Origin of the sequence: Micromonospora sp. NPDC048930, from assembly GCF_043197935.1 — a bacterium.
In the GTDB taxonomy this organism is placed as follows: Bacteria; Actinomycetota; Actinomycetes; order Mycobacteriales; family Micromonosporaceae; genus Micromonospora.
The window spans coordinates 55,893-113,563 of the sequence record NZ_JBICUB010000005.1 but is presented as its reverse complement, the minus strand read 5'-3'; the positions used below and the strand labels follow the sequence as shown (position 1 = coordinate 113,563).

The 57,671-nt window shown below is 74.9% G+C and carries 46 protein-coding genes, 1 tRNA gene and 1 pseudogene (2 of these 48 cut by a window edge); 23 read left to right on the top strand and 25 right to left on the bottom strand.

What is annotated here, in order from left to right:
* From ACGFI9_RS15185 to dacB, 4 genes are all read right to left on the bottom strand, one after another.
* On the bottom strand, window positions 1-1,006 hold the 5' portion of the coding sequence (locus ACGFI9_RS15185; RefSeq protein ID WP_393178569.1) for a gamma-glutamyltransferase family protein. Its footprint begins 623 nt before the window's first position; only the first 1,006 of its 1,629 coding nucleotides appear in the window; it begins with the start codon at window positions 1,004-1,006; its stop codon lies beyond the left edge, outside the window.
* A 234-nt stretch (window positions 1,007-1,240) separates the two neighbouring features.
* Entirely contained in the window at window positions 1,241-2,329 is a 1,089-nt protein-coding gene (gene tilS, locus ACGFI9_RS15180) for a tRNA lysidine(34) synthetase TilS (protein WP_393178568.1), read from the bottom strand.
* A 131-nt stretch (window positions 2,330-2,460) separates the two neighbouring features.
* Entirely contained in the window at window positions 2,461-3,528 is a 1,068-nt protein-coding gene (locus tag ACGFI9_RS15175) for a zinc-dependent metalloprotease (protein WP_393178567.1), read from the bottom strand.
* A gap of 59 nt (window positions 3,529-3,587) precedes the next feature.
* Entirely contained in the window at window positions 3,588-5,099 is a 1,512-nt protein-coding gene (gene dacB / locus ACGFI9_RS15170) for a D-alanyl-D-alanine carboxypeptidase/D-alanyl-D-alanine-endopeptidase (RefSeq protein ID WP_393178893.1), read from the bottom strand.
* Window positions 5,100-5,719: 620 nt separating this feature from the next.
* On the opposite strand from dacB, the gene ACGFI9_RS15165 reads away from it, so the two are divergent.
* The gene (locus ACGFI9_RS15165; RefSeq protein WP_393178566.1) at window positions 5,720-6,226 is read left to right on the top strand and encodes an inorganic diphosphatase; all 507 of its coding nucleotides are present in this window, start codon (window positions 5,720-5,722) and stop codon (window positions 6,224-6,226) included.
* A gap of 57 nt (window positions 6,227-6,283) precedes the next feature.
* Here ACGFI9_RS15165 and eccD read toward each other — a convergent pair whose 3' ends face one another.
* On the bottom strand, window positions 6,284-7,687 hold the full coding sequence (eccD, locus tag ACGFI9_RS15160) for a type VII secretion integral membrane protein EccD (protein ID WP_393178565.1): 1,404 nt from the start codon (window positions 7,685-7,687) through the stop codon (window positions 6,284-6,286).
* A gap of 100 nt (window positions 7,688-7,787) precedes the next feature.
* On the opposite strand from eccD, the gene eccCa reads away from it, so the two are divergent.
* The 4 genes from eccCa (at window position 7,788) to ACGFI9_RS15140 (ending at window position 14,803) form a co-directional block, all read left to right on the top strand.
* On the top strand, window positions 7,788-11,819 hold the full coding sequence (gene eccCa, locus ACGFI9_RS15155) for a type VII secretion protein EccCa (RefSeq protein ID WP_393178564.1): 4,032 nt from the start codon (window positions 7,788-7,790) through the stop codon (window positions 11,817-11,819).
* 78 nt (window positions 11,820-11,897) lie between these two features.
* The gene (mycP, locus tag ACGFI9_RS15150; protein ID WP_393178892.1) at window positions 11,898-13,211 is read left to right on the top strand and encodes a type VII secretion-associated serine protease mycosin; all 1,314 of its coding nucleotides are present in this window, start codon (window positions 11,898-11,900) and stop codon (window positions 13,209-13,211) included.
* Between the two features lie 44 nt (window positions 13,212-13,255).
* Window positions 13,256-14,050, top strand: a complete 795-nt coding sequence (locus tag ACGFI9_RS15145; protein WP_393178563.1) for a phosphatase PAP2 family protein — start codon at window positions 13,256-13,258, stop codon at window positions 14,048-14,050.
* Window positions 14,051-14,080: 30 nt separating this feature from the next.
* Window positions 14,081-14,803: a phosphatase PAP2 family protein gene (locus ACGFI9_RS15140; protein ID WP_393178562.1), complete on the top strand. Its 723-nt coding sequence runs from the start codon at window positions 14,081-14,083 to the stop codon at window positions 14,801-14,803.
* Window positions 14,804-14,851: 48 nt separating this feature from the next.
* On the opposite strand, the gene ACGFI9_RS15135 is transcribed toward ACGFI9_RS15140, so the two are convergent.
* The 6 genes from ACGFI9_RS15135 to ACGFI9_RS15110 all read right to left on the bottom strand — a co-directional run bounded on the left by ACGFI9_RS15135 (window position 14,852) and on the right by ACGFI9_RS15110 (window position 20,180).
* Window positions 14,852-16,030: a MarP family serine protease gene (locus ACGFI9_RS15135; protein ID WP_393178561.1), complete on the bottom strand. Its 1,179-nt coding sequence runs from the start codon at window positions 16,028-16,030 to the stop codon at window positions 14,852-14,854.
* Between the two features lie 88 nt (window positions 16,031-16,118).
* On the bottom strand, window positions 16,119-16,817 hold the full coding sequence (locus tag ACGFI9_RS15130; protein ID WP_393178560.1) for an NUDIX hydrolase: 699 nt from the start codon (window positions 16,815-16,817) through the stop codon (window positions 16,119-16,121).
* Window positions 16,814-17,428, bottom strand: a complete 615-nt coding sequence (locus tag ACGFI9_RS15125; protein ID WP_393178559.1) for a TlpA family protein disulfide reductase — start codon at window positions 17,426-17,428, stop codon at window positions 16,814-16,816. The genes ACGFI9_RS15130 and ACGFI9_RS15125 overlap by 4 nt, the downstream gene beginning before the upstream one ends.
* A complete protein-coding gene (gene nth / locus ACGFI9_RS15120; protein ID WP_393178558.1) occupies window positions 17,425-18,204 on the bottom strand; it encodes an endonuclease III in 780 nt (259 codons plus the stop codon). The genes ACGFI9_RS15125 and nth overlap by 4 nt, the downstream gene beginning before the upstream one ends.
* 61 nt (window positions 18,205-18,265) lie before the next feature.
* On the bottom strand, window positions 18,266-19,438 hold the full coding sequence (locus ACGFI9_RS15115; protein ID WP_393178557.1) for a CapA family protein: 1,173 nt from the start codon (window positions 19,436-19,438) through the stop codon (window positions 18,266-18,268).
* A gap of 79 nt (window positions 19,439-19,517) precedes the next feature.
* The gene (locus ACGFI9_RS15110) at window positions 19,518-20,180 is read right to left on the bottom strand and encodes an adenosylcobinamide amidohydrolase (RefSeq protein WP_393178556.1); all 663 of its coding nucleotides are present in this window, start codon (window positions 20,178-20,180) and stop codon (window positions 19,518-19,520) included.
* Window positions 20,181-20,399: 219 nt separating this feature from the next.
* Between ACGFI9_RS15110 and ACGFI9_RS15105 the strand changes: the two genes are divergently transcribed.
* A complete protein-coding gene (locus tag ACGFI9_RS15105) occupies window positions 20,400-21,077 on the top strand; it encodes a Crp/Fnr family transcriptional regulator (RefSeq protein WP_007073398.1) in 678 nt (225 codons plus the stop codon).
* Window positions 21,078-21,143: 66 nt separating this feature from the next.
* On the opposite strand, the gene ACGFI9_RS15100 is transcribed toward ACGFI9_RS15105, so the two are convergent.
* A complete protein-coding gene (locus ACGFI9_RS15100; RefSeq protein ID WP_393178555.1) occupies window positions 21,144-21,755 on the bottom strand; it encodes a DUF3592 domain-containing protein in 612 nt (203 codons plus the stop codon).
* A 136-nt stretch (window positions 21,756-21,891) separates the two neighbouring features.
* Here ACGFI9_RS15100 and ACGFI9_RS15095 point away from each other — a divergent pair, with 136 nt between their 5' ends.
* From ACGFI9_RS15095 to ACGFI9_RS15060, 8 genes are all read left to right on the top strand, one after another.
* Window positions 21,892-22,635 (top strand): metallophosphoesterase family protein, encoded by a 744-nt coding sequence (locus ACGFI9_RS15095; RefSeq protein ID WP_393178554.1) that lies wholly within the window; start codon window positions 21,892-21,894, stop codon window positions 22,633-22,635.
* A 329-nt stretch (window positions 22,636-22,964) separates the two neighbouring features.
* Window positions 22,965-23,606, top strand: coding sequence for a TetR/AcrR family transcriptional regulator (locus tag ACGFI9_RS15090; protein WP_393178553.1), 642 nt, complete (start codon window positions 22,965-22,967; stop codon window positions 23,604-23,606).
* Between the two features lie 14 nt (window positions 23,607-23,620).
* Entirely contained in the window at window positions 23,621-24,415 is a 795-nt protein-coding gene (locus ACGFI9_RS15085; RefSeq protein ID WP_393178552.1) for a TIGR03084 family metal-binding protein, read from the top strand.
* Entirely contained in the window at window positions 24,412-26,127 is a 1,716-nt protein-coding gene (locus tag ACGFI9_RS15080; protein WP_393178551.1) for an acyclic terpene utilization AtuA family protein, read from the top strand. The genes ACGFI9_RS15085 and ACGFI9_RS15080 overlap by 4 nt, the downstream gene beginning before the upstream one ends.
* On the top strand, window positions 26,124-27,263 hold the full coding sequence (locus ACGFI9_RS15075; protein WP_393178550.1) for an acyl-CoA dehydrogenase family protein: 1,140 nt from the start codon (window positions 26,124-26,126) through the stop codon (window positions 27,261-27,263). The genes ACGFI9_RS15080 and ACGFI9_RS15075 overlap by 4 nt, the downstream gene beginning before the upstream one ends.
* Window positions 27,260-28,861: an acyl-CoA carboxylase subunit beta gene (locus tag ACGFI9_RS15070; RefSeq protein WP_393178549.1), complete on the top strand. Its 1,602-nt coding sequence runs from the start codon at window positions 27,260-27,262 to the stop codon at window positions 28,859-28,861. Before ACGFI9_RS15075 ends, ACGFI9_RS15070 begins: the two co-directional genes overlap by 4 nt.
* A 7-nt stretch (window positions 28,862-28,868) precedes the next feature.
* Entirely contained in the window at window positions 28,869-30,824 is a 1,956-nt protein-coding gene (locus tag ACGFI9_RS15065; RefSeq protein ID WP_393178548.1) for a biotin carboxylase N-terminal domain-containing protein, read from the top strand.
* Window positions 30,821-32,011 (top strand): acyl-CoA dehydrogenase family protein, encoded by a 1,191-nt coding sequence (locus ACGFI9_RS15060; RefSeq protein ID WP_393178547.1) that lies wholly within the window; start codon window positions 30,821-30,823, stop codon window positions 32,009-32,011. The genes ACGFI9_RS15065 and ACGFI9_RS15060 overlap by 4 nt, the downstream gene beginning before the upstream one ends.
* 50 nt (window positions 32,012-32,061) lie before the next feature.
* Here ACGFI9_RS15060 and ACGFI9_RS15055 read toward each other — a convergent pair whose 3' ends face one another.
* Window positions 32,062-35,829 (bottom strand): CHAT domain-containing protein, encoded by a 3,768-nt coding sequence (locus ACGFI9_RS15055; protein ID WP_393178546.1) that lies wholly within the window; start codon window positions 35,827-35,829, stop codon window positions 32,062-32,064.
* 151 nt (window positions 35,830-35,980) lie between these two features.
* Between ACGFI9_RS15055 and ACGFI9_RS15050 the strand changes: the two genes are divergently transcribed.
* Entirely contained in the window at window positions 35,981-36,358 is a 378-nt protein-coding gene (locus tag ACGFI9_RS15050; protein WP_393178545.1) for a hypothetical protein, read from the top strand.
* Entirely contained in the window at window positions 36,355-37,296 is a 942-nt protein-coding gene (locus tag ACGFI9_RS15045; protein ID WP_393178544.1) for a hypothetical protein, read from the top strand. The genes ACGFI9_RS15050 and ACGFI9_RS15045 overlap by 4 nt, the downstream gene beginning before the upstream one ends.
* 18 nt (window positions 37,297-37,314) lie before the next feature.
* Here ACGFI9_RS15045 and ACGFI9_RS15040 read toward each other — a convergent pair whose 3' ends face one another.
* Window positions 37,315-38,346, bottom strand: coding sequence for a tetratricopeptide repeat protein (locus ACGFI9_RS15040; RefSeq protein ID WP_393178543.1), 1,032 nt, complete (start codon window positions 38,344-38,346; stop codon window positions 37,315-37,317).
* Window positions 38,347-38,453: 107 nt separating this feature from the next.
* Window positions 38,454-40,244, bottom strand: a complete 1,791-nt coding sequence (locus ACGFI9_RS15035; RefSeq protein WP_393178542.1) for an alpha/beta hydrolase — start codon at window positions 40,242-40,244, stop codon at window positions 38,454-38,456.
* Between the two features lie 237 nt (window positions 40,245-40,481).
* On the opposite strand from ACGFI9_RS15035, the gene ACGFI9_RS15030 reads away from it, so the two are divergent.
* A complete protein-coding gene (locus ACGFI9_RS15030; protein ID WP_393178541.1) occupies window positions 40,482-40,862 on the top strand; it encodes a hypothetical protein in 381 nt (126 codons plus the stop codon).
* On the opposite strand, the gene ACGFI9_RS15025 is transcribed toward ACGFI9_RS15030, so the two are convergent.
* The 7 genes and pseudogenes from ACGFI9_RS15025 to ACGFI9_RS14995 form a co-directional block, all read right to left on the bottom strand.
* Window positions 40,849-42,369 carry a serine/threonine-protein kinase gene (locus ACGFI9_RS15025; protein ID WP_393178540.1) on the bottom strand — a complete coding sequence of 507 codons (1,521 nt, stop codon included), beginning with the start codon at window positions 42,367-42,369 and terminating at the stop codon, window positions 40,849-40,851. The two genes, ACGFI9_RS15030 and ACGFI9_RS15025, sit on opposite strands and share 14 nt — an antisense overlap.
* Window positions 42,370-42,399: 30 nt before the next feature.
* Complete coding sequence (locus ACGFI9_RS15020) at window positions 42,400-42,870, bottom strand: hypothetical protein (protein WP_393178539.1); 471 nt, start codon at window positions 42,868-42,870, stop codon at window positions 42,400-42,402.
* 243 nt (window positions 42,871-43,113) lie between these two features.
* Complete coding sequence (locus tag ACGFI9_RS15015) at window positions 43,114-46,695, bottom strand: adenylate/guanylate cyclase domain-containing protein (protein ID WP_393178538.1); 3,582 nt, start codon at window positions 46,693-46,695, stop codon at window positions 43,114-43,116.
* On the bottom strand, window positions 46,692-47,486 hold the full coding sequence (locus tag ACGFI9_RS15010; protein WP_393178537.1) for an MBL fold metallo-hydrolase: 795 nt from the start codon (window positions 47,484-47,486) through the stop codon (window positions 46,692-46,694). Before ACGFI9_RS15010 ends, ACGFI9_RS15015 begins: the two co-directional genes overlap by 4 nt.
* A 121-nt stretch (window positions 47,487-47,607) precedes the next feature.
* Window positions 47,608-48,069: a RidA family protein gene (locus ACGFI9_RS15005; protein WP_393178536.1), complete on the bottom strand. Its 462-nt coding sequence runs from the start codon at window positions 48,067-48,069 to the stop codon at window positions 47,608-47,610.
* A gap of 4 nt (window positions 48,070-48,073) precedes the next feature.
* On the bottom strand, window positions 48,074-48,229 hold the full coding sequence (locus tag ACGFI9_RS15000; protein WP_013289021.1) for a DUF4177 domain-containing protein: 156 nt from the start codon (window positions 48,227-48,229) through the stop codon (window positions 48,074-48,076).
* A 46-nt stretch (window positions 48,230-48,275) separates the two neighbouring features.
* Window positions 48,276-48,738, bottom strand: a pseudogene (locus tag ACGFI9_RS14995) (hypothetical protein).
* Between the two features lie 352 nt (window positions 48,739-49,090).
* Between ACGFI9_RS14995 and ACGFI9_RS14990 the strand changes: the two are divergent.
* From ACGFI9_RS14990 to ACGFI9_RS14980, 3 genes are read left to right on the top strand one after another with little or no spacing between them, the layout of a single operon-like run.
* The gene (locus tag ACGFI9_RS14990; RefSeq protein ID WP_393178535.1) at window positions 49,091-49,768 is read left to right on the top strand and encodes a hypothetical protein; all 678 of its coding nucleotides are present in this window, start codon (window positions 49,091-49,093) and stop codon (window positions 49,766-49,768) included.
* A gap of 26 nt (window positions 49,769-49,794) precedes the next feature.
* Entirely contained in the window at window positions 49,795-50,772 is a 978-nt protein-coding gene (locus ACGFI9_RS14985) for an ArsA-related P-loop ATPase (protein ID WP_393178534.1), read from the top strand.
* A 54-nt stretch (window positions 50,773-50,826) separates the two neighbouring features.
* Entirely contained in the window at window positions 50,827-51,978 is a 1,152-nt protein-coding gene (locus tag ACGFI9_RS14980) for an ArsA family ATPase (RefSeq protein ID WP_393178533.1), read from the top strand.
* Between the two features lie 26 nt (window positions 51,979-52,004).
* On the opposite strand, the gene ACGFI9_RS14975 is transcribed toward ACGFI9_RS14980, so the two are convergent.
* A complete protein-coding gene (locus ACGFI9_RS14975) occupies window positions 52,005-52,325 on the bottom strand; it encodes a WhiB family transcriptional regulator (protein ID WP_046564004.1) in 321 nt (106 codons plus the stop codon).
* Between the two features lie 401 nt (window positions 52,326-52,726).
* Here ACGFI9_RS14975 and ACGFI9_RS14970 point away from each other — a divergent pair, with 401 nt between their 5' ends.
* Window positions 52,727-55,159, top strand: a complete 2,433-nt coding sequence (locus ACGFI9_RS14970; protein WP_393178532.1) for a penicillin-binding protein — start codon at window positions 52,727-52,729, stop codon at window positions 55,157-55,159.
* 65 nt (window positions 55,160-55,224) lie between these two features.
* On the opposite strand, the gene ACGFI9_RS14965 is transcribed toward ACGFI9_RS14970, so the two are convergent.
* A complete protein-coding gene (locus tag ACGFI9_RS14965; protein ID WP_393178531.1) occupies window positions 55,225-55,680 on the bottom strand; it encodes a GatB/YqeY domain-containing protein in 456 nt (151 codons plus the stop codon).
* A gap of 25 nt (window positions 55,681-55,705) precedes the next feature.
* Between ACGFI9_RS14965 and ACGFI9_RS14960 the strand changes: the two genes are divergently transcribed.
* Together ACGFI9_RS14960 and ACGFI9_RS14955 are read left to right on the top strand one after the other, a co-directional pair.
* Window positions 55,706-56,599, top strand: coding sequence for a metallophosphoesterase (locus ACGFI9_RS14960; RefSeq protein ID WP_393178530.1), 894 nt, complete (start codon window positions 55,706-55,708; stop codon window positions 56,597-56,599).
* 74 nt (window positions 56,600-56,673) lie between these two features.
* Window positions 56,674-56,750: transfer RNA gene (locus ACGFI9_RS14955), tRNA-Pro, on the top strand.
* A gap of 81 nt (window positions 56,751-56,831) precedes the next feature.
* On the opposite strand, the gene ACGFI9_RS14950 is transcribed toward ACGFI9_RS14955, so the two are convergent.
* Window positions 56,832-57,671, bottom strand: partial view of a DUF6541 family protein gene (locus ACGFI9_RS14950; RefSeq protein WP_393178529.1) — the 3' end only. Its footprint extends 1,179 nt past the window's final position; 840 of the gene's 2,019 nt are visible here — the last part of the coding sequence; its start codon lies off the right edge, out of view — the gene reads right to left on this strand; it ends in the stop codon at window positions 56,832-56,834.

The following is a 57,671-nucleotide window of genomic DNA, read 5'->3' as shown; positions in this document are numbered from 1 at the left end:
CCGGGTCCAGCAGGGCGGCCGTCGGCACCGGGGCACGCTCCGGGTCGGCGACGTACGCGTGCGCGTCGGCGAAGCCGAGCTTCGTCGCCTCGATCTGCCAGTGCAGCCGCTCCTCGGGCGACAGCGCGGCCAGGTCCACCCCGTCCAGCACCTGCAGCGCCAGCAGTGCCGCGATCCCCTGCCCGTTCGGCGGCAACTCCCACACCTCGTGCCCCCGGTAGCGGACGCAGACCGGGTCGGCCCAGGTCGAGCTGTGCCGGGCCAGGTCCGCACCGGTCAGGAAGCCGCCGGTCCGGGCCGCGTGGCCGTCCAGCGCCGCGGCGATCCGGCCCCGGTAGAAGTCCTCCGCCCGGCTCTCGGCGATCCGCCGCAGCGTCCCCGCCGCGTCCGGGTTGCGCCACCGCTCGCCCGCCCCGGGCGCCCGGCCGTTCAGGGTGAACACCCGGTCGAACTCCGCGTACTCCTCCCCGGTCAGCCCGGCGTGCCCGGCCACCCCGTACGCCCAGGTGGCGGCGGTGCCGGGGGCGACCGGGAAGCCGTGCTCGGCGTACCCGATCGCGTCGGTGAACAGCTCGGCGAAGGGCAGCGAGCCGAACCGCTCGTGCAGGTCCCGCCAGCCGGCGGGGGCGCCCGGCACGGTCACCGGCAGCCAACCCCGGGCCGGCATCGCCGGTCCGCCCGCCTGCGCCCCGCCGAGCGCCTCGACCGGCTCCGCGCCCCGCCGGTCCGTCGCGGCCAGCACCAGCTCGCGGGTCAACGCCGCCGGGGAGCGCCCCGAGGCGTTCAACCCGTGCAGCCGCTCGCCGTCCCAGACGATCGCGAAGAGGTCGCCGCCGATGTCGTTGGAGGGCGGCTGCACCACGGTCAGGGTGATCGCGGCGGCCAGCGCGGCATCGACGGCGTTGCCGCCGCGCCGCAGCACGGCCAGGCCCGCGGCCGCCGCGAGCGGCTGGCTGGTCGCGACGGCGCCGTTCGGGGCCAGGAGGGGCTGTCGGGGGTACGCCATGCGCCCTGTCTACCGCCTCCGGCGGCTCCCGGCGACCCCCGCGGGCCCCCGCCCGACCCGCGCCACCCGCCGCCGGCCGGGTCCGTGCGGCCGGGACGGGGCGCGACCTGCCGCACTTCGGGGCTTCCTTCGCGCCGGGTGCCCCGGTTCGCCGCGTCGCGAGTCGATCACGTGGGGCCCCGGCTCTCCGCATCGCGAGTCGATCAGGTCGCGGGGCGGCGGGTCCCGAGCCGGTCAGGGGGTCAGGCGGCCCTCGCGGCGGGCGACCGGGATGCCGCCGGGGAGGTGGACGGGGCCCTGGCCGTGCCAGGCGGTGACCAGGGCGTCCAGGGCGGCGACGTGCCGGTGCGACAGCGCCGCGGGCGGGGCGCCCAACTCCCGCGCCCAGGCGTGCAGCACCCGGGTGCGCACGGCCGCCGGCAGCGCGGCCAGGGCGTCCACCGAGAGTCCGCCCCCGGCGGCCCGCACCGGCCGGACGCCCGCCTCCCCTCCGGCGTCCGGACCAGCCTCCGGGCCGGCTGACACCGGACCGGGTCCTCCGGCTGTCCTCGCGCCGGGTTCCACCGGCCGAGGCGCGGCGGCGAGTGCGGCGGCGGCCAGGTCGTCGAGGGCGGCGGTGTCGGCGGCGAGCAGGCGGGCGGTCCGGGCCAGGTTGTCCACCACCCCCGGGCCCAACGCGTCCATCAGCGCCGGGAGCAGGTCGGCCCGGACCCGGGACCGGGCGTACGCCGGGTCGGCGTTGTGCGGGTCGTCCCAGGGAGTGAGGCCGAGCGCGGCGCACGCCTTGCGGGTGTCCTCCCGGGCCACGTCGAGCAGCGGGCGCAGCAGCGGCACCCCGGCCAGTTCGCGGCGCTCCGGCATGCCGGCCAGGCCACGCGGGCCGGCGCCGCGGGCCAGCGCGAGCAGCACCGTCTCGGCCTGGTCGTCCCGGGTATGGCCGAGCAGCACGGCGGCGGCATCGTGCCGGCGGGCGGCGCCGACCAGCGCCTCGTACCGGGCCTCCCGGGCGGCTGCCTCCGGCCCGCCGGGCCGCCCGGCGACCCGTACCGGCACCGCCTCGACCGGGTCGAACCCCAGCTCGCGGGCCCAGCCGGCGACCGCCTCGGCCCGCTCGGCGGAGCCGGGTTGCAGGCCGTGGTCGACGGTCACCAGGCCGGCGCGCCGGCCGAGCCGGGGCGCCACGAAGGCGGTGGCGGCGGCCAGCGCCAGCGAGTCGGCACCGCCGGAGCAGGCCACCAGCACCGGGCCGGCCCCGGACAGGCCGGTCAGCGCCCGGCGTACCGCCACCCGGACGGCGGCGACCGGCGGGGCGAGCGCGGGCACGGCTCCGGTCTTCGTTCGCGACTGCGGGGCTCGCAAACCCGGCTCACTCCTCGCGCTCACGGCACCGGTCTTCGTTCGCGACTGCGGGGCTCGCAAACCCGGCTCACTCCTCGCGCTCACCGGCGTACGGCTCAGCCGGCGGCCGGGGTGGCCCCGGTCGGCCCGTGCACGCGGGCCACCCAGGCGTCCGGGTCGCCCAGTTCCTCCAGCCGCGGCAGGGTCAGCGGCGAGGCGAAGATCTTGTTGAAGCCGGCCATGCCGACCCGGTCGACCACGCCGTGCACGAACTTGCGGCCCTCGGCGTACTGCCGCATCTTGACCTCGATGCCGAGCAGCCGGCGGATCGCCTTCTCCAGCGCGTTGCCGGACTCGCGGCGGCGGTTGAACGACGCCCGGATCGACTCCACGCTCGGGATCACCTGCGGCCCGACGCCGTCCATGACGAACTCGGCGTGCCCCTCCAGCAGCGTCATCAGCGCGGTGAGCCGGTCGAGCACGGCCCGCTGCGCCGGGGTCTGCACGATGTCCAGCACGCTGGCCCGGCTCTCCGGGTCCTTCACCGCGTCGGACAGGGTGGCCACCCCCCGCCGCAGCCGTTCGAGCAGGTGCTCGCCGGCCTGCGCCGCGTCCACGAACGCCTGCACCTCGCTGAGGAAGTACGCGCGCATCCACGGCACGGCGGTGAACTGCGTCCGATGGGTCACCTCGTGCAGGCAGACCCAGAGCCGGAAGTCCCGGGGATCGGCGCCCAGCTTCCGCTCCACCTCGACGATGTTCGGCGCGACCAGCAGCAGTTGGCCGGGGTCGCCGGCGAAGACCTCGTACTGGCCGAGGACCCGGCCGGAGAGGTAGGCCAGCACGGTGCCCGCCTGCACCCCGGTGAGCCGGGACCCGACCGCCTCGGTCAGCGGCCCGGGACGCTTGTCGCCGGAGAGGCGGCTCACCAACGGGCTGATCACCTCACGCAGCCCGGCGATGTTCGCCGCCGCCCAGTCCCGCCGGTCCACCACCCGCACCGGCGGGTGGCTGACCTGGGACCGCAGCCCGGTGTAGTCGACGACGTGTCCGGCCGCCTCCTCGGTCAGCCGTCGCAGCTCGGTGACCACGTCGGTGGCCTCGGCGTACGACACCCGGGGGCCCGACTTGCCCAACGCCCCCGCGGTGGCGGCGGCCAGATCCCAGTCCACGAACTGCGCCATGAACCCACCGTACCCGCGCCGCGACACCCCAACCGGCGATCGACGGCCGTCGCAGCCGCTCAGCGGCAACCGCAGCGGGCCAGCGCGGAGCTGATCCGGTCGAGCGCCTCCCGGGTCTCGTCGAGGGTGCCCGCCGGGGCCCGGTCGGTCAGCACGGCGAAGGTCAGCAGCCGGCCGTCGGCCGTGGTGACCAGGCCGGCGATGGCGTTGACCCCGGTCAGCGTCCCGGTCTTGGCCCGGACCACGCCGGCCCCGGCCTCGGTGACCGACTCCTGGTAGCGGTCCCCCAGGGTGCCGGACCAGCCGCCGACCGGCAGGCCGCCGAAGATCGCCGCCAGCTCGGGGTGGCTGCCGTTGCCGGCGAGCGTGATCAGGTCGGTGAGCAGGGACGGGCTGATCCGGTTGGTCCGGGACAGCCCACTGCCGTCAGCGAGGCTGATCTCGTCGGCCGGCAACCCCAGCTCGCCGAGCACCTGGTCGGTGGCCGCCGCGCCGCCGTCGAAGGAGGCGGGCTTGCCCTTGGCGAGCGCCACCTGCCGGGCCATGTACTCGGCGATCACGTTGTCACTGTCGCTGATCATGATGTCGACCAGGCGGACCATCGGCAGCGACTCGACCTTGCCCAGCTCGGTCCCGGGTGCGGGCGCCGCCCCGCCGGCGGCGGCGGGCGCACTGCCCCGCTTCACCTCGGCGGCGTCGCCGGAGAGCCCGAGCAGCTTCGCGAAGGACCGGCCGGCGGTCAGGTCCGGCTGGGGTACCCGCTCGGCGGCGCCGTGGGTGTCGTCGAAGGTCTTCCGGGCCTCCTCCGGATCCCGCCGGGCGCCGTCGGTGGTCAGCGCGGCGATCGCCGCGCCGAAGCCGCCGGTGGGGATGTCGGCGTCCCAGCCGGGGCCGTACACCGGGCCGCTGAACAGGGACGAGTCGACGATGACCTTCGTCGGCGCGGTGCCGCCGAGCGCCGTGCGCACCTGGGCGGCGAGGTCGTCCAGCCGGGCCGCACCCGGGTAGAAGCCGTTCTTGTCCACCGCCAGGGTCGGGTCGCCGCCGCCGACCAGGACCACCTCGCCGGGGTTCGCGCCGGCCACCGCCCGGGTGGGGATCCGGTACCCGGGGCCCCGGGCGGCCAGCACCGCGACCCCGGTGGCCAGCTTGGTCACCGAGGCGGGGACGGTGGGGGTGTCCTGCCCACGGCCGTAGAGCGCCTGGCCGGTGGCCACATCCTCCACCGAGATGTTCACCCGCTCGCCGAGCGCGGCGGCGCCGACCAGGGGTTCGAGCGCGGCGCGTACCCCGTCGGGGGTCGGCGCCGGGGCGTTGGGGTCGGCGCCGGCGAGCACCGGCTGCGGGGCGAGGTCGGGCGTCCGGGCGCCGGCGGTCGGCGCGCCGTCCCCGCCGCCCAGCCAGTCGGCCAGCGGTCCCGGACGGAACACGGCCAACCCGACGGCGGCCACGGCGATCACCAGCACGGCGGCCAGCACCGCCAGCAGCCGGGACCGGGACCGGCGGGCGGGCGCGGGCGGCGGGGGCGGCGGGGGCGGCGCGGCACCGGCCGACGGGACGGGCGGGCTCACCGGGATCCCACCGGGCGCGTCCTGCCCCGGCCAGCTCACCGGGGCGACCGGACCGGCGGGATACCCCGGGTCGGCCCGCCCGGCGGGGTCGGCGCCGTAGCCCGAGGGCTGGGCGCGCCCGGCGTGGCCGCCACCGTAGGTGGACGGGTCGGCGCGGCCGATGGGCCCAGGGCCGTACGCGGAAGGGGTGGCGCGACCGGCCGGCTCTTGGCCGTACGCCGAGGGGGCGGCACGGCCGACCGCCCCGGAGCCGTATCCGGACGGGTCGGCGCGGCCGGTCGGCCCGGGGCCGTACGCCGAGGGGTCGGCGCGGCCGACCGGAGCGGACCCGGCGGCGGGCCCGTGGCCGCCACCCGGGTTGGCTCCGGGGATCCGGACCCGGCCGGTGGCACCGCCGGAAGCGGAACCTCCGGAGTTCCGCCCGTCAACCCCCTCGGGGCGGTAGTGTGAATCTTCCCTCCCCACGACCCCCTCCTCCCCCGCTCAAAAGCACCTTGGGTGACACTACTTCGGTCCGAACACTATGCGGCGGCCGGAGCCGGCGGGGGTCGTTCACCCGCGCGGAGGGCGGCGCCACTGGTTTCCGTTAGCCAGCGTGGGCAAACGAGGGAGCGTGGAAGATGGATTTCGACGTCACGGTTGAGATCCCGAAGGGTCACCGGAACAAGTACGAGGTGGACCACGCGACCGGCCGGATCCGGCTGGACCGCACCCTCTTCACCTCCACGCAGTACCCGGCCGACTACGGCTTCATCGAGGGCACCCTGGGCGAGGACGGCGACCCGCTGGACGCCCTGGTGCTGGTCCCCGAGCCCACCTTCCCCGGTTGCCTGATCCGCTGCCGCACGATCGGCATGTTCCGGATGACCGACGAGAAGGGCGGCGACGACAAGGTCCTCTGCGTGCCGTACGAGGACCCGCGCCAGGAGCACCTGCGGGACATCCACCACCTGGGCGAGTTCGACCGGCTGGAGATCCAGCACTTCTTCGAGGTGTACAAGGACCTCGAGCCGGGGAAGTCGGTCGAGGGCGCTACCTGGGTGGGCCGTACCGAGGCCGAGGCCGAGATCGTCGCCTCGTTCCAGCGGGCCAAGGAGGCCGAGGAGCGCGGCGAGACGCTGCACTGACCTGACCTGCGTAGACGGGCCCGGGCCGCTCAGCCGAGCAGCCCGGGCCCGCGCGCATCAGCCGAGCAGACCCCGGGCCCGGTCGTAGAGGTCCAGCACCGCGCAGGCCACCGGAACCACGGAGACCACCAGCGCGGTGTCGGTCAGGTCGGCCAGCCGGCCGAGGTACGGGGAGACCGGTCGCCGGGCGTACGTGGCACCGGCCACCACGGCGGCCACGGCCAGCAGGAGCCCGCCGGCGGCCAGCACGAGCCGGCCGGTCGGGCCGGCGTGCCCGGCGAGGAGCACGCCGAGCAGGGCGTACCCGGTCAGGCCGGCGACCACCGGGGGGACCCGGTGGCGGACCGCCACGAAGAGCCGGGAGCGCAGCAGCAGCACCGCGCAGCCGACCGCCGCCAACAGCCGGCCGGCCAGCCCGCCGGTGGTGGCCAGCACCGCCGTGGCGGCCACCGCCAGTCCGGCGTGCCCGAGCAGCAGGCCGGTCAGCACCTCCTCGGTGCGGGCCACCGCCGCGTGCACCCGCCCCTTGTCGGGCAGGTCCCGCACGCCGTCCGGGCCGCCCGTGGGGCCGGCGGCGGGCAGGGTGATCGGCGGCAGCGGCACCTTGCCGAGCCGGATGGCCAGCAGCGGCAGCCCGCCGAGCGCGAACACCAGCACGCAGAGCAGCACGGCCGCGGTGCCGGCCGGGTCGAGCAGCAGCCCGCCGAGGGCGGCGGACGCGCCGGCCGCGCCGACGGTCACGCCGGCCACGAAGACCCGGCCGCGGCTGGCCACGCCGAGCAGGCCGAGCACCGACACCAGCAGCAGGGCCACCGAGCCGGCCAGCAGTTCGGGGGCACCGACCCAGGGCAGCGGCCCGAACGGGCCGACCGGGTCGCCGGAGCCGACCGCCAGGGCGCCGGCCGCGGCGGCCCAGGGCAGGGCGTACCCGCCGAGGGTGGTGCCGGCCGGGCCGTCGCCGTACGCCCTGGAGGCGGCGGTGCCGGCGAGCACCAGCAGCAGCGCCACCGCGACCGCGACGGGCCAGCCGGCGCGCGGCCCGGGCCCGGCGGCCAGTACGGCGACCAGCCCGACGGCCAGCGGCACGCCCGCGCCGACCAGGGTGGCCGCCCGGGTGGCCGCCGGTGACCAGGCGGCGCCCCGCCGGCGGGCCCCGTCGGCGATCGCCTCGACCACGTCGTCGTACTCCAGCTCGGGCCACTCGGCCCGGGCCGGTACGAGGTGCAGCACCTCGCCGTCGCGTACCCCCTGGGGGAGCAGCGCCTGTGCGGTGGCCAGCACGGCTCCGTCGGTGCGCCGCAGCACCCAGCCGCCGTGCCGTTCCCCGTCGTCGGCCAACCCCTCCCCGGCGTGCCGGAGCACCTCGGGCAGCAGCTCGGCCAGGGGAACCTGTTCCGGCAGGGCCACGTCCACCCGCCGCTGGGGGGCGCTGATCGTGACCCGGGCCAGCCCGGTTGTCATCGATGTTTCTCCATATCGAGCGGGACGGGTGACTGACGGATGACAGGACTTTACCTACGATGAGCCAGGCTCGGGTCACCGAGAGCCACGGGAGGGTTGAGTGTCCACTGTCGTCATCAAGCGGCCGCCACGCCGCCCGGCGCCGGAGATCCCGGCCGGCGAGCTGCCCGTCGAGGCGCCGCCGGAGATCCCGGTGCTGGCCGGCGGGCGCTGGCAGCAGGCGCTGATGGTGCTGCCCATGCTGGGTGGCACGGTGGCGATGGCGATGATGTTCGGCCGGGGCGGCGGGGCCTACTCGTACGTGGTGGGCGGCATGTTCGGCCTCTCCTCGGTGGCGATGCTGGTGACCTCCTGGGGCAGCGCCTCCGGCACCCCGCGCAAGTCGGAGATGATGGCCGCCCGCCGGGAGTACCTGCGCCACCTGGCCGCGCTGCGCCGCCGGGTCCGGGAGACCGCCGCGGCGCAACGGGCCGGGCTCTACTACCGGCACCCCGACCCGGGCCGGCTCTGGTCGACGGTGGACAGCCACCGGGTCTGGGAGCGCCGGCCGGGCGACCCGGATTTCGCCGTCGTCCGGGTGGGGGTCGGCCCGCAGACCCTGGCCACCCCGCTGATCCCGCCGGTCACCCGGCCGCTGGAGGAACTGGAGCCGATGACCGCCGGGGCGCTGCGCCGCTTCCTCGACGCGTACTCGGTGGTGCCGGACCTGCCGGTGGCGCTCTCGCTGCGCAGCTTCGCCCGGGTCTTCGTCCGCGGCCCTCGACAACTCCAGCTCGGCGCGTCTGACGCCGCGCCGCGACCTGAAGCCGTCGCTGAAGCCGTCGCTGGGGCCGTCGGCGCGCGCGGCGCCGGCTCCCCGGCCGCGCAGGGGCTGGCCCGGGCCGTGCTCGCCCAGCTCGCCGTCTTCCACGCCCCCGAAGAGCTGCTCATCGCGGTCTGCGCCGGGCCGGAGCGGCGGGCGGTCTGGGAGTGGGTGAAGTGGCTGCCGCACGCCCACCACCCGAGCCGCACCGACGCGCTCGGCCCGGTCCGGCTGGTCACCAGCTCCGCCGCCGAGCTGGAACGGCTCCTCGACGACGTACTGGCCAGCCGGTCCCGGTTCAGCCCGGCCGGCCCGGCGACCGACGGCCCGCACGTGGTGGTGCTGCTCGACGGGGGCGACCTGACCGGGGCGACCGACCTGGCCGGAGACGGCGGGATCGACGCGGTCACCGTGCTCGACCTGGACACCCCGCCGCCCCGCCTGCTCGACCGGTACACCCTCCTGCTCGACCTGACCGACGGCCGCCTGCACTCGCACTCCGCAGAGGGGCACGCCGAGGTGGGCAGCGCCGACGCGCTGGAACCCGCCGACGCCGAGGCCGTCGCCCGCCGGCTCGCCCCGCTGCGGCTCGCCGGCACGGTACGCGGGCCGGACGCCCCGCCCGGCGCCGAGCCGGGCCTGCCCGAGCTGCTCGGCATCGGCGACCCGCAGAACTTCACCGCCGAGCAGGGCTGGGCGCCCCGGGCGGCGCGGGACCGGCTGCGGGTGCCGATCGGGGTGGGTGCCGACGGCGGCGCGATCGAGCTGGACCTCAAGGAGTCGGCGCAGGACGGCATGGGCCCGCACGGCCTGCTCATCGGCGCGACCGGCTCCGGCAAGTCGGAGCTGCTCCGCACCCTGGTGCTGGGGCTGGCCGCCACGCACAGCTCGGAACAGCTCAACTTCGTGCTGGTCGACTTCAAGGGCGGGGCCACCTTCGCGCCGTTCGACCGGCTGCCGCACACCGCCGCGGTGATCACCAACCTGGCCGACGCACTGCCCCTGGTCGACCGGATGGTCGACGCCATCAACGGCGAGCTGACCCGCCGGCAGGAACTGCTCCGGCGGGCCGGCAACTTCGCCAGCCTGCGCGACTACGAGCGCGCGCGGGCGGCCGGCAGCCCGCTCGCCCCGCTGCCGTCGCTGCTGCTCATCTGCGATGAGTTCTCCGAGCTGCTCTCCGCCAAGCCGGACTTCATCGACCTCTTCGTCCAGATCGGCCGGTTGGGCCGGTCGCTCGGCGTCCACCTGCTGCTCGCCTCGCAACGACTGGAGGAGGGGCGGCTGCGCGGGCTGGACACGCACCTGTCGTACCGGATCGGGCTGCGGACCTTCTCGGCGCTGGAGTCCCGGACGGTGCTCGGGGTGCCGGACGCGCACGAGCTGCCCCGCACCCCCGGGCACGGCTACCTGCGCTCGGGCACCGACCCGCTGGTCCGGTTCAAGGCCGCGTACGTCTCCGGCCCGGTCCGGCGCCCGGGCGGGACGGCGGGTGCGGCCGGTGGCGGCGCCGCGCGGCTGCGTCCCTTCTCCACCCACCTGGTGCCGGTGCCCGAGCCGCCCACCCCGGCCGCGCTCCCGGCCACGGAGGCCACCAGCGAGAGCCTGCTCGACCTGATGGTGGCCCGGCTGGCCGGGCAGGGCCCGCCGGCGCACCAGGTCTGGCTGCCGCCGCTGGACTCCTCGCCCTCCCTCGACGAGCTGCTCGGCCCGGTGGGCGCCGACCCGGCGCGCGGGCTCACCGTCGCGAACCCCGAGCTGCACGGCGCCCTCCAGGTGCCGGTGGCGGTGGTGGACAAGCCGCTGGAGCAGCGCCGGGACCTGTTCTGGCTGACCCTGGACGGGGCGGCGGGTCACGTGGCGGTGGTCGGGACCACCCGCAGCGGGCGGTCCACCCTGCTGCGCACGCTGGTCTGCGCGCTGGCGCTCACCCACACCCCGGCCGAGGCGCAGGTCTACTGCCTCGACTTTGGCGGCGGGACGCTCGGCGTGCTGCGCGACCTGCCGCACGTCGGCGGGGTCGCCGGGCGCACCGACGACACCGCCGTACGCCGGACCGTCGGGGAGATCGCGGGGCTGCTCGCCCAGCGGGAACGGCGCTTCGCCGAGGCGGGCGTGGAGTCGATGGCCGCGTGGCGCCGGCGGCGGGCCGCCGCGCTGGCCGGTGGCCACCCGGGCACCGACCCGTTCGGCGACGTGTTCCTGGTGGTCGACGGCTGGAACACCCTGCGGAGCGACTACGAGGACCTGGAACCCCTGGTCACCGAGCTGGCCACCCGGGGTCTGGCGTACGGGGTGCACGTGGTGGCCACCGCGCTGCGCTGGTCGGACTTCCGCCCGGCGATCCGCGACCTCTTCGGCTCCCGGGTGGAGCTGCGCCTCGGCGACCCGGCCGACACGGTGGTGAGCAAGCGGCCGTTCGCGGCGGCCGTGCCGGAGGAGCGACCGGGCCGTGGCATCACCGCCGCAGGGCTGCACTTCCTCGCCGCCACCCCCACGGTCGCCGGGCTGGGCAGCGAGACGACCGACCTGGTCAAGGCGGTGGCCGGGGCCTGGTCCGGCCCGCCCGCGCCCCCGGTACGACTGCTCCCGCCCGTGCTGCCGTACGCCGAACTGGACCAGAGCGCGACCAGCGGGCTGGCCTTCGCGATCGGGGTGGCCGAGGCGGACCTGCGCCCGGTGGTGCTGGACTTCGCGGTGGAGCCCAACTTCGTGGTCTTCGGCGACGCCGAGTGCGGCAAGTCGTCCTTCCTGCGGGCGCTGGCCACCTCGATCGTCGACCGGTTCAGTCCGGAGCAGGCCCGGGTGATGCTGGTGGACTACCGGCGCAGCCTGATGGGCACGATCGAGACGCCGCACCTGATCGGGTACGGCACGGCCGCGCCGCACACGGCCGAGCTGATCGAGTCGGCGGCGAGCTACCTCCAGGGGCGGCTGCCCGGGCCGGAGGTCACCCCGGCCGAGCTGCGCAGCCGGTCGTGGTGGACCGGGCCGGAGCTGTTCGTGCTGGTGGACGACTACGACCTGGTGGCCGGCGGGCCGACCAATCCGCTGCGCGCGCTGGAGGAGCACCTGCCGCACGCCCGGGATGTCGGCCTGCACCTGGTGCTGGCCCGCCGCGCCGCCGGTTCCGGGCGGACCTCGTTCGAGCCGATCATCCAGCGGCTGCGGGAGCTCTCCACGCCCGGCCTGGTGATGTCCGGCGGCGGCGAGGAGGGGCCGCTCGTCGGGCAGGTGAAGGCGGGGCCGCTGCCCCCGGGCCGTGGCCGGCTGGTCACCCGGCGCGAGGGGGTCCGGTTGGTGCAACTGGCCCACCTCCCCGCGGGGTGAGGGGTGTCTCCGAGTTGCACCGTGACGTAAGGGAAACCCGGTAATCTCCGAGCAGCATGGTCTTGTCGCGATGAATGGCTGGGGAATGTGACCAGGGATCAGGGGGCGTCGACGGCCCGACGCGTCGTCGGGCGGGCGCTGCTCGGGGTGGCGGCCACCGTGGCCGCCACCGCCGGTCCGTGGGCACCCCCCGCGCACGCCGCCACCGTGGCCCGGGAGCCGGGCTGGGTGGCGCCGGTGGCGTCCCCGGTCCGGGCCGACCCGGTCCGCGAGGACCAGTGGCAGCTCGACGAGTTGAACGCGAGGACCGCCTGGCGGACGTCGACCGGGCGCGGCGTGGTGGTCGCGGTGGTCGACTCCGGGGTGGACGGTTCCCACCCGGACCTGGCCGGCCAGGTGCTCCCCGGCATCGACCTGGTCTCCCCCGGCGGCGCCGAGGGCCCGGACCCGGTGGGGCACGGCACCACGGTCGCCGGCCTGATCGCCGGCCGGAACGACGACGATCGTGGCGTGGTCGGCCTCGCCCCCGGCGCCAAGATCCTTCCGGTCCGGGTGCTCGACGACGAGAACCGGTACGACGACGCGCTGATCGTCGCCAAGGGGGTGCGCTGGGCGGTCGACAACGGCGCCCGCGTGATCAACCTGTCCCTCGGCGGCGGCGGGGACAGCGCCGCCCTGGCCGCCGCCCTCGACTACGCCTTCGCCCGGGACGTCGTGGTGGTCGCCTGCACCGGCAACCTGGCCACTTCGAAGAGCCCCAAGGTCTGGTACCCGGCCCGCGAGCCCGGCGTGATCGCCGTCGCCGGGCTGGAGCGCAACGGCAAGGACCTGTGGTCCGGCTCGATCACCGGCCACGAGACGGTGCTGACCGCGCCGGCGACCGGGCTCCACGGCGCCCGACCCGACGGGTACTGGCGGGTGCAGGGGACCAGCTTCGCGTCGCCGCTGGTCGCGGCGACGGCGGCGCTCATCCGGTCCCGGTACCCGCAGATGTCCGCCGGCGACGTCGTCAACCGGATGATCACCACGGCTCGGGACCTCGGTCCCACCGGCCGCGACGACCGGTTCGGGTACGGGCTGGTGGACCCGGTGGCCGCGCTGACCACCGACGTGCCGTCGGTCGGCGGCAACCCGCTCGACGACAACGCCTCCCCCGGGGTGGTCGGCTTCGGCCCGGCGCCCGGCTCCGGGCACGACACCCGGGCCGCCGCCGGGCAGGGCGGCGACCCGTTCTACGCCGCGCCCCGGCAGCAGACCAAGTGGTCGGCGCGGGCGGCCGGGCAGGCCGCCGGCCCGGCCCCCGAGCGGCTCTGGACCGGGCTGGCCCTCTTCGTCGCCCTGGTCACCGGGGCGGCGCTGGCGGTCCGCCGGTTCCGCCAGGCCCGCCGTTGACCCCGCCGGTCTGACCGGCCGCCCGGCGGGGTAGTGGTCAGCGTATGAACGTGCGGGGTGTGGACGGTCGGGTGTCCAGGGGTAACCGGTCGTGGCGGGCGGACCGCCTGGATCCGGACCGTTCGCTGGGCCTGCGCCTCACCCTGGCGGCCGTCGCGGCGTTCCTGGTGCTGGTGCCGTTCGCCCTGCTGGCGCTCCTGGTGCTGGGCTCGTGGCCGCCGCTGTTCCGGCTCGACGCCACGATCACCGACACGCTCCACCGGTACGCGCTGGCCCACCCGGCCTGGGTGCGGGCGATGAGTCTCTGGACCGACGTGTTCGCTCCCAACCCGCTGCGGGTGGCCGCCGCACTGGTGGCGGCCTGGTTGCTGTACCGCCGGGCGCCGCGGCTGGCGGTCTGGGTGGTCACCACGATGACCGTCGGCGGTCTGCTGGGTGGCCTGCTCAAGCTGCTGGTCGGGCGGCACCGCCCCGACCTGCTCGAACCGGTGGCCCGGGCGGCCGGGTACTCGTTCCCGTCCGGGCACGCGCTGAACGCCACCCTGGCCGCCGGGGTGCTGCTGCTGGTCTTCCTGCCGTACGCCCGGAACCGGCGCGGGCTGCGCTGGGCGCTCTGGACCGGGGCGGTGCTGATCGCCGTGGTCACCGGGCTCAGCCGGATCGCGCTGGGCGTGCACTGGACCAGCGACGTGGTCGGCGGCTGGCTGCTCGGCGCCGCGGTGGTCGCCGCCACGACCGCCGCCTTCACCACCTGGCGGACCCGGACCGGTCAACGGCCGGTGCGTACCGTCCGGGAGGGTGTGGAGCCGGAGCTGGCCGAGCCGGACCCGCACGCGTAGTTCGACACCGGCCGGGGTAAAGGGCGGCCCATGTCCGATGTCGTGCTCCAGGTTGCCAGGCGGATCCTGCTGCCGGTGGCCGTGCTCTTCTCGGTCATGGTGGCGCTGGGTTTCCTGGTCACCCGGGTGCTCGCGCGGGCCTGGCCGTTCACGGTGGAGGACGCGGTCAACCGCGAGCTGGCGGCCGACCGGACGCCGGGGTGGAACAACGTGTCGCTGGTGTTCAGCACGCTGGCCAGCACCCAGCTGATCGTGGTGGTGACCGTGCTGGTCGCGCTGGTGCTGCGGCTGGTGCTGCACCGCTGGCGGGAGCCGCTCTTCCTCTGCGCGGCGGTGAGCGCGCAGGCACTGGTCTTCCTCTTCACCACGATGGTGATCGACCGGCACCGCCCGGCCGTCGAGCACATGGACGCCTCACCGCCGACCTCCAGCTTCCCGTCCGGGCACACCTCCGCCGCGACCGCGCTCTACGTCGGCATCGCGGTGCTGCTGGCGCTGCGGACGAAGCGCACCCCGGCCCGGCTCACCTGGTGGGCGCTGCTGGTCCTGGTGCCGCTCGGGGTGGCCGCCACCCGGATGTACCGGGGCATGCACCACCCGAGTGACGTGGTGGCGTCCTTCCTCAACGGCGGCACCTGCGTGGCGATCATGGCCCGCGTCGTGCTCGACCGCACGCTCACCTGGGGGCGGACCCGGCTGCCGGTCAGCCGGGCGGGCGACGACGTGGCCCGGGCGGGCGCGTCCGCCGGCTGACGCCCGCCGAAGGACGGGGTCCGTCGCGGTCCGGCGCCGTCGCCCGGCTCAGGTGCAGTCGCCGGTGCCGACCCCCCGGGTACGCTCCGCGCCGGCCAGCGCGACCGGCCGGGCCTCGGCGGCGGTCACCGCGAAGCCGGTGTTCGGGTCGTCCGCCGCCGCCGCGAAGATCACCCCGAGCACCAGCCCGTTCGAGGAGACCAGCGGGCCGCCCGAGTTGCCGCTGCGGACCAGCGCCCGGATCGTGTAGATCTCCCGGGTGACGTCGCCCGAGGAGTAGATGTCCGGGCCGGTGATCCGGTCGACGTCCCGGATCCGGGCGGGGCGGGCGTCGTACGGGCCGTCGAGAGGGAAGCCCAGCACGATGGCGTCCGCCCCGCTACCGGCCTGCCCGGCGGCGAAGCGCAGGGACGGGCCGGGCAGCCCAGGCACGTGCAGCACGGCCAGGTCCCGCTCCGGGTCGTAGACGACCACCTCGCCGTCGTACCGCTCGCCGCGCAGCTCCACCGCCACTGAACGGGTGCCGGCCACCACGTGCGCGTTGGTCATCACCCGGTCGTCCGCGTACACGAAGCCGGAGCCCTCGATGCGGCGGGCGCAGCTCGGCGCCGAGCCCAGCACCTTCACCACCGACCGCTGGCTGGTCTGCACCACCTGCGAGCCGGCCAGCGCCGGGTCGGGCGGGGAGACCTGGCGGGCGCGGGTCGGGGCGAGGTCGCCGAAGACGTCCGGGAAGCCGTTGGTGTCGACGGTGTCCCGCAGCGCGGTGGAGAGTTCCTGCGCCTTGTCCGGCAGGAGCCGGTCGATCACGGTCAGCAGCGCGCTGTTGCGGACCGAGGAGGCCACCCAGGGCACCGCCGACGAGCCCAGCGGCACCGCGACCAGCCAGGCCACCAGCATCACCGCGAGGACCGAGACCAGCGCCCCGCCGATGTCGTCGAGCCGCTTGGCCAGCTCGTTGGTGATCGTCTTGCGCAGGTGCGAGCCCAGCCACCCGGCGAGCGCCTGCCCCAGCACGGCCAGCCCGAAGATCGCGACCAGGGAGACCAGGACGCGGATCCCGCTGTCGGTGAACTGCCGGGCCACCAGCGGGCCGACCTGGAGGCCGAGGAGCGCGCCCAGGAAGAACCCGGAGAGGGACAGCGCCCCGATGGCGAAGCCCTGACGGTATCCGCTGATCGCGAACACGAGCATGAGCAGCAGCAGTACGAGATCGACGACGGACACCCGTCCAGGGTACGGGCAGCCGGCGCGATAGCGGCTGAGCGCTCGCTGAACGTGACGCCCAGGTACGCGGCGGCCCGCCCGCCCCCGCTCAGCGGACCGGGGTCTCGTCGACCGCGTCGGTGCCGGCCGAGGGCGCCGGGGTGGCGCCGGTGGGCGGCAGCTCCACCACCCGGGAGCGCGGCCAGGGGCGCGCCCAGCCACCCATCTCGAGAAGCGTGTTCAGCACCCCGGCGGTGAAGCCCCAGACGAGCATGCCGCGTACCGAGAAGGCCGGGCCGATCCAGCCGCTCGGGTGGCGCACCCGCATCCGGTTCTCCGGGTCGACCAGCTCGGCGACGGGCAGCCGGGCCACGTGCGCCACCTCGGCCGGCTCCCGCGGGTGCACCGGGTGCGGGGCGTGCCACCAGGCGAGCACCGGGGTGACCACGAAGTCGCTGACCGGGATCCACAGCTTCGGCAGCTCGGCCAGCACGGTGACGCTGCCCGGGTCGAGCCCGACCTCCTCGTTCGCCTCGCGCAGCGCGGTGGCGCTGGCGTCGGCGTCCTCCGGGTCGGCCGCGCCGCCGGGGAAGGCCGGCTGCCCGGCGTGGTTGCGCAGGGTGGCGGCGCGCTGCAGGACCAGCACGTCCGGGCCAGCCGCCGGCTCCTCGCCGAGCAGCACCAGCACCGCGCTCTCCCGCCCCCCGCTCTCCGGCGTGGTGAGCCGGGTGAAGTCCTCGGCCCGGGCGCTGCCGAGGCGGCCGAGCAACGGGTCCAGCCAGGTCGGTGGCTGCCGGTCGACGCTCATGCGGCCACCACCGCCACGCCGAGGTGCTGGCGGACCAGCTCGGCCAGGCGGGCGTCGTCGAGCGCGCCGGTCGAGTCGGTGTGCCGGATCCGGCCGTCCGCGCCGACGAAGACGGTCAGCGGGAAGGCGTTCCGGCCGAGCGCCCGCTCGAAGGCGTCCCCCTGGTCGACCAGCATGGGGAAGCGGACGCCGAAGTCCTCGCCGATGGACTGCGCGCCGCCCCGGCTGTCCCGGCTGTTCACCCCGATCACCTGGAACCGCCCGGCGGACCGCTCGCTGAGCCGCTGGAAGGCGGGCAGCTCCTTGCGGCAGGGCGGGCACCAGGACGCCCACACGTTGATCACCGCCGGACCCTTGACGTGACTCAGCGCGACCGGGTTGCCACCGGTGAAGCAGGAGAGGGTCAGCTCGGGCAGCGGATCGCCCGGGGTGCCGGGCGGCGTGGCGGGCGCCGAGGCCGGCGCGGCGGTCAGCGAGGCGCAGTCGGCGAAGGGCGACGGGCGCTCGGCCCGGGTCGCCGGGGCCGGACCGGCCGGCTCCTGGCCCGTGCCGGTGCACCCGGCGAGGGCCAGCAGCGCCGGCGCGAGCAGGTACGCGAGTCGGCGCTTCACGGCACGTCCGCCGCTGCCGCCTGCTGCGGGACCAGGTCCGGGTCGAGGCCGACGGCGGCCGCGAGGTCCCGGGCGCGGGGGCCCTTGAGCAGCTTGGCCGCCGCCACCGGGTCGGTCGGTCCGGTGCCGTACGCCGGGCAGAGCTTCGCCAGCGTGCACGCGCCGCAGGCCGGCTTGCGGGCGTGGCAGACCCGCCGCCCGTGGAAGATGATCCGGTGCGACAGCATCGTCCAGTCGCGCTTCGGGTACAGCGCGCCGATGGCGTGCTCGATCTTGACCGGGTCGGTCTCGCCGGTCAGCCGCCAGCGCTGCACCAGCCGCTGGAAGTGGGTGTCGACCGTGATGCCGGGGACCCCGAAGGCGTTGCCGAGGATCACGTTGGCGGTCTTGCGGCCGATGCCGGGGAGGGTGACCAGGTCGGCCAGCTTCCCGGGGACCTCGCCGTCGTACCGCTCGCACAGCTCGCGACCGAGGTTGATCAGGGAGCTGGTCTTGTTGCGGTAGAACCCGGTCGGCCGGATCAGCTCCTCCAGCTCGGCGCGGTCCGCCCCGGCGTAGTCGGCTGCGGTGCGGTAGCGGGCGAAGAGCTTCGGGGTGACCTCGTTGACCTTCTTGTCGGTGCACTGCGCGGACAGGATGGTGGCGACCGCCAGCTCCAGCGCGTTGGAGTGGTCGAGTTCACAGTGCGCGTCGGGGTGCGTCTCGGTCAGCACCCGGCCGATCCGCCGGGCGCGGCGGGTGCGACCGAGGTCGGTCTCGGGGGTACGCGTGGTCACGCCGGCCAGCCTACGTCGCGCGGCCGACGTGTCGGCGGGTCCACGCGCCGGCCGGGCCGCCTCAGGCGCCGGTGCCGGACGGCGCGCTGATCCGCCCGGCCTGGTCGAGCCGGGCCCCGGACTTCGGGAAGTCGGCCCGGGTGACCTCGCGGACCAGGCCGAGGCCCTGGCGCTCCCGGTCGATCGACGGCCGGCCGACCCCGTTCATCCGGGTGGAGGTGAAGGTGCCGTCGACGAAGCTGCCGTCCGCCTTGAGCGAGACCTTGAGCACCCCGCCCCAGCCGAGCCGGCCGGAGCTGTTCAGCGACTTCCCGCCCCCGGCGAAGTTGCCCAGGCTGTACGCGATCAGCCGCCCCTTGTAGAACTCCATGCCGCGCAGCACGTGCGGGCCGTGCCCGACGACCAGGTCGGCCCCGGCGTCGATCACGGCGTGCGAGAACTTGATCGGGTCGCCCCGGTTCTCGCCGAAGAACAGCTCGGTGCCCGGCCGCACCCGGCTCTTGTCCGCGCCCTCGGCGCCCATGTGCACCTGCACGACGACCAGGTCGGCCATGGTGGCCGCCTTCGCCACCACCTTCTTGGCCGACTCGATGTCGACCAGGCTGTTGGACCAGACGTACGACGAGAAGCCGGCCACCGCCACCTTCACGCCCTCGACCTCGACCACGGTGATCTGGTCCGGGGCACCGGTGTGCTGGAGGCCGTGCTCCTCCAGCGCGCGCTGGGTGTTCTCGTACCCCCGCGGGCCGTAGTCGTAGCCGTGGTTGTTGGCCTGGTTGAGCAGCTCGAACCCGGCGTCCTTGAGGTGCGCCGCGTACTCCGGCGGGGCCCGGAACTGGTAGCAGTTCTTCGGGCTCGGCCCGCACTTGCCGGTGCCGGTGTCCTCGGTGAGCGGCTCCTCCAGGTTGCCCATCACCAGGTCGGCCTTGAGCGCGGCCTTGACGTCGTCGAAGAAGCCCGCGCCGTCGTCCGCCGGCAGCCGGGACGGGGCGTTGCCCATGATCACGTCCCCGGTGGCGGCCAGCGAGATCGCCTGCTCCGACTCGTCCACCGGCTGGGCCGGCTGGTCGCCCTCGACCGGAGCGCCGCTCGCCGCCGCGCCCGGCTGCCAGGTCGGCGGGTCGTCGGCCTGGGGGGCGCAGCCGGCGACGAGCACGGCGGCGAGCAGCGCGCCGAGGACGGCCGCCGGTCGACGCCACGAGCGGCGGGACACGGAAAACGCGGGAGCATACATCGATCGCGACGCTACCGCGCGGGAACGCGCCCGACGACGTCCGATCGGTCGGAAAACGGGCGGCTCGCGGGTGGTCGGCTCAGCCCGCCCGCCGGTCGGACCAGGGGACGACGGTGCCGGCGCCGCCGGCCAGCACGGCCGCGTGCACCGCCCGGGCCAGCGGGGCACCCCAGGTCGAGCGGGGGCCGCCGTACGGGGCCGGTTGGCCGTCGGCCGGGCAGAGCAGGGTGACCGCGTCGGTCGGGGTGCCGGTGGCGGCCAGCCCCAGCTCCCAGATCGCCTGGGCCTTCGCCTCGGTGACCGTGGCCACCGCGTTGACCAGGGCCGCCTCGCTGAGCCGTACCGGGACGTACCCGACGATGTTGACCGTGCCGACGCGCTGGGCCGGGGCGGCCGGCGCGGGGGCGGCGGCCCAGACCGGGGTGCCCAGCCCGACCGTCGCCCAGACCCGGACGCCGGTGTCGGCGCGGGCCACCACCTCAGCCACGTCGACCCCGGTCAGCAGGCCCACCCCGGGTCCGTCCAGGCCCAGGCCGTCGGCCAGTTCGGCCAGGTGGTCGGCCGGGTCGTCCCGGTCGTACGACATGGGCACGGTCGCGTTGACCACCCACCGCCGCACGCCGATTCCGCCGCCCAGCGGGGCGCTGCCGACCGCCAGCAGCGGCTCCTCGGCACGCCAGACCAGCAGCGGGATGTCCGACCCGGCTTCGGGGCGGGTGGTCAGGAACGGCTCGCTCAGCACGCCGCCGACCCTACGATCAGGGTGGGAAGGGGGCGGCGGCCACCCGGCTCGGGGCCGGGATCCTAGTCGTTGACCGGGTCGGGTGGGTTACGCCCAAGGATCAAGATTCCAGGGGTGCACCTCTGATTCCTGCTCAGGTGCGCCTAGACTGGCGGCGCGCGAGGGATCAGCGGACGGCGGACCCGGCCGACGGACGGCACGCGCAGGCGGAGGTGCGCGATGGACGAGGTACTGGCCCGCAGCGGGATCTTCCAGGGTGTCGACCCGGAGGCTGCCGAGGCGCTCGCCAAGGAGATGGAGACGATCGAGGTCCGTAAGGGCGAGGTCGTGTTCAACGAGGGCGAGCCCGGCGACAGTCTCTACATCCTCCTGTCCGGCAAGATCAAGGTGGGGCGCCGCGCGGCGGACGGCCGGCAGAACCTGATCGCCGTGATGGGCCCGTCGGACATGGTCGGCGAGCTGTCGCTCTTCGACCCCGGCCCGCGTACGGCGACGGCCACCGCGGTGACCGACACCCGCCTGGTCCGGCTGCGCAAGCAGGCGCTGCGGCCCTGGCTGAACAACCGGCCCGAGATCGCCGAGCAGCTGCTGCGGGTGCTCGCCCGCCGCCTGCGCCGGACGAACGACTCGCTGGCCGACCTGATCTTCACCGACGTGCCCGGTCGGGTCGCCAAGAACCTGCTCCAGATGGCCGGCCGGTTCGGCACCCGCGACGGCGGCGTGCTGCGGGTGACCCACGACCTGACCCAGGAGGAGATCGCCCAGCTGGTCGGCGCCTCCCGGGAGACCGTCAACAAGGCCCTGGCCGACTTCGCCTCACGCGGCTGGCTCCGGCTGGACGGCAAGAGCATCATCATCCTGGACCCGGAGCGCCTGGCCCGCCGCGCGCGGGTCTGACACCTCCGTCACGCACTGCCCGGCCCGGCCCGCCCTCGCGCGGTCCGGGCCGGTTCCCGTCCGCGGTCAGGCCCGCGGTCGCCGGCGCGGCCACGGGTTCTGCCGGTCGCCCAGCCGGGGGACCGGCCGGCGGTGCCGCCAGTTCTCGGCCTGGTCGCGCCAGTGCGACCAGGTCCGCCGCAGGTACCACCCGTACAGCACCCCGGACACCGCCCCGAGGGCGATGAACAGGACGGGACCGAACACCGAGGGTTCGTAGCCCGACAGGTACGCGTACTCGGGCTCCTCCGGGTCGTGGACGACGGTGAGCCGGTCGCCGGGGGACGGCAGGTCCTCCGGTGTTTCGACCAGCCTGGCGCTAACCACCTCACCGCGGGCCGTGGTGAACCGGACCGTGATCCAGACCCCCCGCCGCTGCTTGCGGGCCTCTTCGACGACGGCGCTGGTCGTCTCGCCCCGCTCCCGCAGGTGCTGCCCGTCGACCAGCGCGCCGGCCCCGCAGTTGATGACGGCGAGCACCCCGCAGGCGACCAGGAACGCGGAGAGAGCCGGGTGCCGCAGCCAGTAGCCGGGCCGCCAGCGGCTCCGCGGTTCGCGCTGGACCGGACCGGGCAGCGACGTCCCCGGTGCCGTCCCCGGTCGCGCCTTTCGCCAGCGTCGTGCCTTCCGCCTCGCCACCGCCGCCTCCCACGCCCGGGCCGACGCGCCGCCCCGGGCGCCGGCGCCCACGGTAGGCGGCGGTGACAATTCCGCGCGCCGTCTGCCCGGCGCAGAATCCCTGGACATCACGGCGGGCCGGGGCCACGGTGGGGCGGTGTTCGAACGTGTCGCCGTCCTCTCCGACATCCACGGCGTGCTGCCGGCGGTGGAGGCCGTCCTGGCCGAGCCGGACGTGGCCACCGCCGACCTGATCGTGCTCACCGGGGACATCGCGGCCGGCCCGCAGCCGGTCGAGGTGCTGGACCTGCTCGCCGCCCTCGGCGACCGGGCCTGCTGGGTCGGGGGCAACGCCGACCGGGAGCTGGTCGAGGCACGGGCCGGACGCCCGGCGCCGATCGAGGTGTCGAACTGGGCCGCCGCCCAGCTCCGGGAGGACCAGGCCGCCCGGCTGGCCGCGCTGCCACCGACCGTCACGCTGCCCGTCGCCGGCCTCGGCGAGGTGCTCTTCTGCCACGCGACGCCCCGCGACGACGAGGAGGTCGTCCTGGTCGACTCGCGGCTCGACCGCTGGGCCGAGGTCTTCGCCGGCCTGCCGGCGGAGGTGGGCACCGTGGTCTGCGGGCACACCCACATGCCGTTCACCCGGCTCGTCGACCGCCGCCTGGTGGTCAACCCGGGCAGCGTCGGCATGCCGTACGGCGGGGCCGGGGCCTGGTGGGCGCTGCTCGGCCCGGGCGTGCAACTGCGCCGGACCCGGTACGACGTGGACGCCGCCTGCGCCCGGGTGGCCGCCGAGTCGGGCTTCCCGGACGCCGCCGACTGGGCCGACGAGTACCTGCGTTCCCGCCACAGTGACGCCGACGCCCTCGCCGTCTTCGGACCCCGCGACGGCCGCTGACCACCTCCGGCCGCACGCCCCCCGCCCGACCGCGGCACCCAGCCACGTCTGGTGGGTGACGGCGGGTAGGGGTCAGATCCGCTTTGGAGCTGAGTCGTTCGTGACATCGCCCGGCCCGCCGATCGGCGCAGGGCAGCGCTCTCCAGGCGGCTCGGGACCGGGTGACCCGGCGGCGGCGCAAGATCGTGAGTCGTTGGTGATATCAGCTCCAAAGGGGCTCGCACAGAGAACGTCCCCCGACGGAGGGCCCGGGTCGGTCACGGCCGCTGCGGTCGGCGCAGAAAAAAGTCAGTCTTGACTGTTTGTTTCGGTGGCGGCACGCTGTCCCCGTGCCCGTCGCATCGACCCGCGTCCCTCAGCAGGAACGCAGCCGCGCCACCCAGGCCAGGCTGCTGGAGGCGACCGTCGAGTGCCTGGTCGAGCGCGGCTGGTCGGGCACCACCACCACGGTCGTCGCCGCCCGGGCCGGCGTCTCGCGGGGTGCCCAGCTGCACCACTACCCGACCAAGGCCGCCCTGGTCACCGCCGCCGTCACCCACCTGACCGAGCGCCGGGCCGTGGAGCTTCGCACCGAGGCGGCCGCCGTGCCGGCCGGCCCCCGCCGGCTGGACCGGGTGCTCGATCTCCTCGCCGCCGCCTTCACCGGGCCGCTCTTCGTCGCCGCGCTGGAGCTGTGGGTGGCCGCCCGCACCGACGCCGAACTGCGCGACGCCCTGGTGCCGCTGGAGGCTCGGATCGGCCGCGAGATGCACCGGCTGACCGTCGAGCTGCTCGGCGTGGACGAGCGCCGGCCCGGCGTACGCGAGGCGGTCCAGGCCACCCTCGACCTGCTCCGCGGCCTCGGCGTGGCCAACCTGCTCAGCGACGACTCGGCCCGGCGTACCGCGCTGCTGCACACCTGGAAGCGCCAGCTCGCCACCCTGCTCACCCCCGACGACGGCCGCCCGCCCGGGAGCGCCCGGCCGCACTGACCCCCGGAGGCACCATGGTCGACCTGACCGCCCTGCTCACGGATCTGACCGCCGAGTCCGAGCAGCTCGACGCCCTCGTCGCGCCGCTGCCGCCGGAAGCATGGGACCGGCCGACACCGGCCCCGGGCTGGACGACCGCCCACCAGATCGCCCACCTGGCCTGGACCGACCACGTGGCCCACCTGGCCGCGACCGACACCGACGCGTTCTACGCCTCGGTCACCTCCGCGCCGGACCCGTCCCGGCTGGTCGACGACGGCGCCGAGTCGTTCCTCGCCCCGCCCACCGCACTGCTGGCCCGCTGGCGGGACGGCCGCGCGGCGCTCGTATCGGCCCTCGCCGCCGTGCCCGCCGGGGAGAAGCTGCCCTGGTACGGCACCCGGATGTCGCCCGCGTCGATGGCGACCGCCCGGATCATGGAGACCTGGGCGCACGGCGAGGACGTGGCCGACGCGCTCGGCGTCCGGCGTACCCCGACCAGCCGCCTGCGGCACGTCGCGCACCTGGGCTTCCGTACCCTCGGGCACGGCTTCGCCGCCCACGGCCGTGCGGTGCCGACCGCGCCGGTCCGGGTCGAGCTGGCCGGGCCCGACGGGGAGACCTGGGCCTTCGGCCCGGCGGACGCCGCCGACCGGGTCACCGGCCCGGCGCTCGACTTCTGCCTGCTGGTGACCCAGCGCCGGCACCGCGCCGACCTGGCCCTGGTCGCCACCGGACCGGTGGCCGACGAGTGGCTGGACGTGGCGCAGGCGTTCGCCGGCCCGCCCGGCGGCAAGCGGGAAGCAGCCGGCGGCGGGGTGCCGGCATGAGCGTGCCGCTCCGGGTCGGCAACGCCTCCGGCTTCTACGGCGACCGCCTCTCCGCCTGGCGGGAGATGCTCGACGGCGGCGGGCTGGACGTGCTGACCGGCGACTACCTGGCCGAGCTGACCATGCTGATCCTCGGCCGGGACCGGCTGCGCGATCCCTCACTCGGGTACGCGAAGACCTTCCTCCGCCAGTTGGAGGGCTGCCTCGGCACCGCGCTGGACCGGGGGGTCAGGCTGGTCACCAACGCCGGTGGGCTCAACCCGGCCGGGCTGGCCGCCGCGATCGGCGCGCTCGCCGGCCGGCTCGGCCTCACCGTGCGCGTCGGGTACGTCGAGGGCGACGCCCTCGCCCGGCCGGACGCGCTGACCGCGAACGCGTACCTGGGGGCGTTCGGGATCGCGGCCTGCCTCGACGCGGGGGCGGACGTCGTGGTCACCGGACGCGTGAGTGACGCCTCGCTGACGGTCGGCCCGGCCATCGCCCGGTTCGGCTGGGGCCGGGACGACCTGGACGCGCTGGCCGGAGCCACCGTCGCGGGGCACCTGATCGAGTGCGGGGCGCAGGTGACCGGCGGGAACTTCAGCTTCTTCACCGAGCTGCCGGACGGCGGTCACCGCCCCGGCTTCCCGATCGCGGAGATCCACCCGGACGGCTCGTCGGTGCTCACCAAGCATGCGGGCACCGGGGGCGCGGTCACCGTCGAGACGGTCACCGCCCAACTGCTGTACGAGGTGGGCGGGCCGGCGTACCTGGGGCCGGACGTGGTGACCCGGCTGGACACGGTGCAGCTGACCCAGGACGGGCCGGACCGGGTACGGGTCTCCGGGGTCCGGGGCACGCCGCCGCCGGACACGCTCAAGGTGGGCGTCAACAACCTGGGCGGCTTCCGTAACTCGATGACGTTCGTGCTCTGCGGGCTGGACATCCCGGCCAAGGCGGCCCTGGTCCGCGGCCAACTGGAGGAGGCGGTCGGCAAGGAAGGGCTGGAGTTCACCCTGGCCCGGACCGACCACCCGGACGCCGCCGACACCGAGGCGGCGAGCGCGCTGCTGCACGTACACCTACGGGACGGCGACAAGGCGCGGGCCGGGCGGGCCTTCTCGGCGGCCGCGGTGGAGCTGGCGCTGGCCTCCTACCCGGGCTGCACGCTGACCACCCTGCCCGGCGACGCCACCCCGTACGGCGTCTTCACCGCCGACACCGTGCCGCAGGACGCGGTGGCGCACGTGGCGGTACTACCCGACGGGGCCCGGGTGCCGATCGCCCCGCCCGCGCGGACGGCGGCCGTGCCGGCGGCCGCCCCAGCGCACCGGCCCGAGACCGCGGCGGCACCTGCCGGACCGACCCGGCGGGCGCCGCTCGGGGAGCTGGTGGGCGCCCGGTCCGGGGACAAGGGCGGGGACGCCAACCTGGGCGTCTGGGCCCGCACGGACGCGACCTGGGCCTGGCTGCGGGGCTGGCTCACCGTCGAGCGGCTGGGCGAGCTGCTGCCGGAGACCGCACCGCTGACCGTGGAGCGGTACGAGCTGCCGAACCTGCGCGCGGTCAACTTCGTCATCCGCGGCCTGCTCGGGCTGGGCGTGGCCGCCTCCACCCGGTTCGACCCGCAGGCCAAGGCGCTCGGTGAACTGCTCCGCTCGCGAGTGGTCGACCTGCCGGCCGGGCTGCCCGTCGGGTCGGCCGCACCGACCCACCGGGAGGGACAGTCGTGACCATCGTGGACACCCCCGAACGGCGGCAGCTGCGCGAGCTGACCCGGGCCTTCGTGACCCGGGAGGTGCTGCCGCACCTGGCCGACTGGGAGCGGGCCGGCGAGGTGCCCCGGTCGCTGCACGAGACAGCTGCGAAGATCGGGCTGCTCGGCATCGGCTTCCCCGAGAAGGTCGGCGGCAGCGGCGGCGACCTGCTCGACTCGATCGTGGTCACCGAGGAGATCATCCGCTCCGGCGGCTCGTCCGGCCTGGTCGCGGCGCTGTTCACGCACGGCATCGCGCTGCCGCACATGGTGGCCGCCGGGAACGACGACCTGATCGACCGGTACGTCCGGCCGACCCTGGCCGGCACGATGATCGGCGCGCTGGCGATCACCGAGCCGGACGGCGGCTCCGACGTGGCGGGGATCCGGACCTTTGCCCGGCTCGACGGCGACCACTACGTGGTGAACGGGTCGAAGACCTACATCACCAGCGGGCTCCGCGCCGACTTCGTGACCACCGCCGTCTGCACCGTCCTGCCCGGCTCCGGGGCGCTCAGCCTGCTGGTGATCGAGAAGGGCACGCCCGGGTTCACCGTCGGCCGGCGGCTGGAGAAGCTGGGGTGGCACTGCTCGGACACCGCCGAGCTCTCCTTCGTCGACGTACGGGTGCCGGTGACGAACCGGATCGGCCCGGAGGACACCGGCTTCCTCGCGATCATGCAGCAGTTCGCCAGCGAGCGGCTCTCCCTGGCCACCCAGGCGTACGCGACCGCGCAGCGCTGCGTGGAGCTGGCGGCGACGTGGTGCCGGGACCGGTCCACCTTCGGCCGGCCGCTCGCCAGCCGGCAGCTGGTCCGGCACCGGCTGGCCGAGATGCACACCCGGGCCGAGGCCGCCCGGGCGTACGTGCACGACGTGGCGGAACGGGTGGCCGCGGGCCAACCCGTGGTGACCGAGGTGGCGATGGCGAAGAACGTGGCGGTGGCCGCGTGCGACCACGTCGTCGACGCGGCGCTGCAACTGCACGGCGGCTTCGGCTACCTGCGCGACGCCGAGGTGGAACGGCACTACCGGGACGCCCGGATCCTCGGCATCGGCGGCGGCACCACCGAGATCATGAACGAGATCATCGCGAAGGGTATCGGCCTGTGACCACGCTGGACAGTGCGCTCGACCCGTCCGCGCCGGCCTACCGGGCGAACCGGGAAGCCCTGCTGGAACGCCTCGCCGAGCTGGAGGCCGCGCTCGACCAGGCCCGCGCCGGCGGCGGCGAGAAGTACGTGACCCGGCACCACAAGCGGGGCAAGCTGCTCCCCCGGGAGCGCATCGAGCTGCTGCTCGACCCGGACAGCCCGTTCCTGGAGCTGTCGCCGGTGGCCGCGTACGGGACGGACTTCCCGGTCGGGGCCAGCACGGTGACCGGCATCGGCGTGGTCGAGGGCGTGGAGTGCCTGATCGTCGCCAACGACCCGACGGTACGCGGCGGCGCGGTGAACCCGTGGGCCCTCGCGAAGACCCGGCGGGCCGGCGAGATCGCGCTGGCCAACCGGCTGCCCATGGTCAACCTGGTCGAGTCGGCCGGCGCGGACCTGCCCACCCAGGCGGAGATCTTCATCCCGGGCGGCCGGGTGTTCCGCGACCTGACCCGGCTCTCCGCGGCGAAGATCCCCACGGTCAGCGTGGTCTTCGGCAACGCCACCGCGGGCGGCGCGTACGTGCCGGGGATGTCCGACTTCACCATCATGATCCGGGACCGGTCGCAGGTGTACCTGGCCGGGCCGCCGCTGGTGAAGATGGCCACCGGCGAGGTCACCGACGACGAGTCGCTGGGCGGGGCGGCCATGCACGCCACGAAGTCCGGCCTGGCCGACTTCCTCGCCGAGGACGAGCGGGACGGGATCCGGCTGGCCCGGCAGTGCGTACGCCGGCTCAACTGGCGGAAGCAGGGCCCGGGGCCCCGGAACCCCGTCCCGCAGCCACCGAGGTACGACCCGGAGGAGCTGCTCGGCATCGCCAGCGCCGACCTGAAGGTGCCGTTCGACCCGCGCGAGGTCCTCGCCCGGGTGCTGGACGGCAGCGAGTTCGACGAGTTCAAGCCGGCCTACGGCACCGCGCTGGTCACCGGCTGGGGCGAGCTGCACGGCTACCCGGTCGGCGTGCTGGCGAACGCCCGGGGCGTGCTGTTCAGCGAGGAGGCGCAGAAGGCGGCCCAGTTCATCCAGCTCGCCAACGCCGCCGACACCCCGCTGGTCTTCCTGCAGAACACCACCGGCTACATGGTCGGCACCGAGTACGAGCAGCGCGGCATCATCAAGCACGGCGCCCTGATGATCAACGCGGTGTCGAACTCGAAGGTCCCGCACCTGACGGTCAACCTGGGCGCCTCGTACGGCGCCGGCAACTACGGCATGTGCGGCCGGGCATACGAGCCGAGGTTCCTGTTCACCTGGCCGAACGCCAAGTCGGCGGTGATGGGGCCGGCGCAGCTCGCCGGCGTGCTGTCGATCGTGGCCCGGCAGGCCGCCGCCGCCCGGGGACGCGAGTACGACGAGGACTCGGACGCCGCGATGCGGGCGATGGTCGAGCAGCAGATCGAGTCGCAGTCCGGCGCGCTCTTCCTCTCCGGCCGGCTCTACGACGACGGGGTGATCGATCCCCGGGACACCCGTACCGTCCTCGGGCTCTGCCTGTCGGCGATCCACAACGGACCGGTGCGGGGCGCCGACGGCTTCGGCGTCTTCCGGATGTGAGGCGGACATGATTCAGAGACTGCTCGTGGCCAACCGGGGCGAGATCGCCCGCCGGGTCTTCGCCACCTGCCGCGCGCTCGGCGTGGAGACGGTCGCGGTGCACTCCGACGCGGACGCCGCCGCGCCCTTCGTCGCCGAGGCCGACCAGGCCGTGCGGCTGCCCGGGAACACGCCGGCCGAGACGTACCTGCGGATCGACCTGATCCTGGCCGCGGCCCGCAAGGCGGGTGCCGACGCCGTGCACCCGGGGTACGGCTTCCTCGCCGAGAACGCCGAGTTCGCCGCGGCGGTCACCGACGCCGGGCTGACCTGGGTCGGCCCGCCGGCCAAGGCGATCGCGGCGATGGGCGACAAGATGGCGGCCAAGGCGCTGCTCGCCGACGCGGGCGTGCCGATGCTCCCGACCTGGACCGATGCCGACCAGGTGACGGACTTCCCGGTGCTGGTCAAGGCGGCCGCAGGCGGCGGCGGGCGCGGCATGCGCGTGGTCCGCGACGCCGCCGGGCTCGCCGAGGCCGTCGCCTCCGCGCGCCGCGAGGCCGCTGCGGCGTTCGGCGACGGCACGGTCTTCATCGAGCGGTACGTCGAGCGGGGCCGGCACGTCGAGGTGCAGATCTTCGGCGACAGCCACGGCACGGTGCTGGCCCTCGGCGAGCGGGACTGCTCGATCCAGCGCCGGCACCAGAAGATCGTCGAGGAGGCGCCGGCGGTCCTCGCCCCGGAGCTGCGGGAACGGCTGCACGCGGCGGCGGTGGCCGCCGGCCGGGCGGTGGACTACGTGGGCGCCGGAACGGTCGAGTTCCTGCTCGCGCCCGACGGGGCGTTCTTCTTCCTGGAGATGAACACCCGCCTCCAGGTGGAGCACCCGGTCACCGAGGCGGTCACGGGGCTGGACCTGGTCCGGCTGCAACTGCTGGTCGCCGAGGGCGAGCCGCTGCCGCTGGCGGCGACCCCGCCGTCCGACGGCCACGCGATCGAGGTACGCCTCTGCGCCGAGGACCCGGCCCAGGGCTTCCGCCCGGCGACCGGGACCCTGCACCGCTTCGCGATCCCCGGCGTGGCCGGCGCGTTCACCCCGCTTCGCGGGCTCCGGTTGGACTCCGGGGTCACCGACGGCTCGGTGGTGCGCGTCCACTACGACTCGATGCTGGCCAAGCTGGTCGCCTGGGCGCCCACCCGGGCGGAGGCGGCGCGGGCCCTGGCGGCCGCGCTGGCCCGCGCCGAGCTGCACGGCGTCGCCACCAACCGGGACCTGCTGGTCCGGGTGCTGCGCAGCCGCGAGTTCGGCGCGGTGGAGATCGACACCGGCTTCCTGGAGCGGCACGAGGAGGTCTTCGCCCCGCTGCCCCCGGCCGACCAGCTCCCCCTCGCCGCGCTGGCCGCCGCGCTGGCCTCGGCCGCCGCCCGGCGCGTCTCGGCACCGGTGCTGGCCGGGTTGCCGTCCGGTTGGCGGAATGTGCCGGCCCTCCCGCAGGCCGCCCGTTTCACCATGGCGGACGGCGAGATCGAGGTCCGGTACCGGCTGGACCGGACCGGGGCGCTCGCCGAGTGCTCGGTGCCGGGCGTCGCTCTGGTCGAGGCAGCCTTCGATCGGGTCGTGCTCGAGGTCGACGGGGTGCGGCGGGCGTTCCGCGTACACCGGGTGGGGTCGGCGGTCTTCGTGGACGGCCCGGACGGGGCGACGAGCCTCGTCGAGCTGCCGCGTTTCCCGCTGCCCACCGCGGAGCTGGCGGCCGGGTCGCTGCTCGCGCCGCTGCCCGGCGCGGTGACCCGGGTGCACGTCGAGGTCGGCCAGCGGGTCGCCGCCGGTGACCTGCTGCTGACCCTGGAAGCGATGAAGCTCGAACACCCCGTGCTCGCCCCGACCGACGGCGTGGTCGCCGACCTGCCCGTGCCGGCCGGCGGACAGGTCGACACCGGGACCGTGCTGGCCGTGGTGACCACCGAGGAGGACCCGCGATGAACTTCGACCTGACCCCCGAGCAGGACCAGCTCCGCGACGCCGTCCGGACGCTCGGCCGCAGGTACGGTCACTCCTATTTCGTAGCGAAAGCGAAATCGGGGGAACACACCACCGAGCTGTGGCACGAGGCCGGCCGGCTCGGCTACCTCGGCGTCAACATCCCCACCGAGTACGGCGGCGGGGGCGGCGGCATCACCGAGCTGGCCATTGTCTGCGAGGAACTGGCCGCGGCCGGCTGCCCGCTGCTGCTGCTCGTGGTCTCCCCCGCCATCGCGGCCACCGTGATCAACAAGCACGGCACCGAGGAGCAGCGCAAACGCCACCTGCCCGGGCTCGCCGACGGCTCGCAGAAGATCGTCTTCGCGATCACCGAGCCGGAGGCCGGCTCGAACTTCCACCGGCTCGGCACGGTGGCCCGCCGGGACGGCGACGACTGGCTGCTCTCCGGCCGCAAGTGCTACATCTCCGGCGTTGACGAGGCCGGGCACGTCCTGGTGGTGGCGCGTGTCGCCGTCGAAGACGGCCGGGCCGGCTCAGCGGACGCGTCTCCGCAGAAACTGAAGCCGGCGCTGTTCCTCGTGCCGACCGACGCCCCCGGGCTGGAGCGGTCCAAGCTGGACATGGAGATCCTCTCCCCGGAGAACCAGTTCCTGCTCTACCTGGACGACGTCCGGCTGCCCGCCGACGCGCTGGTCGGCGAGTCCCTGGACGCCGGGCTGCCGGCGCTCTTCTCCGGTCTCAACCCGGAGCGGATCACCGTCGCCGCGATGGGTGCCGGCACCGGCCGGTACGCCATCGAGCGGGCCAGCGGGTACACCGCCACCCGGAAGGTGTGGGGTGGGCGGAGCATCGGCTCCCACCAGGGGGTCGCCCACCCGCTGGCGCACGCCGCCGTACAGGTGGAGCTGGCCCGACTGATGATCCACAAGGCGGCCACCCTCTACGACTCCGGGCGGGACCTGGAGGCCGGCGTCGCCGGCAACATGGCCAAGTACGCGGCCGGCGAGGCCGCCGCGCTCGCCGTGGACACCGCCGTGCAGGCGCTCGGCGGGGCCGGCATGACCACCGAGTACGGGGTGGCCACCCTGCTCGGCGCGGTCCGGGCCGGCCGGATCGCCCCGGTCAGCCGCGAGATGATCCTCAACTTCGTCGCCCAGCACGTCCTCGGCCAGGACAAGTCGTACTGACTGCCGGCCCGTCCTGTCCCGGCGTGTCGCGGTCAGCCGCGGGTGCGCGCTCAGAGCGGACGGTTCAGCCCGACGTGGAGGTGGCCGGCCCACCGGGTCGGCGTCGCGGGGAACTCGTCGCGTACCGCCCGGACCGTCTCGGTCAGCACCCGAGCGGCGGCGGCGGTGTCCGGGGGCTGGCTGCCGCCGTTCGTCAGGCCGGCGTAGAACGCCTCGGCGATCCCGGCGCTGTCCGTGGTGCGCCACGTCGTGCCGACCACGCCACGGAAGCCCGCGAGCTGGAACGCGGCGGCCAGGTGCAGCGGCTCGTCGGTGAACGTCGGGTGCGTCTCGGCGGTGGCGCACGCGGAGAGGAACGCCAGTTCGGCCCGCTCCAGGTGGTAGGAGCCCACCATGTGCGGGCTGAGCGAACCGGCGTCGCCGAGCCGGAGGCCACCGGTCAGCATGGCGGTGAGGCCGGCGTTCGCCTCGCCGTGGCAGGCGAAGTGGGCGATCGGGTGAGCCCGCAGCGCGTCCTCGACCGCGGCCAGCGCCACCCCGGTGCCGGTGAGCACGGTCGAGCCCGGGATCAGCTTGGCGACCTGCTCGACCTCGGCGCGTACCTGGGACAGCGCGGGCAGGTTCCGCGCGGTGGGCACGCCGACGACGGCGGCCGTGGGGGTCGTCGGTGGGCGTGGTCGCTCCGCCGCGGCGTGCGCGAGGGCGGTGAGGGTCGGGGTGTAGGAGGACACGGCGCGGTCGAAGACCGTACGCCGGCGGACCGGCTCGCGGTGGTGACCGGCCGCGTGGAGCGGGAGGCGGGCGAGCGCGCCGACCGGTGACCACCAGATCCGGGGCGCCGGATCGCCGTCGGGTGCGAGCCGGTCCAGCACCGGCCCGGTGACGGCGTCCCACAGCCAGGCCAGGATGCCGTGCAGGTCCTCCTGGGCGGCGGCCCGCCGGTCGAACGGGACCGTCGGGTCGGTCGCGTCGGAGATCGCCGCGTACCACCGGACCACCTGCCGCTGGACGGCGGCCTCGGAGAGGTCGGGGAGCCGGACCGGCTGCACGGGCCGCCCCGGGTCCGGCGGCACGATCAGGGCGTCGCCCCGGTCCCCGGACACGTTGACGACGACGACCGGCAGTCCCGCGAGCCGGCGGCGCAGCAGCGGCAGCGACGGTGGCCGCAGGAAGTCGCCGAACTCGGGCAGCCGCCGGATCCGCTCGATCAACCGGTCCCGTTCGGCGGCCAACTCCCGGGTACGCGGCTCCCAGTAGGCCCGGGGGTCCCAGTCCCGGCTGCTGCTGCCCAGGAGTTCCCCGGACGCCGACCGGCGCTCGACCGTTATCTCGAACTTCTGGACGTGCGTGTAGGCGTCCGCCTCCGCCAGCTCCCGGTCGATCCGGCCGAGTTCCGCGGCCAACTGCGGGCTGGTGGCCCGCAGCTCCGCCCATCCGCCGCGTACCCCGAGGGCCTCGTGGAACAGCAGGCCCCGGCCGCGCTCCAGCAGCTCGACGGCCCGGTCGACGTCCCCCGCCCCGATCGCGGCCGCGGCGGCCTCGGCCGCCAACCCGCCCAGTCCGGCGAGGGCGCCGAGCCGGCGCCGGCCGGCCAACGACCGGCCGACGGAGGTCGGCATCCGCAGCACCGCCCGTTCCAGGGCGGCCAGCCGGGCGGCGGGGTCCGCCGCCTCGCGGGCCAGTTCGGCCTGGCGGCGTTCGGCCCTGATCCGGGTCTGCGGGTCCGCCCGGGGGGCGGCGGCGATCGCGGCGTAGGTGTCCATGGCCTCGGCCCGGGCCCGGTCGGCATCCGGCCCTCCCGATCTGGCCAGCTCGGCCGCCGCCCGGGCCAGCAGGCCGGCCCGGAGCGCCCACCAGTGGTGCCCGGCCGGGGTCTGCCCGAGCGCCTGTCTGGCCAGCGCCACCGCCTCGGCCAGCACGTCGAGGTCCCCGCCGAGCAGATGCCGCTGGTACATGGTCTCGGCGATCGAGCTGCGGATCCGCGGCTGGTCGGGGTGGTCCGGCGGCAGCAGGGCGAGCGCCTCCCGGTAGGTGCGCTCGGCCGCCAGCAGGGCGTCCTCGTCGTGCCGCGGGACCGCGCGCCGGGACAGGCTGCTCGCGTGGTTGAACAGGAACCCGACCCGGCGTGGGTCGCCGGCCGGGAGGGCCGCGAGGGCCCGCCGTCCGGTCTCCTCGGCCTCGTCGAGGAGCGCGTCGTCGGGGTCCAGCACCGCCCGGCGGGACAGCATGCCGGAGAGCGTCATCAGCCGCCCCGGGTACAGCTCGTCCTGTACGGGCGTGGCGCTCAACGCCTCCCGCTGGTGGCGCAGCGCCTCGTCCAGCAGGTAGCGATCGTCGGTCAGCCAGCCGGCGTCGGACAGCGCGCCGGCCAGGACCACGAGCTGGTACGGGCGCTCGTCCGGCTGCTCGCCGGCCAGTTCCAGCGCCGCGCGGGCGGCCGACACGGCGGTCTCGACCATGCGCTCGTCCCGCCCGTGCACCCCCACGTCGCCGGCGGCAGCCGCCAGCAGGTTCAGCGCCTTCCGCCGCAGCGGATGCGTCGCTTCGGTGGCGTCCAGGGCCAGCTGCGCCCAGGTCACCGCGCACACGGCGCCGGCCAGCTCGCCGCCGTACTCCCAGCGGTCGAGCTCGGCCCGCCCCAACGACAGCAGCGCCTGCGGGCGGGCCGGGTGGAAGCCGGGCACCGTGGCGAACAGCAGGAAGGATGACTCGTACCGGGCCGCCCGCACCTCGGGTGAGCCGTCCACCGTCACCCGGTCGGCCAGCTGCTCGTCCCGCCGCAGGAACCGGTCGATCACCTCCGGCTGCTGGGCCGCGGTGGCGATGGTGAGCACCGTGTCGGCGTCGATGTGCCGGGCCAGCAGGTTGGCGACCGTGTTGAGCCGCTCCAGGGCCGACGCGGTCGCGGACTCGTCCGAGGCGGCGGCGTGGACCGCGTCCCGCCAGGCGGCGGTCGCCTCGACCAGGACCGGGACGGGTGCCTGCCCCGGGACCTCGGCCAGCCGGCACAGCGCCGCGGCGAACCACGCCACCACCTGTGGGTCGGTGGGGTGCCGCCGCCAGCTCAGTTGTGCCGCCCGGCGGTACTCCCCGACGGCCAGTTCCAGGGCCTTCGGGCCGGCGCCCAGATCGAAATACCGCTCCAGCAGACGGCCACGGTGGACCAGGCGGTTGAGGCGGTGCGGGTCGCGCTCCGGGGTGGCCGCCAGGGCCTGCGTGATGCTGTCCAGCGCGTCGTCGTAGCCGAGGCCGTCCCCGCTCTCCTCGGCCAGGCTGACCAACGCGTCCGAGAGGTCGGTCAGCAGCGCGGCGCGGAGCAGGACGGCGCTCCCGTCGCGCTCCCGGGCCAGGTGCGGAAGCCACTCCCGGTAGAGCGTGACGAGCATCCGGAGGGCCTTGTCCGAACCAGCCAGGTGCCGCTGCCGTAGCCCGGCGATCCGGTCGGCCTGTGCCTGGCTCAGCAGCACGTCGGAGAGTTGCGGCGTGCGCGGCGGGTCGCTCCGCCGGCAGTCGTCCCGGAGCGGCTCGGGCACCAGTTCCGGGTCCCGGCCGTGGAGGTGCCGGAACAGGTCGACCGCCGCGCGGCGCTCCCGCAGACCGTCCAGCCCGGGCAGGTGGAGGTAGCGGTACCAGTGCAGCCGGGCGAGCGTCTCCGCCGCCCGCCGGCCCGTTCCCCGGGCACCGGCCGCGGTGGCGAGGATCTGCTCGTCGTACGAGAGGTCGGCGCCGAACAGGACGTCCGGGTCGCCCGTCCGTTCGTACTCGGCGGTCACCGCGGCGACCTGCTGGACGGCCATGCCGGTGGTCCGTCTCGACATCGCTTCCCGCTTCCGTCGCCGGCCTTTGTCCCGCTTCGATCCTGCCAATCCGGCAGCGCGGAGTGAAGGCGGGAGCACAGGGCAGTGTGGTCGGTCGCCCGGATCGCTACTGTGGCAGCGGAAGCGGCCGACCGAGGGACGGGGAGCGGCGTTGGAACTCGTGGCGGAGCGGGTGGGTCGGCTGTGCGGCCAGGCCGCGGGCGGGCAGCTACGCGAGTACGCCGAGCGGTACGGCGTCGCCGAGGTGCTGGACCGGATCGCCGCCGCGGTCGCCCAGGGGCGGCTGGACCGCCCGCTGGAGGAGGACCTCGACCTGCTCGACGCGGCGTTCGCGCGGCACGGCATCGACGGGCTCACCACCGGCGTACGCGGGTTCGAGCCGTGGCTGGGCGGCGGTGGGCACCCGACGGTCGCCGCCTGGGCCTGCCCCGGCCCGGACCCCTGTCCCAGAGCGGTGCCGGTGGACGGCGACCGTCCGGTGTGCCCACTCACCGGCACCCCGTTGCGGGAGACCCGGATTCCGTTGTGAACGTGTTCCTCGCCGAACTGGGCAAGCAGCTGGTGACCCGGTGGACCGTCGCGCTGATGCTGCCGGGGGCGCTGTTCGCCGGGGCGATCGTCCTGGCGCACGTGCTCGGTCAGCGCCACGCCGTGGACCTTCAGGCGCTGCCGGTCTGGCTGGACGGGGTGACCGCCGCCCCGGCCGCCGGACGGAGCGCCGCGCTGCTGATCACCGTGGCCGCGTTCCTGTTCGGTGCCGCGGCGGCCGGGCTCGCCGCGCAGTCGGTGGGCGTGTTCGTCGCCTGGACCTGGAGCCTGGCCGGATCCGGGCCGGTGCTCGGCCGGCTCGCCGAGCGGCGTCGGCGACGGTGGGAGCGGGCGGACGTCGAGGTGGCGGCGGCGGAGCGGGCATTCCTCGCGGATCCCGCCGATCCCGCGCGGCGCGACCGGGCCCGCCGGGCGATCGCCCGCCGGGCGTCGGTCTGCCTCGTCGAGCCGGAGCGGCCCACCTGGATCGGCGACCGGCTGCACGCGGCCGACGTACGGGTGCACCGGAGCTACGGGCTCGACCTCGCGGCCGTGTGGCCGCGGCTGTGGCTGGTCCTGCCCGACGAGGTGCGCGCCGAACTGACCGCCGTGCAGGACCGGTGCGCGGCGGCGGCCCGGTTGGCCGGCTGGGGCGTCCTGTACGTCGTGCTCGGGGCGTTCTGGTGGCCGGCGCTGGTCGTCGGCCTCGCGATCCTGCTCACCGCCCGGTACCGGTCCCGCCTCGGCGTCGCCGTCTACGCCGAGCTGGTCGAGTCCGCCGTGGACCTGTACGGCCGGGACCTGGCGGTCCAGTTGGGGCTGTCGTGTCCGGGCCGGCTCACCGGGGAGACCGGCGAGCAGGTCACCGCGATCGTCCGCAAGGACGGCGTGCTACCGCGCGCCCGACGGTCCGGGTCCGCCGACGCGCCCCGCCCGTGACGTCGGGACCGCCGGCCGTCACGGTTTCCAGGCCGGGTTGTGCAGGATGGCCAGGTTCTGCCGCGCGTTGACCGCCAGGGTGTGGTGGTGGTGGCTACCGGCGGCCAGCGCGTCGAGGACCTCCCAGTACAGGTCGATGGCCCGCCTCCGGTAACCGGCGAGCGCCAGGGTGGCGGCCAGGTTGTTGCGCCGGCCGATCGTCTCCAGGCTGTCCCGCCCCCGGTTCCGCTCGGTGTGCCGGATGTTCTGTTCGTGCAGCTCGATGGCCTGCGCGTACTGGCCGGCGTGCTGGTGGGCCACGGCCAGGTTGTTGCGGACGACGAGGGTGAGTTCGGCGTCGCTGCCGTGCCGGTGCTCGGCCGCCGCCAGGACCTCCCGCAGCACGTCAAGCCCGTCGTCGAGCTGCCCGGCCTCCAGGTACGTCTGGCCGAGCGCGTTGCGCACCTTCAGCGCGTCCTCGTCGAGCGGGCCGAACGCCTGTGCCGCCCCGGCGGCGAGGGCCTCGAGCAGGGCGACGGCCTCGCCGAAGCGCCCGGACAGGCGGTGGTTCTCGGCGACGCTCAGCCGGTACGCCAGCGTGCTCCGGTCGGGCACGGCCTCCCGGCCGAGACCGGCCGCGCGCCAGAGATCGAGGGACATCCTGACCACGTCGAGCGGGCCGCTCACCTGGCGCGGCGGCGGCGGTGGCATGGCCGGCAGGGGCACGGGCGGCCCGGCCGCGTCCGCCGCCCACGAGCCGAGCCGCGCCCGCAGTTCCGCGGCGGCGACGCCGTGCACGTGGAACTGACACACGCCGTCGTCCAGGTGCAGGTAGAGAGACGCACCGTCGCCGCCGACCCGCGACAGGCCGAACAGCACGAACGTGTCGAGGCCGGGCTGCCACACCTCCAGCCCGCGCAGAGCGGGCCAGGTGACGGTCAGGAACGGCCGGATCCGCCGACGGAGCAGGATGCCGGACCGGCTGACGACAGCGGTGAGCCCCGCCTTCTCGTCGGCCCTGACCGGATGTCCGCCGAGATAGGTCACCTGCGGTATCGAGAGTGACGACATTCCGTCATCCTTGCAGTCGGAGACGTATCTGAAAACGTGCCGGATTCACCACCGCACGGCCCGGGGTACGGCGGATGCCCGATCACCCGCCGTACCCCGGGGGTCCGTCAGCGGACGGTCAGCGTGCCGACCACCGGCAGCGGCGCGACCACCGGCGGGAGCCGCTTCGGCTCGCCCCGGCCCGGCCGGCCGGCACGGGCGAGCGCGCTCTTCGAGGCGGTCGCCCGGACGCCCTCGGGCGCTTCCACGAACGGCTGCTCGTCACCGGTGCAGACGGTGCCCCTGGCCGGCGGCGCCCCGGTCAGCAGGTACGCGTCGACCGCGCCGGTCACGCAGGCCGAGGTGCCGTACGCGGTGTGCCCCCAGCTGTCGCTGCTGAGCAGCCGGCTGTTCGGCAGCAGCGCCGCCGAGCCGACCGCGCCCTGGTAGTTGGTCGCCGGGTCCCAGTAGTTGCCGACCACCAGCACCGGGGCGGCGGTACGCCGGTCGAACGGCCCGGTCCAGGCGTCCTCGTCGCGCACCGTCCAGGTGTTGCGGGCGCAGGGCGCGGTGCCCCAGGCCCAGGCCCGGCCGAAGTACGGGGCCCGCCTGTCCTCCTGCGCGGCGAGCGCCGGCCAGGCGGCCGCGTCCCTCGGGTGGTACGCGTCGGTGCAGTCCACCGTGAGGAAGGTCTCCAGCCCGTTGTCGTACGGGAAGTCGTACCCGCGCTGCTGGCGGGCCTTGGCGGCGCGCTGCGCCACCGCGGTGCGGGCCTGGGCGCGGGCGGTGGTGGCGGCACCCGGGTCGGTCAGCACCAGCAGCTGGCCGGTGAGGTCCATGATGGACTGCCAGCCGGACGGGTCGTAGAGCGAGCCGAGGGTGGCCCCGACGAAGTCGGCGTAGCTGACCGTGAACCGCCCGAGGTCCGGATCGTCGATCACCACCGGCTTTCGGCGCAGCCGCTGGGCCACCGTCTCGTACGCGGCGACCGGGTCGCCGGAGGCCAGCGCACACTTCTCCGCACCGGCCCGGGCGCAGCGCACCAGGATCTCGTGCAGCGCCCGGTACGCGCCGTCGGCGCTGCGCAGCCGGGTCTCCTGGAGCTGGTCGCGGGCCTTGCCCTGACCGACCCAGGCGTTGGGGTTGAGCACGCCGTCGACCACGAGCGCCCGGAAGCGGTCCGGGAACATGTTGGCGTAGTACTGGCCCAGCGCGGTGCCGTAGCTGAAGCCCAGGTAGGTGAGCTTCTTGTCGCCGACCGCCCGGCGCAGCACGTCCATGTCGCGGGCCACCTCGGCGGTGGAGGCGGCGCCGGTCAGCGGCCTGCCCGTGGTCGAGCAGGCCCTGCCGACCGCCTTGGACGACGTGATGAACGCGTTCTCCTCGGCCTTCGTCCACGGGAAGGCGACGTTCAGCCCGGCGTACGCCCGGGTCTGGTCCTTCACCGAGGTGAAGCACTTGACGTTGTCGCTGGCCGCGACGCCGCGCGGGTCGACGCCGACGATGTCGAAGCGGTCGAGCAGGTCGGCGCCGAGGAAGTACGGCGCGGCGAGCGCGATGCCGGTGCCGGAGCCGCCCGGGCCGCCCGGGTTGAGGAAGAGGCTGCCGATCCGATGCTTCTGGTCGCGGGCCTTGACCCGCAGCACCGCCACCTCGGTGGTGGCGCCCTTCGGCTTGTCGTAGTCGAGCGGCAGTCGGACGGTGGCGCACTCGGCGTAGTCGTAGCAGGCGTACCAGTCGAGCTTCGGCGTCGGCACCCGGTCGACCCGGCGCGCCTCGGCCGGGCTGGTCACGTCCGAGATGGACGGACGGCCCCAGCCGTCGAGCGCCGGCGAGGCGGCGGCGGGTGCGACCGCCGATCCGGCGAGGACGATGCCGGCGATCCCTGTTGCGGTGAGGGACCGGATTGCACGTGGCATGTGGCTGCCTTCCGGTGGGGAAACGGGGTCTGTCGAGGGGACCTCGACCCCCGTCACTCTAGGGATGATCGGCCACCGGCCCCGCCCGTCAAACGCGGACCGAAGCGACAAATTGCCGATTGACGTAACGAAATTTTCTTGATCGACGCTTTTGTGACCTCCTCATCGGACGGTCGGCCGGGTCAGCCACCCGGATCGGCCGGTTGACAGCTGGACGACCCGGGAGATCCTGTACGGGTGAGCTGGTTCCCCAGGCCTGAGGCACGGGTGCGGGCCGTCCTCGCCTCGCTGGCGGCGGCGACGGTGCTGGTGGCGCTGCTGGTGTGGCGCCCGGCCGGCATCCTGTCGGTGGCCCTGGCCCTGCTCTGCGTGCTGCTCGGGATGATCGCCGGCGTGGCGGTCTCGGCCGCCCGGCAGGCCGATGGCGACACCACACCGGCGGCGTGGCCACCGCCCGACGGGTACGAGATGGACGCCGACACGCTGGAGTCGTTCGATCCGCAGGTGCTCCGGGATCCCCGGACGGCGGCGCACGAGGTCGACGCCGACACCTTGGACGCGCTCGACCCGCGGGAGGTCCAGGAGAGCCGGCGGGTGACCGGGCTCAGCGACCGGTGAGGGTCGGCACGGCGAGCGCGTCGACGCCCCGCCCGGCCAGGCAGCGGTAGGTGCGGTCCGCGGCGGCGGCCGGCGGGAGCACCTCCAGGTTCCAGCCGGCCGTCTGCCGGATGCCGCTGGCCAGGCGGAACGTGCTGACGTTGCAGACCCGCTGGACGGCCGGGTCGGCGACGACCGCCTCGTGGCCGGCCCCGGCCAGGGCCGCCGGCAGGTCACCCTCGGCGTAGGTCTCCCAGGTGTGCCGGCCGTCGCACGGCACCCGGGCCGCCTCCGCGCGGTCCCGGCGCAGCCGGACCGGGCCGAAACACTCCAGCTCGGGCGCGCACCGGGCCCCCGCCGGCAGGCGTACGCCCCCGGTCGCGCAGCCCGGCGCCACCGGGGCCCCGGTCGGATCGACCACCCCGCTGGCCACCGGCGTCGGCTGCACCACCGGCGGCGAACCACCGGCCAGCCACGCCCCCACACCGGCCGAGGCGGCCAGCGCCACCATCCCCGCCCCACCGAGGAACCAACGGCGCCGCCACCGCCGGGCGGACGCCGGGATGGTCGGGTGGTCGTCCTCCACCGGCGGGCGCGGACTCGGCTGCCCCGTCCGACCCAGGGTGTACGGCCCGCCGGTGGTCGGGCCACCGCCGCTGACCGGGGCGCCGGAGACCGGGGCGCCGCTGACCGGGGAGGCGCCGTCGAGCGGGAGGGTGGCGAGCATGTTGCGCAGCTCCACGGCGGACGGGCGCTCGTCCGGGTCGTTGGACATGCCGAGCCGGAGCACGTCGACCAGTTCCTCCGGCACCCCGGGCAGGCCGGGGATCGGCTGGTGGAACATCTCCAGCACGGTGACCAGGCTCGGGTTGCGCTCGGACTGCCAGCGCGGGGGCCGGCCGTGCATCACCGCGTAGAGCGTGGCGCAGAGCGCGTACACGTCGACGGCCGGCGAGGGCGGGCTGTGGCTGAACATCTCCGGCGGCGCGTACGCCGGGGTGAGCACCTCGAGGGTCACCGAGGCGTCCCGCACCTCGGCCAGCACCGCCAGCCCGAAGTCGGCCAGCACCGCCGGGTTGAAGTGCGAGTAGAGGATGTTGGCCGGCTTCACGTCCCGGTGCAGCACGCCGGCCGCGTGCGAGTGGGCGAGCGCGTCGGCGATCTTCACGCCCAGGTCGCGGGCCTCCACCGGACCCAGCGGGGAGGTCCGCATGCGCTCCGCGTACGACCCGTCGCAGAGCTCCATGATCAGGTAGGGGTGCTGGTCGACGGTGACCCCGACGTCGAAGAGGTCGACCACGTGCGGGTGCGAGGACATCTTCCCCGCCGCCCGCGCCTCGCGCAGGAACCGGGCCTGGTCGCGCTCGCTGTCCAGGGTGCGGTTCTCCACCTTGACCGCGACCTCACGCCCCACCGAGATCTGGGTGGCCCGGTAGACGGTGGCGTAGCCGCCCCGGGCGAAGACCTCCAGGTCGGTCAGACCGGGCACGATGGGCAGCCGGAGGGCGCCGGGCGGGGTCTCGGTCACGGCTCGAAAATACCCAACGGTCCGCGTCGCTCAGGACACCGCGTCGCCCGCCGGCACCGTCGCGGACCCGACGGCCTCGTCCCCGGCCGTCCGGGCGGGGCCCGCGCGGCGGGCGTCCCACCACAGGCCGACGGCCGTGGCGACCGCACCCAGCCCCTCCCACGCGGCGACGGAGAAGAACCGGCCCGGGGCCACGCCGGAGAGCACCGTGATGCTGAAGACGGTGAACGTGACCAGGCGGAACCAGACGGTGAATCGGTAGAACACCCGCCACTCGGTGGCGGCGGCGAGCAGGTAGTAGACCCCCATGTTGAAGGAGGCCATCGAGGACGCGGTGAGGAACGTGCCGGTGTAGTCACCGGCGGTCCGCTCGGCCGGCACCTGGAACCCGAGCATGCGCAGCTGTGCCTCCGGCCAGATCAGCCCGAGCGCGCCCAGCAGCACCGCCAGGGCCCCGAAGATCGCGATCGTCCAGCCGGCGCCGGAGCGCGGCAGCCTCATCCGTCCTCCCCACCCGCGACCGCCGCCGTGGGCGGTCTCCCTCTCAACCCCCACACGCTAGCCGCCACCCCCGACGCGCACATCCCCTGAAACCGCCGAACCTGTGCGCGGCCGCCCCCGTTCCCACCGCCCCGTGAGCGCAGATTCACCGAAAGAGTGGCTTACGGGCCAGGAAAGGCCCCGCTTTCCGTGAATCTGCGCGAGCGGGGGGCGCGGGGGGCGCGGAGGGTGCGGGGGGGCGGGTCAGGCGGCGGCGAGGCGGGCGCGGAGGGCGTCGGCGGCGGCCCGCTCGCTGCGCTGCTCGGTGGAGTACGCCAGCCGGACCGCCTCCTCGGCACGAGCCAGCGCCTCGGCCCGACGGCCGCAGGCGTCCAGCGTCTCGGCCAGCACGCAGGCCGCGATGACCTGGCTCCGGACGTCCTCGGCCGGGGCGGCCACCGCCCGCTGCGCCCAGTCCAGGGCCTGTTCCCGCTGGCCACGGGCGAGCAGGGCCGAGGCGTACCGGGCCATGGTCTGGCGGCGGGAGAAGAGCAGCGACGGGGTGTTGGCGGCGGCGGTGGCGACCGGGGCGAGCAGTCCCACCGCGGTGGCCGAGTCGCCGGCGGCGAGCCGGGCCATGGCGAGCAGCACCCGGGGGGCCACCTGGGCGGGGGCCTGCGGGTTGTGCGGTTCCACGGTGGTCAGCACCGCCCGGGCGTCCCGCTCGGCGGACTCGTGGTCGCCCATGTCCAGCGCCACGAAGCCGCGCAACGTGCCGGCCATCCCGGTGAGCAGCGGATGCGTGGTCTGGTCGGCGTATCCCAGGGCGTCGGTGAGCAGGTCGGCGGCGTGCTCCGGCTCGCCCAGCCCGCGCGCCACCACCCCGCGGACGACCAGGGCGAAGCCCTGCCCCCAGTCATCGCCGACCTCGGCGAACTCCCGGTACGCGCGGCGCGCGCCCCGGTCCGCCTCGGCCAGCTCGCCCAGCTCGGCGGTGGCGTACGCCTCGACCGCGCGGAGCGTGCCGACCGCCCACGCCTCGCCGACCCGCTCCCCGAACGGCAGGAAGACCTGCGCCAAGCGGCACGCCTCCCGGAGCCGGCCGGCGAGCAGCCGGGCGAACGCGGTGGTGCCGCGCAGCCAGGCCCGCCCGTACGGGTCCTTCAGCTCGGCGAAGAGCCGGGCGGCCCGGCCGAGCACCGCGTCGGTGCCGGCGAAGTCGCCCCGGGTGGTGGTCACCCAGGCCAGGTTCTGCAGCGACCAGGCCTGCCCGCGCGGGTCCTTCGCGGAGAGGCTGACCTGGTAGGACGCGGCGAGCCGGCTGCTCGCCTGGCCCAGCCGGCCGGCGATGAAGTCGGCCATGCCGAGCCGGCGCATCGCCGAGGCGCGCATCGTCGGCAGCTCGGCCGCGGTGGCCACCTGCAACGCCTCCTGCCAGCAGCGCTCCGCCCGCTCGGCGTCGCCGAGGGTCTGGTGCGCCTGCCCGGCCAGCAGCAGGGAGCTGGCCCGGATGGCCGCCGCGTCCCCGGCGTTGGCGGCGATCTTCTCGGCGAAGGCGAGCGCGTCGTTCGGGCGGCCGATCTGGAGCAGCGCCCGGGCGTGCACCACCCGGTCGGCCAGCGGCAGCCCGTCGCGGGCCAGCTCGGCGGCGCGTTCGGCGTACTCGACGGCCAGGGCCGGCTCGCCGGAGCGCAGCGCGCGCCGGGCGGCCCGGCCGAGTGCGGCGACGCCGAGCGGGGCCACCGCGCGGGCCGGCGCGTCCGGGCGGAGCTTCACCGCGTCGGCGAGCGCGGTGGCCCGCTCGACGTGCTCGGCGACGAATTCGTCCCGGGCCGCCTCGCTGAACCCGCCGGGCGGGGCGGCGGTGGCGTCGATGCCCTCCGGGGCGGCCCAGCGGGCCAGCGCGGCGTGCCGCTCGGCCAGTTCGGCCTTGCTCACCCCGGCGTACGCGGCCTCCCGCATCAGCGGGGTGGCGAAGGCGTAGCCGGTGCGGATGCGGTGCAGCATGCGGCGTTGGAGCAGCTCCTCCACGGCCCGGTCCAGCTCGACCGCCGCCACCGCCGACGGCCGGCCGGCCAGCCCGACGCGCTGCTCGCGGAGCGCCTCCAGGGCGCCGGTGGGCACGGTGTCGCCGACCACCGCGGCGTCCCGCAGCACCGAGCGGGCGTCCGGCGGCAGCGCGTCGATACGCGCGGCGAGCACGGCGGCCAGGTCGCGGGAGAGCAGCCGGCTGCCCAGCGAGCCGGGGGCCAGCCGCCAGCCGACGTTCCCGCCCCGGCCGGGCCCGGCGGTCAGCGCCCCGCGCTCCATCAGCAGGGTGACCAGCTCGGCCAGGTAGAACGGGTTGCCCTGCGCGGTGGCGAGCAACCGGTCCGCGTCGGCCTGCGGCAGCTTGCCGCCGCCCAGGTAGCTGGTGAGCAGCCGGGAGGCGTCCGCGCCGCGCAGCGGCGGCAGCGCGTGCACCTCGGCATCCGCGACCCGGGTCAGCGCCCCGGCGGTACGCACCAGCTCGGGCCGGCCGAGCAGCAGCACCAGCACCGGGCCGCTGAGCCGGTTGAGCGTGAGCCCGAGCGCGTTGACGGTCTCGGCGGTGGCGTCGTGCAGGTCGTCCACGACGATGGCCAGCGGCGCCTCCACGGCGAGCGCGCTGAGCAGGTCGGCGACCGCGTTCGGCACGGCCTCGGCGTCCGGGGGCGGGGCGGCGGCGCTCCACTCGCTGTTCTCGGCGGCGGCGGGGAGTTCCGCGTACCCGAGCAGGGCCAGGAGCTGGTCGACGGCGATCGGGGGCGGGTCGCCGGGGAGCCGGGCGAGCCGCTGGCCGAGCCGGCGCAGCCGCTCCTCGACGGCCGGCCGGGTCAGTGCCGTGGCCGGGTCGTTGGGCAGGCCGACCGCCGCCCGGACCAGGTCGGCGAGGGGCGCGAGCCGGCGCCGCTCGCCGAACGCGGCGCAGCGCACGGAGAGCACCCGGGCGCCGGTGTGCGCGGCGTACCGGCCGGCGCCCACGTCGTAGCCGGCGGCGAGGCGTTCCACCTCGGCGGCGAACCGGGACTTGCCGATCCCGGCCTCCGCGGTCATCAGGAGCACCCGGGGCTCCCCCCGGTCGATCACCTCGGCGAGCCGGCCGGCCACCCGGCCGATCTCGGTCTCCCGGCCCACGAAGGGCGCCTCGTCGCCGAGACCGGACCGGGTGCCCGGCGCGTCCAGGAGGCCCAGCAGCTCGTACGCCTCGACCGGCTCGCGCTTGCCCTTCAGCCGCAGCGGGCGCAGCGCCCGCCAGGAGGCGACGTGCCGGGTGGCGGCGGCGGTACGCCCGCCGGCGTAGACCGCGCCGACGGCGGCGGCGTCGGCGAGCCGGGCGGCGGTGTTCACCGTGTCGCCGATGACGGTGTACTCGATCGCAGCCTGGATGCCGGCGATGACGTCACCCGTGTTCAGGCCGACCCGCAGGCCGAGCGGCGCACCGCCGCCCCGCTCGTCGTCGAGCACCCGGCGGACCGCCCGCTGCATGGACAGCGCCGCCCGGACCGCCCGCTCGGCGTCGTCCTCGTGCGCCACCGGCGCCCCGAAGACCGCCATGATGCCGTCGCCGGTCAGCTTGTCCACGTGCCCGCCGAAGGTCTTCACCGCACCGGCGAGGGCGGCCAGCACCCGGTCGGTGACCGCGCCGACCCGCTCCGGGTCGAGGTCCTCCGACCAGGAGGTGAAGTCGGAGAGGTCGCCGAAGAGCACGGTGACCACCCGCCGTTCGGCGGTGGGCAGGGTGGCCGCAGCCGGCAGCGCCGCCCCGCAGTTGTGGCAGAACTTCGCCCCGGGGACGGCGAGCGTGCCGCAGACCGGGCAGGTCACGGCTGCTCCACTCCCAGGTATTCGAGCTGCGCGCGGACCGACCACTCGGCCGCCCACCAGAGGGAGCGGTCGACGTCGGCGTAGACCTTGGCGACCACCTCGGGCGCGGTGGTCGCGCCCTCGGCGACCGCCGCCCGTACCTGGTCCAGGCGGGCCCGCCGGTGGGCCAGGTAGAACTCGGCCGCCGCGCCGCAGTCGGCCAGCGCCGGGCCGTGCCCCGGCAGCGCCGGGATCCCCCGGTACGTGGAGAGCAGCTCCAGGCTCGACAGGTAGTCCCCGAGGTGCCCGTCCGGGTGGGCCACCACGGTGGTGCCCCGGCCCAGGATGGTGTCGCCGGTGAGCACGACCCGCTCGTCGCCGTGCTCGACCAGGAAGCAGACCGAGTCGGCGGTGTGCCCGGGGGTGGGCAGGAGTCGGATGGCCAGGCCGGCGTCCAGCGCGGCGTCCGGCGTCAACGGCGCACCGCCGATGGTGTGCGCCGGGTCGGCGGCGAGCACGTGCGCGCCGCCGAGCAGCTCACTCAGCCGCGCGGCGCCCTCGGTGTGGTCGGGGTGCCCGTGGGTGATCAACACGAAACCGACCGGCCCGTGTGCCGCGATCGCGGCCAGGTGCTCCTCGTCCGCCGGTCCCGGGTCGACGACCACCCCGTACTCCTCGCCGGGGGCGCGCAGCACCCAGGTGTTGGTGCCGTCGAGCGTCATCGGCCCCGGGTTCGGCGCACGCAGCAGCGTCACCCACGCCGGCAGCTCGTCCGCGAGGGCACCCGCCGCCCCGGTCACATGCCCGCCCATGGCAGCGATCGTACGACCCCGCCCGCCACTCCCCGCGATCTTGCAGGTTCCGCCTGTGATTTGTGGTCGTTCACGGCTTTCGCCGTGGCGGCACCGGCAAGATCGCGGGGCCGGCGGCAGGTCAGGCGACCTCGACGATGACCTCGACCTCGACGGGCGCGTCGAGGGGCAGCTCGGCGACCCCTACCGCGCTGCGGGCGTGCCGGCCGGCCTCGCCGAAGACGGCGCCGAACAGGTCGGAGGCGCCGTTGATCACGCCCGGCTGCCCGGTGAAGCCCGGGGCGCTGGCCACGAAGCCGGTCAGCTTCACGACCTTGACCACGTTCTCCAGGCCGACCAGCGAGTCGATCGCGGCGAGGGCGTTCAGGGCGCACCGCTGCGCCAGGTCCTTCGCCTGGTCGGCGGAGACGCCGTTGCCGACCTTGCCGGTGGCGAGCAGCTTGCCCTCGGCCATCGGGAGCTGGCCGGAGACGTAGACGTGCTGCCCGGACTGGACGGCCGGCACGTAGCTGGCCACCGGCGGCACCACCTCGGGCAGGCTCAGGCCCAGCTCGGCGAGCTTCGCGTGCGGTCCGTTGCTCATGCCCTCAGCCCTTCGGACGCTTCAGGTAGGCGACGAGCTGCTCCGGGTTCGGGCCGGGCACCACGGAGACCAGTTCCCAGCCGTCCTCGCCCCAGTTGTCGAGGATCTGCTTGGTCGCGTGGACCAGCAGCGGAACCGTGGCGTATTCCCACTTCTGCATCAGGTAGAGGCTCCCTTGCCTGGCATGGACTTCGGTCAGGCACAGCCTACGGTCCGGCGGAACTACGGGGACGCGGGACGCTGCTCCGGGGTCGCGGCCGGCTCGCCGCAGGGCCCCTCGTGGTCGTACCGCTGGGGGCACCGGGTGCGGTCGGGCAGCAGCAGGTCGCAGAAGACGCGGTGCCGGTTGTTCTGGTCGTCCGCGGTGGAGACCGTGGTCTCGCCGGCGTCCAGCTCGCTGAGGAAGCCGAGCGAGGTGGCCACGGTGCCGGCCAGCGCGGTCGCCGCCGCCAGGTCGGGGACGCGGACCGGCAGGTGGATGACGTATCCGGGCTCCTCGTCGTCGCGAGCGCGGTCGCCGGGGCGGGCCAGCGTGCGGAGCACCTCGACCGGCGGGCGGTACGACCGCTCGTTGAACGGCCCCGGGCCGGGCCCGTCGGACTCACCGGGTCGCCCCGCCCGGTCACCGGACGAGAACTGGGCTCGAGGAACGTTCTCCGTGTCGCGCATGCACTGCCTCCGGGCGTCGTACCTGGTCAAAGTCACCACCATCCGGCTCGGACCCACTGCCCCGTCCGGCCCCCGCGTCGCGACGAACGTAGGACCTGCCGGGAGTCCCGGCAACGGGACGCGCAGGCCCGATTACGTCCAGTCACATATGCGACACATCCCTAGTCCGTAAGGCGACGGCGGCTTCACGTTCGGGGTGGCGCGCCGCGACACCCGGCCCGGTACGCGGGGCTGGCAAGCCGCCCATCGACCGCTACCCTTCCGGTCTGGACGGGCGACCCGCTCGCCCGCCGTGCTCGATCACGCGTCCGTCGCCCGGGGCGGCGAGGACGCCGTACCCCGGGGGAACGAGATGACCCAACCGCCCATCGGCGGCACCGCCGCGCCCGGTGGCCCGTCGCCCGAGCAGCCGCCGGTCGGCGCCACGCCGACGCCCGGGGCTTTCCCGCCACCGGCACCTGGGGCCTTCCCGCCACCGGCCTCCGGGGCCTTCCCGCCAGCACCCGGGGCCTTCCCGCCGCCGGCATCCGGGGCGTTCCCGCCGCCGGCGGGCGGCTACCCGCCGTACCAGGGCCCGGCGGCCCCGAAGAAGCGGCGCGGGCTGCTGATCGCCACGATCGTGCTGGCCGCGGCGGTCCTGCTCTGCGGCGGCGGTGGCACGGCCGCGTTCCTCACCCTGCGCAACGCGGAGGACGGCCAGGGCGCCAAGGAGCCGGCGGTCGCGGTGGAGGGCTTCCTCACGGCCGTCTACAAGGACCGGGACGCCCGGAAGGCGGCCACCTTCGTCTGCTCCGCCTCCCGCGACGACAAGAAGATCGCCGCCAAGGTCGCCGAGGTGCGGAAGTACGCCACGCAGTACCAGAACCCGCGGTTCCGCTGGACCAGCCCGAAGGTGGACAACCAGACCGGTGATCGGGCGACCGTGACCACCCGGGTCACCATGACCACCTCCGACGAGAAGGTGGCCGACCAGGACCTGCGCTTCACCGTGGTGCGGAAGACGGGTTGGTGGGTCTGCGAGGTGGCCTGACCCCGCCGGCTGGATAGGCTCGACGGGTGGCAGCAGCTGAGCAGCCGGCCGACCCGGCCGGCACCGGGTGGCCGGCCCGCCTCCACGTGGTGACCGGCAAGGGCGGCACGGGCAAGACCAGTGTGGCCGCGGCGCTGGCCCTCGGGCTGGCCGCCGGCGGCCGGCGCACCCTGCTGGTCGAGGTCGAGGGGCGACAGGGCATCGCCCAGCTCTTCGGCACCGACCCGCTGCCGTACGAGGAGCGGCACCTGGCCGACGCCCCGGGTGGCGGCGAGGTGCGGGCCCTGGCGGTGGACGCCGAGGAGGCGCTCCTCGAGTACCTGGACATGTTCTACAAGCTCGGCGCGGCCGGCCGGGCGCTGCGCAAGTTCGGGGCCATCGACTTCGCCACCACCATCGCCCCGGGCCTGCGGGACGTGCTGCTCACCGGCAAGGTCAAGGAGGCCACCACCCGCACCAGCGGCCAGCGCCGGACGTACGACGCGGTGGTGCTGGACGCCCCGCCGACCGGGCGGATCGGCCGGTTCCTCAACGTGACGGCGGAGACCGCCCGGCTGGCCAAGGTCGGCCCGATCAAGACCCAGAGCGAGGGGGTCGCCGCGCTGCTCCGCTCGCCGATGACGGCCGTGCACGTGGTGACCCTGCTGGAGGAGATGCCGGTCCAGGAGACGGTCGACGCCATCGAGGAGCTGACGCAGCTCGGTTTCCCGGTCGGCCGGGTGATCGTCAACGCGACCCGCTCCGCGGTGCCGGCCGGCCGCCCGGTGACCGCGGCCGAGCTGAAGCGGGGGCTGGCCGCGGCCGGGCTGCCGACCGACGGCCGGACCGTCGCCGGGCTCGTCGAGGAGGCCCGCGACCAGCGGGTACGCCGGGAGCTGGAGGACTCCCTCCGGGGCGATCTGGTGGAGCTGGGCCTGCCCCTGACCGAGCTGCCGTTGCTCCCCGACGGGGTGGACCGGGCCGGGCTGGAGGCGTTGGCCGAAGCGCTCGTCCGGGCGGATTGACTCACACCTGCGGCCGGCACGGAGCAGAGACACCCCCCAGACCGATACGCTCGATTGGTGCCTTCCGAAGACGCGGCGCCTCCGCTGGACGTCGACCAGATCCTCGCCGACCCCGGCGTGCGCATCGTGGTCTGCTGCGGGGCCGGCGGCGTGGGCAAGACGACCACCGCGGCCGCGTTGGCGCTGCGGGCGGCCGAACGGCACGGCCGGCGGACGGTGGTGCTCACCATCGACCCGGCTCGCCGGCTGGCCCAGTCGCTCGGCCTGACCGAGCTGGACAACACGCCGCGCCAGGTCAAGGGCATCGACATCGAGGCCAGCGGCGGCGAGCTGCACGCCATGATGCTGGACATGAAGCGCACCTTCGACGACGTGGTGCTCCAGCACACCGATCCGGCGAAGGCGGCGGAGATCTTCGCCAACCCCTTCTACCAGGCCATGAGCTCGACCTTCGCCGGCACCCAGGAATACATGGCGATGGAGAAGCTGGGCCAGCTGCACGCCCGGGGTGAGTGGGACCTGATCGTGGTGGACACCCCGCCGTCCCGCTCGGCGCTGGACTTCCTCGACGCCCCGGCCCGGCTCTCCCGCTTCCTCGACGGCCGGATGCTGCGGCTGCTGCTCGCGCCGGCGCGCAGCGGGGGCCGGAGCATGTTCAGCCTGGTCACCGCCAGCTTCGGGATGTTCTCCAAGGTGGTGCAGAAGGTGATCGGCGCCCAGCTGCTCACCGACCTCTCCGGCTTCGTCGCCGCGCTGGACTCGATGTTCGGCGGCTTCCGGCAGCGGGCCGAGCAGACGTACCGCATCCTGCAGGCCCGGGAGACGGCGTTCCTCCTGGTCGCGGCGCCGGAGCCGGACGCGGTCCGGGAGGCGGCCTACTTCGCCGGCCGGCTGCGGGCCGAGCGGATGCCGCTGGCCGGCCTGGTGCTCAACCGGGTGCACCGGCCGGCGGTGCCGCAGCTGAGCGCCGCCGACAGCCTGGCCGCCGCCGAGCGGCTGGCCGCCGAGGGTGGGCACGACGGCGCCGTCGAGGTGCTGCGGGCCCACGCCGCGCTGGCCCAGCAGGCGGTACGCGAGCAGCGGGTGGCGGCCCGGTTCACCGAGGCGTTCCCGGCGGTGCCGGCGGTGTCGGTGACGGCGCAGCCCGCCGACGTGCACGACGTCGACGGGCTGCGGACGATCGGCGAGGCGATCAGCCGGCCCTGAGGCGCGCTGACCGACCGGCGCGACGGTCAGTTGGCGGTGGTCACCAGGACCTTGTCCTTGCCGGCCTTCTCCTTGGCGTTCTTCTTCATGGCGGCCTCGAACATCTTCCGCCAGCTGGTCACCTGCGGGTGCCGGCGCAGCAACGCCCGGCGTTCGCGTTCGGTCATGCCACCCCACACACCGAACTCGATCCGGTTGTCGAGCGCGTCGGCCAGGCACTCGTACCGAACTGGGCAGCTCCGGCAGATCCTCTTCGCCACGTTCTGTTCTGCGCCCTGTACGAACAACGCGTCCGGGTCCCCGTTCTGACATGCCGCCAGTGACGGCCAGTCAGTGATCATGCCCATCTGTACACGTCCCCCCTTGCAGTACCTACCGACTCCGCGCGACCAGCCGTCGAATCAACCCCCCGGTCATCCGGCCGGCCTCCCCAGGGCGGCACGGATGACATGTGGCTCTGTCGCCGCCACCATCATGCTGTGTAGTCGGCCGATTACGCAACGTTGTCGGCTAAATCCATCATTCCGGACACTCCCGGCTTCCCGGGCTTTCGCCCGCCGTCTACCCCGCCGGAGTACGTGAAAACGCTGCGGGGCTCCTCCGTTCGGGGGAGACTTTCGCCAGGTTCACGCAACCACGCACCAGGGCTCGTGCGTTTAGCACAACGAGGCCGGCGCGCGCGGGAAATGGGGAAAGTTCCCCGCGCGCCCCTCGTTCCCTACTCGCGTACCCTGTCGAGGTGACCTGGATGCGGAAACGTGACCACAATGTGCTGACCAACGCCGCATCGCTACTTGTCTGTGGCCTGTTGGCCGGTGTGGTGGTCGCGGCGGCGGCCTTCCCCGCGGTGGCGATGTCCGGACTTGCGGCGAAGGCGGGGGCGGAGACGTTCGGCGCCCTCCCCAAGGAGCTGACGGTGGCCCGCGCGCCGCAGATCAGCTACCTGCTCGCCGCCGACGGCAAGACGCCGCTCGCCACGATGTACGACGAGAACCGCCGCGACGTGAAGCTCAAGGACATCTCGCCGTACATGCAGAAGGCCATCATCGCGGCCGAGGACCACGACTTCTACAAGCACAACGGCGTGGACCTCAACGGCGTCGCCCGGGCGTTCGTCAACAACCAGTCGGGGGCGAACTCCCGGCAGGGCGCGTCGACGCTCACCATGCAGTACGTCCGGCTGGCCATCTCGTACTCGGCGACCCACCCGGCCGACGTGGTCGCGGCGACCGAGGACACCAGCGCCCGCAAGCTGCGCGAGATGCGCTACGCGCTCCAGATCGACAAGGAGCTCTCCAAGGACGAGATCCTGGAGCGCTACCTGAACATCGCCGCCTTCGGCAACGGCGCGTACGGCATCTACGCGGCCAGCCAGGTCTACTTCGGCAAGCCGCCGAGCAAGCTCGACATCCAGGAGTCGGCGATGCTGGCCGGCATGGTGAAGGCGCCGACCGCGTTCGACCCCACCACCAAGCCCGGCTACCCGCAGGCCGTCGACCGGCGCGACTACGTCATCCAGAACATGGTGCAGATCGGCGCCATCACGCAGGAGCAGGCCGACCAGGCCAAGAAGATCAAGCTGGTGGTGAAGGACAAGCGCACCCCGAACGGCTGCGTCGCCACCAACACCCAGAGCTGGGGCTTCTTCTGCGACTACTTCTACCGGTGGTGGCTCCAGCAGGAGACCTTCGGCTCGACCTCGTACGACCGGGAGCGCCGGCTGAAGAGCGGCGGCTACACCATCACCACCAGCCTGGACGTGCAGGCGCAGAAGGCCGCCGACCGGGCGGTCCGCAACCATCTGAGCGTGAGCGCCACGGCCGCCCGGATGGTCGCGGTGGTCGAGCCGGGCACCGGCCGGGTCCGGGCGGTCGCGGTGAACCGGAACTTCAAGATCGATGACCCGAAGCACCCGCAGAACAAGCTCTCCAGCGACCCGAAGAAGGCCAAGAAGGGCATCCGGGGCAACCGCCCGAACACGGTGAACCCGCTGATCACGGGCGGCCCCGGCATCACCGGCTACCAGGCCGGTTCGACCTTCAAGATGTTCACGATGGTGGCGGCCCTGGAGAAGGGCTATCCGCTCAGCTACACCATCAACGCTCCGGAGCAGTTCAAGTCGGAGTACATCATCGACTCCAGCAACCCGGCCGCCTGCAAGGGCACGCACTTCTACTGCCCGGTCAACGCCAACAAGTCGATGGCCGGCGTACACAACATGTGGAGCGCGTTCGGCTTCTCGGTCAACACCTACTGGGTCGCGCTGCAGCAGCGGGTCGGCGCGGAGAACGTGGTGAAGGCGGCGCAGAAGCTGGGCATCACCTTCCGCGCGCCGAGCGACGCCCGGTTCGCCGAGAACAAGGACGCCGCGCACCAGTGGGGCGCGTTCACCCTCGGTGTCTCGCAGACCACGCCGCTGGAGCTGGCCAACGCGTACGCCACCCTGGCGGCGGACGGGAAGTACTGCGAGCCGATCCCGGTGCAGGAGATCCGCGGCCCGGACGGCGAGAAGCTCGACATCGCCAACCCGCACTGCGAGCAGCGGATCAGCACCCAGGTGGCCCGGGCCGCGGTGGACGCCGCCCGCTGCCCGGTGGGTGACAACTCCCCGACCAGCAAGTGCAAGTCCCGCACTGCGGGCAACGTGAAGGGGATCGTCAACGCTCCGGTGGCCGGCAAGTCCGGCACCACCGACTCGGACAAGACCTCGGCCCTGGTCGCCATGACCAAGCAGTACGCGGTGGCCGGCATCGAGGCCGACCCGGACTGGCCGCAGACCACCCAGCGGATGAAGCACAACGAGGTGCCCTGGGGCATCAACCCGGCGGTCTACGAGACGCTCCGCGACGCCATGAAGGGCAAGGAGCGGATCGACTTCACCCCGCCGAGCGGGAAGATCCTCGAAGGTGACCAGCGCTCCATCCCGGGCGTGAAGTGCGAGTCGATCGACACCGCCAAGTCGCGGCTGCGCGGGGCCGGCTTCGAGCCGGTGGTGGCCAGCAGCCCGATCCCGTCCGAGTGCCCGGTGGGCACCGCCGCCGGCACCAGCCCGGACGGGCGCACCATCAAGGGCGGCGTGGTGACCATCGAGGTCAGCGCCGGCGGCGGTCAGCCGAACGGTGGCAACACCACCACGTCACCCCCGCCGGGCAACGGTCCCGGGCGACCACCACGTCGCTGACCGGCAGAACGACAGCGGGCGGGCACCCACCTGGGGTGCCCGCCCGCTTCGTCGTCAGGCCCGGGTCAGAGGCCGAGCTGCCGGCGTACCTCCGCGGCCACCCGGCCGCCCTCGGCCCGGCCCGCCACCGCGGCCTGGGCCGCCTTCATGGCCGGGCCCATCTGCGCCTTGCCGGTGAAGCCGCCGGCGGCGAGCGCCCCCGCGACCAGTTCGGCCAGTTCCTCGTCGGAGAGCTGCTTCGGCAGGTAGCGCTCCAGCACCTCGCCCTCGGCGGTCTCCTTGCCCGCCTGCTCGGCGCGACCCGCGTCGGCGAAGGCGGTCGCCGCCTCGCGCCGCTTCTTGGCCTCCTTGGTCAGCACCGCGAGCACCTCGTCGTCGCTGAGCTCGCGCTTTTCCTTGCCGGCGACCTCGGCGTTGCCGACGGCCGCCAGGGCCATCCGCAGGGTGGAGGTGGTCAGCTCGTCGCGCGCCTTGAGGGCGGCGCGCATGTCGGCGGTGAGACGGTCCTTCAGCGTGCTCATGGACGGTCAAACTACCCTGAACGACATGCGAAAGCGCACACTATTCCGGCTTGCCGCCGGGACCGTCGCCGCCGGGGCGGCCACCCTGGCGTACGCGTCGCTCGTCGAGCGCAACATGTTCACCCTGCGCCGGTACGACGTGCCGGTGCTCCCCACCGACGCCGAGCCGCTGCGTGTACTGCACCTCTCGGACCTGCACATGACGCCGAACCAGCGGCGCAAGCAGGACTGGGTGGCCTCGCTGGCCGCGCTCGACCCGGACCTGGTGGTCGTCACCGGGGACAACATGGCCCACCCGGACGCCGTGCCCGGCGTGCTGCGCGCCCTGCAGCCGCTGCTCGACCTCCCCGGCGCCTTCGTCTTCGGCTCGAACGACTACACCGGGCCGGTCTGGAAGAACCCGTTCACCTACTTCCTCCCCGACCGCGAGTACACCGAGGGGGTGCCGCTGCCGTACGAGGAGCTGCGCGACGTCTTCACCGGCGCGGGCTGGGTGGACCTGAACAACGCGCGGACCACGCTCAAGGCCGGCGGCCGGGAGATCGAACTGGTCGGCGTGGACGATCCGCACATCGAGCGGGACGACTACGACGCCGTGGCCGGACCGGTCACCGCCGGCGCGGCGCTCTCCGTCGGCGTCGCCCACTCCCCGGAGCCGGCGCTGCTGGACCGGATGGCCGCGGACGGCTTCGGGCTGCTGCTCGCCGGCCACACCCACGGCGGCCAGGTCTGCGTACCCGGTTACGGCGCGCTGGTGACCAACTGCGGCCTGCCCCGCTCGATGGCCCGGGGGCTGCACCGCTGGCCCGGCTCGGACTCCTGGCTGCACGTCTCCGCCGGCGTCGGTACGCACCCCACCGCGCCGGTCCGCTTCGCCTGCCCGCCGGAGGCCAGCGTGCTCACCCTCATCCCCCGCTGAGCGACCCGCTCTCCAGGGGTGGGGTACCGAGTTTGACCCTCGGGGCGGGTGGGCTACTATTTGTCGGCACGCCTCGGGGTGTGGCGCAGTTTGGTAGCGCGCTTCGTTCGGGACGAAGAGGTCGTCGGTTCAAATCCGGCCACCCCGACCAGAGGTAGGAAGAAGGCCCCCTCCACGGAGGGGGCCTTCTTCGTCGGCGGCCGCAGCCGATGCGATCCAGATCACAACGCGCTCAGCCTGCCGTCGGGCAGGCGCGGCCCGCCTCGGTCACCCGGTAGACCTTGAGCGTGCCCACCTGATGCACCAGGGTCAGCCGGTCCGAGGCGGCGACGCGCTGCGGGTCGTAGCTCCCCTCGAAGGGCTCGAGCCCTCCGCCGACCACGAGATACTCCACGGCGAACCGGCGGACGTCACAGCCGCCCGGCCGGGCGCCCTTCTTGTCGACCAGCCAGTCCCATGCCCGCAACCGCCCGGCGTAGTAGTCGGCCTCGCGGGTCGGCACCGGCTCCACGCCGAACAGCTCCGGCACGCCGTAGTCGACGTAGAGCCAGGCCAGGTAGTGCCGCCGGTCGACGGCCACCGTCCGGCCGGGCGGGGTGTTGGCGGCGAGCCATCGGAAGGCGCTGCGGTAGGAGTCATCGACCGGAGCGAGACTCTCGAAGTGGTTGCGCAGCGGACGCCAGGAGGCGGGTACGGCGGCGAGGACCGTCAGGCTCAACACCACGACCGAGGCGGCCACGGCTGCCGGCGTGGTCGATTCCCGCCACGCGGCCGCGCGGCCGACGAACTTCCCCAACAACCACTGCACGGTCAGCCCGACAGCGACCGCGCCGGCCACCGTGAGCACGCCGTGCACCGGGAAGATCAGCAGCCGTAGCCGCTCCCGGCTGCCGTACCAGAGGCCGGAGACGAGCGCCGCGGAGGGCGAGTCCGACATGGTGGTCCAGATTCCCACGGCGGTGAAGACCACCCCGGCGAACAGCCACGGCCGGGCCCACCGCAGCTGCCGGAAGACCAGGCACAGCGGCGCGGCGACGAGGCAGGCGACGGTCAGCATCGCGGCGATCCGGAT

What these genes read in the sequence shown, in the direction of transcription:
- ACGFI9_RS15175 (WP_393178567.1), bottom strand. Translation starts at nt 3,528, where the DNA reads ATGGCGCAGTTCGTGGACTGGGATCTGGCCGCCGCCACCGCGGGGGCG.
- ACGFI9_RS15165 (WP_393178566.1), top strand. Translation starts at nt 5,720, where the DNA reads ATGGATTTCGACGTCACGGTTGAGATCCCGAAGGGTCACCGGAACAAG.
- eccD (WP_393178565.1), bottom strand. Translation starts at nt 7,687, where the DNA reads ATGACAACCGGGCTGGCCCGGGTCACGATCAGCGCCCCCCAGCGGCGG.
- ACGFI9_RS15145 (WP_393178563.1), top strand. Translation starts at nt 13,256, where the DNA reads ATGAACGTGCGGGGTGTGGACGGTCGGGTGTCCAGGGGTAACCGGTCG.
- ACGFI9_RS15140 (WP_393178562.1), top strand. Translation starts at nt 14,081, where the DNA reads ATGTCCGATGTCGTGCTCCAGGTTGCCAGGCGGATCCTGCTGCCGGTG.
- ACGFI9_RS15130 (WP_393178560.1), bottom strand. Translation starts at nt 16,817, where the DNA reads ATGAGCGTCGACCGGCAGCCACCGACCTGGCTGGACCCGTTGCTCGGC.
- ACGFI9_RS15115 (WP_393178557.1), bottom strand. Translation starts at nt 19,438, where the DNA reads ATGTATGCTCCCGCGTTTTCCGTGTCCCGCCGCTCGTGGCGTCGACCG.
- ACGFI9_RS15105 (WP_007073398.1), top strand. Translation starts at nt 20,400, where the DNA reads ATGGACGAGGTACTGGCCCGCAGCGGGATCTTCCAGGGTGTCGACCCG.
- ACGFI9_RS15085 (WP_393178552.1), top strand. Translation starts at nt 23,621, where the DNA reads ATGGTCGACCTGACCGCCCTGCTCACGGATCTGACCGCCGAGTCCGAG.
- ACGFI9_RS15080 (WP_393178551.1), top strand. Translation starts at nt 24,412, where the DNA reads ATGAGCGTGCCGCTCCGGGTCGGCAACGCCTCCGGCTTCTACGGCGAC.
- ACGFI9_RS15065 (WP_393178548.1), top strand. Translation starts at nt 28,869, where the DNA reads ATGATTCAGAGACTGCTCGTGGCCAACCGGGGCGAGATCGCCCGCCGG.
- ACGFI9_RS15060 (WP_393178547.1), top strand. Translation starts at nt 30,821, where the DNA reads ATGAACTTCGACCTGACCCCCGAGCAGGACCAGCTCCGCGACGCCGTC.
- ACGFI9_RS15055 (WP_393178546.1), bottom strand. Translation starts at nt 35,829, where the DNA reads ATGTCGAGACGGACCACCGGCATGGCCGTCCAGCAGGTCGCCGCGGTG.
- ACGFI9_RS15040 (WP_393178543.1), bottom strand. Translation starts at nt 38,346, where the DNA reads ATGTCGTCACTCTCGATACCGCAGGTGACCTATCTCGGCGGACATCCG.
- ACGFI9_RS15035 (WP_393178542.1), bottom strand. Translation starts at nt 40,244, where the DNA reads ATGCCACGTGCAATCCGGTCCCTCACCGCAACAGGGATCGCCGGCATC.
- ACGFI9_RS15020 (WP_393178539.1), bottom strand. Translation starts at nt 42,870, where the DNA reads ATGAGGCTGCCGCGCTCCGGCGCCGGCTGGACGATCGCGATCTTCGGG.
- ACGFI9_RS15010 (WP_393178537.1), bottom strand. Translation starts at nt 47,486, where the DNA reads ATGGGCGGGCATGTGACCGGGGCGGCGGGTGCCCTCGCGGACGAGCTG.
- ACGFI9_RS15005 (WP_393178536.1), bottom strand. Translation starts at nt 48,069, where the DNA reads ATGAGCAACGGACCGCACGCGAAGCTCGCCGAGCTGGGCCTGAGCCTG.
- ACGFI9_RS15000 (WP_013289021.1), bottom strand. Translation starts at nt 48,229, where the DNA reads ATGCAGAAGTGGGAATACGCCACGGTTCCGCTGCTGGTCCACGCGACC.
- ACGFI9_RS14990 (WP_393178535.1), top strand. Translation starts at nt 49,091, where the DNA reads ATGACCCAACCGCCCATCGGCGGCACCGCCGCGCCCGGTGGCCCGTCG.
- ACGFI9_RS14975 (WP_046564004.1), bottom strand. Translation starts at nt 52,325, where the DNA reads ATGGGCATGATCACTGACTGGCCGTCACTGGCGGCATGTCAGAACGGG.
- ACGFI9_RS14970 (WP_393178532.1), top strand. Translation starts at nt 52,727, where the DNA reads ATGCGGAAACGTGACCACAATGTGCTGACCAACGCCGCATCGCTACTT.
- ACGFI9_RS14965 (WP_393178531.1), bottom strand. Translation starts at nt 55,680, where the DNA reads ATGAGCACGCTGAAGGACCGTCTCACCGCCGACATGCGCGCCGCCCTC.
- ACGFI9_RS14960 (WP_393178530.1), top strand. Translation starts at nt 55,706, where the DNA reads ATGCGAAAGCGCACACTATTCCGGCTTGCCGCCGGGACCGTCGCCGCC.